The sequence below is a fragment of the Acidimangrovimonas sediminis genome, assembly GCF_002871005.1.
Lineage (GTDB): Bacteria > Pseudomonadota > Alphaproteobacteria > Rhodobacterales > Rhodobacteraceae > Acidimangrovimonas > Acidimangrovimonas sediminis.
Map to the genome: position 1 here is coordinate 110305 of NZ_PHSN01000014.1, position 57104 is coordinate 167408.

Below are 57104 nucleotides of genomic sequence, written 5' to 3' on the forward strand. Positions count from 1 at the left end.
CCGCGGCGGTCGAGGCGGGGCTGGTGACCGAGATGCTGGCGCGCGACGCCTGGCCCGAACGGCTGGCCGCCCTGCGTGAAGGACCCGCGCCCTTCGACCGCCGGATCACCGGCCACCTCCTCGACCGCGTCGCCGGCGGCTTTGCGGCGGGCGAGGATGGCGATCTCGCCGCCCTGGTGCGCAGCGCCGCGGCGCCCGGGCTGAAGGACCGGATCGCCGCCTACGTGGCGGAGGTCCGGCGCGCCGGTGCCATGGGGGGCGATCCCGCCGGCACCAGGGCCGGCAGCGCGTGACCTGCGCCGCAGGACCGGTTAGATGTTCATATCGGAGGCGGTCTCGGCTAGGCAGGGACAACCGGCCTCCGCATCAGACAGGGCGAAGATGACTGACAAGGCGTTCGTAAAGGGACTGAACCTCATCACTGCGCTGGCGCAAAGCGACCAGCCGCGCGGCATCACCAGCCTTGCCGAGGAACTGGGGATGACCAAGAGCAATGTCCACCGCCTGCTGAACACCCTGCACAGCTACGGCTTCGTCACCCAGGTCGAGGCAAAGGGCTCCTACAAGCTGACCACCAAGCTGTGGGAGCTGGGTTCGAACGTGGTGACACGGTTCGACTTCGTCCAGATCGCCCGGGAACACATGCCCGACCTTGCCGAGAAGGTGGGCGAGACGGTGCACCTGTCCACGCTGGACGGCTACGAGGTGATCTATCTCGACAAGATCGAAAGCCGGCACGCCGTGCGCTCGTACACCCGGATCGGTTCGCGGGCGCCGGCGTGGTGCGTGGCCACCGGCAAGGCGATGCTGGCCTGGCAGCCGGCCGCCGCCATCGCCGGGCTGGAACCCCACCTGACCGCCTTCACCCCCGCCTCGCTGACAACGCTGGCCGAGGTCGAGGCCGAATTCGCGACGATCCGCGAACAGGGATACGCTGTCAACAAGGGCGAATGGCGCGCCGATGTCTCGGGCCTGGCGGCGCCGATCCGCGGCGCCACCGGCGATGTCATCGCGGCGATCGGCATCTCCGGGCCGATGGTGCGGATGAAACCGCGCCAGATGAAGGATTTCGCCCCCGAGGTGGTGAATGTCGCGCGCACGATCTCGCTCGCGCTGGGGCATCGCGACTTCGGCTGATACCTTTCCGCCCCGGATCGGATGCCGGGACGGGGTGGGACGATAACGGAACCGGATGCGGCCGCATCGTGGTGGCCGATCGGGCAGCCGATCAAGCGGCTGAGTACCGAGAACGCGCGCCGATCAGAGCGCCGCGCGCGTCACCAGCTTAACCGACAGGTAGCTCTCGATCGCCTCGGCGCCGCCCTCGCTGCCATAGCCGGAATCCTTGACCCCGCCAAAGGGCAGTTCCGGCAGGGCGATGCCGTGGTGGTTGATCGACACCATCCCCGCCTCCAGTTCCGACGACATCCGGTCGGCTGAAACCTGGCTGCCGGTGTACCCATAGGCCGCGAGGCCGTAGGGCAGCCGGTTCGCCTCGGCGAGCAGGGCGTCGGCACCGTCGATGCGGTTGACGATGGCGACCGGACCGAAGGGTTCCTCGTTCATGATGCGGGCGTCTCGCGGAACGTCGGCCAGCACGGTCGGGGCGTAGAAATAGCCCTTGTTGCCGTGCCGCTGCCCACCGGTCACCAGCCGCGCACCGCGCGCCACCGCATCCTCGACCAGCGCCGAGACCGCAGGCAGGCGCCGGGCATGGGCCAGCGGCCCCATCGTCACGCCCTCCTCCAGCCCGTGGCCCAGGGTCTGCCGCTCCGCCGCCTGGGCAAAGCCCGCGACCACGGCGTCGAACACCGGCCCCTCGGCCAGGATCCGGGTGGGTGCGATGCAGACCTGCCCGGCGTTGCGAAACTTGGTGCCGCCCAGCACCTTCACGGCAAGGTCGACATCGGCATCGCGGAAGACCAGCGCCGGCGCATGGCCGCCCAGCTCCATCGTGATCCGCTTCATGTGCAGCCCGGCAAGCGCAGCCAGTTGCTTGCCGATCTGGGTGGACCCGGTGAACGAGACCTTGCGGATCACCGGATGCGGGATCAGGTAGTCCGAGATTTCCTTGGGGTCGCCGTAGACCAGCGACAGCACGTCCGCCGGCACCCCTCCATCAAGGAAACACCGCACCAGCGCGGCACAGCTTGCCGGCGTATCCTCGGGCCCCTTCAGCACCACCGAGCAGCCAGTGGCCAGTGCGGCCGAAAGCTTCCGCACCGCCTGGTTGATCGGAAAGTTCCACGGCGTGAAGCAGGCCACCGGCCCCACCGGCTCTCGCAGCGAAAGCTGGGTGACATTGGGCGCGCGGGCCGGAATCACCCGGCCGTAGGCGCGTTGAGCCTCGCCCGCGAACCACTCGATGATGTCGGCACCGGCGCGGGTCTCTCCCGTGGCCTCGGCGAGCGGCTTGCCCTGTTCGAGGGTCATGACGCGGGCGATCTCGGGCGCGCGCTCGCGCAGCAGGTCCGCCGCGCGCCGCAGGGTCCGCGCCCGCTCGAAGGCCGAAGTCGCGCGCCAGAGGGCAAAACCGCGTTCCGCCGCGGCAAGCGCGTCATCGAGGTCAGCTTGGCGCGCGACCGGATGGGTGCCGATCTCCTCTTCCGTCGCGGGGTCGACGACGGGGTGGGTCTCGCCCGCGGCGGCAGGGCGCCAGGCGCCGGCGATGTGAAGCAGGACTTGCGGGTACATGGGAATTCCTCGGATATCAGATGTCGGGATCAGAGCGGCTGGCCGGCCACATCGGGCCGCCAGCAGGCGCGCAGGTGGCCGGGGGCGACCTCTTCCAGCGGCGGCGCGGCCTGGGCGCAGCGCGCTTCGGCATGGGGGCAGCGGGTGCGGAAGACACAGCCCGACGGCGGGTTCATCGGGCTCGGTATCTCGCCGGACAGTGTGATCCGCTTGCGATCCGCCCCCGGGTCGGCGGAAGGGATCGAGTCGAGCAGCGCACGGGTATAGGGATGGCGCGGCGCGGCGTAGAGATCGGCGCTGTCGGCGATTTCCATCACCCGCCCGAGATAGAGCACGATCACCCGGTCGCAGATGTATTCCACGACGCCCAGATCATGGGTGATGAACAGCATCGTCAGCCCGAGGCGCAGTTGCAGGTCGCGCAAGAGGTTGATGATCTGCGCCTGCACAGAGACGTCGAGGGCCGAGACCGGCTCATCCGCCACGAGGAATTCGGGCGCCATGGTCAGCGCCCGGGCGATACCGATCCGCTGGCGCTGGCCGCCCGAGAATTCATGCGCGTAGCGGTCGATGGTGTCGGGCGACAGCTCCACCTGACTGAGCGCCGTGCGCGCCCGTTCCAGCCGCTCGGCCCGGGTGCCGATCTTCTGCAGGTCCAGCCCCTCGGTCAGGATCTGGCCGACGGTCATGCGTGGCGACAGGCTGGAGAACGGGTTCTGGAAGATGTATTGCAGCCGCCGCCGTTCCTGCCGCATTGCCCGGCCCTTCAGCGTCATCAGGTCGGTGCCGTCGAAGGTGATACGGCCCGCGGTCGGCTCGATCAGCCGCAGGATGCTGCGCCCGATCGTGGTCTTGCCGGAGCCGCTTTCGCCCACGAGCCCCAGCACCTCGCCGCGGCCGATGGAAAACGAGATATCGTCGAGCGCCCGCACCGGGGTGCCGCCCGGCACCGGGAAATGCTTGCTCAGCCCCTGGACATCCAGCAACGGGCGAGCATCGGAAAGGGGGGAATGCTGGTTCACATCTCGCTCCATCTGATGCAACGGCTGAGGTGGCCGTCGCCGGTGTCCTCCATCGCGGGAACGGCGGCGCGGCAGGCATCGACCGCCAGCGCGCAGCGCGGCGCGAAGGGGCAGCCCGGGGGCCGGTCGGTGATGCTGGGAACCGATCCCTGGATCGTCGGCAGCGCCTGCCCCGCGCGGCGCAATGCCAGCGCGTCGCCCGGCTGCGGCACACAGGTCATCAGGCCCCGGGTGTAGGGGTGGCGGGGATGGCGGAAGACGTCGGCCACCCTGCCCTGTTCGACCACGTGACCCGCGTACATCACCGCCACGCGGTGCGCGATCTCGGCCACCACGCCGAAATTGTGCGTGACGAACAGCATCGCCATGCCGTGGGTCTTCTGCAGATCCTGCAAGAGCCGCAGGATCTGGGCCTGCGTGGTGACATCGAGCGCGGTCGTCGGCTCATCCGCGATCAACAGCACCGGGTCGCAGGCCAGCGCCATCGCGATCGTCGCGCGCTGGCTCATCCCGCCCGAAAGCTCGTGCGGGTACTGGCGTGCCCGGCGCGCGGGATCGGGGATGCCCATCGCCGCGAGCAGCTCCACCACCCTTTCGAAGGCCGCGCGGCGCGACAGGCCAAGGTGCAGGATCAGCGGCTCGGCGATCTGGTCGCCGATCCGGTGCACCGGGTTGAGGCACGACATCGGTTCCTGGAACACCGTGCCGATATGGTTGCCGCGCAGCCGCCGCATCTCTTCCCCGCCGGCCGACACGAGGTCGCGCACGCGCCCCTCGCGGTCGCGGAAACTGACCTCTCCGCCGCCGATCCGGCTGATCGCGCCCGGCAGCAGGCGCAGCACCGAGAGGCTGGTGATCGACTTGCCCGAACCGGACTCTCCCACCAGCGCCAGGGTCTCTCCCGGCGCGATCTCCAGGTCGACGTTCTCGATCGCGGGCATCTCGCGCCGGCCGATCCGGAACACCGTGGTCAACCCGCGGACGCGGAGGGTGGGCTCCGCCGAGGGACCCGATGCAGTCTGCGGCGCCGGCCGCGCCTCTGTCATGTCGGTCATGTGCAGCATGTTGCTCCTCATTCCAGGTCGGCCCGGGGGTCGAAGGCATCGCGCAGCCCGTCGCCGATCAGGTTGATGCAGACCACGGTGAGCACGATCGCCCCACCCGCGAACATCCATTGCCAGGGGTAGGATTGCAGCACGACGGTGCTGCGCGCGGCGTTGAGCATGTTGCCCCAGCTGGCCGCCGGTGGCGGCACGCCGAGGCCGAGGAACGACAGGCCCGCCTCGAGCAGAATGGCGTTCGCCACCTGGAGCGTGGCGTAGACCACGAGGATGTCGATCGTGTTGGGAAGCCCGTGGCGCATCACCAGGTGCCAGGGTCCCGCCCCCGCCCCGCGCGCGAAGATGATGAAATCACGTTCGCGCAGTTCCAGCAGGCGCGACCGGACCATGCGCGACAGAAGCGGCCAGGACAGCAGCGAGATCACCGCGATCGTCGGCACGATCCCCGGCCCGGTGATCGAGGCTAGCACCAGCAGCAGGATCACCGGCGGCAGGGTCATGGCCAGATCGACGACCCGCATGATCGCCGCATCGGCAAAGCGCCCCCCGAACGGGGCGAGTGCGCCGATGAAGAACCCAAGTGCGGTGGACAGCAGCGTCGAGACCCCTGCGACCAGCAGCGATACCCGCCCGCCGGCCAGCAGCCGGGCCAGCACGTCGCGCCCGATGCCGTCGGTGCCCAGCGGATGCCCCGCCCCCGGCGGCTTGTTGATCGCCAGCAGGTCGATCCCGTTCGGATCCTTCCAGACGAAAGGCATCAGAACCACCGCGGCAAGGGTCAGGCCGAAGACCGCGAGGCCGGTCATGGCATAGCGGTTCGCACCGAACCGGCCGAGGGCCCTGACGATCGGACCACGACGCGCGACCTTGCGGCGCGGCGCCGGGGCGATCGCGGTTTCGACGTTCAGATCGGTCATCACGACACCTTCACGCGCGGGTCGATCACCGCGTAGACAAGGTCGGTCGCGATGTTCATCACGATGACCCAGGCGCCGATGACCAGGGTGGACCCCATGATCACCGGATAGTCGCGCAGCTCGACGGCATTGACGAGGAGAAGGCCCATCCCGGGCCAGTTGAAGACGCTCTCGATGAAAATCGCGCCGCCGACCGCGAGGCCGAGGGTCGAGCCGATCAGCGTCACCACCGGCAACAGCGCGTTGCGCACGGCGTGGTGGCTGACGATGCGGTTCTCGCGCACGCCCTTTGCCCGGGCGGTACGGATGTAATCCTGCGTCAGCACCTCGAGCATCGAGGAACGCATGTAGCGCGTCACCAGCGCCGACTGGTAGAAGGCGAGGATCAGCGCGGGCAGGATCAGGTGCGACAGCAGGTCATGCAGGCTGAACGGCATCGCCGGCGTCAGCATCCCGCCCGAGGGCGCCCAGTGCAGCACCACTGAGAAGAGGTAGAGGCCGATCAACGCCGTCAGGAACGCGGGGCTCGAGACGCCCACCGCCGCGACGGCAAGCAGGGTGCCGTCGCGCACCGATCCGCGCTTCACCGCCGAGACGACGCCCGCGATCAAGCCGAAGATTATGGCGATCCCGAAGCCCGAGAGCATCAGCAGAAGCGTCGGCCCGATGCGGCTTCCGATCAGCGCCAGCACCGGCTCGCCGGTGCGTTGCAGCGAGCGGCCGAAATCGCCGTGCAGCACGTCGCGGAGCCAGATCAGGTATTGAACCGGCAGCGGCTTGTCTAGGCCGAGCTCGGCCCTGAGGCGCGCCATGTCGGCGGCCGACATCTTGACCATCGGGTCGATATAGGCGTCGACCGGATCCCCCGGCGCAAGGCGCAGCAAGATGAACACCAGCATGCTCAGCGCGATCAGCATCGCCGCACCGGCCGCCAGCCGCTTGAGGGTATAGCGCAGCATGGCCCCTCCTCCCGTGGCTTGCGTGCCCCGCCTCGGCGGGGCACCCGTTCAGATCAGTTCGCGATGTCCCACTTCTCGGGGTGCGAGGCGTAGGGGCCGCCCCCCGGTGCGGGCATCCAGACGAAATCCTTCAGCTTTGCCGAGGCGACGCCGAACCGGTCGGTGACCCAGAGCGTGGCCCAGGGCAGATCGGTGTTCATCGCCTTGCAGACGTTCTGGAAATCGCTGTCGTACTTGGATCCGTCGGCATCGGACAAAGCGGTGTCGAAGGCCTTGCTGACGCCCGGCAGGTTCACCCTGGTGTAGTTCGATCCGTTCGGCGGGATCTGGCTGGCGTTGAGGCCGATGTTCAGGTTGCTCGGGTCCGGCCCGTTGGTCAGCCCGGCATAGACCAGACCGAACGAATCGTAATCCGGCGTCGTGGCGTAGATCGTCGCGTTGTAGGTGCTCATGTCCACGTCGCGCGGCACGATATTGATGCCGACCTGCGACAGCATCGCCTGCATCGCCCCCAGAACGTTGTCCGACAGCTGGGTGTTGTAATAGGTCAGCACCTTGATCGGCTTCGACCCGTTGATCTTGTCCCAGCCGGCCTCCTTCAGCAGCTGGCGCGCCTTCTCGGGGTCATAGGCATAATCGTTCAGGCCCTTGGGCACGTAGCGGTCGACCACGTAGCCGCAGTTCGCGACCTTCGCCATGCCGCCATAGAGGCTGTCGACGATGGCCTTGCGGTTGATCGCGTACATCACCGCCTGCCGGACCTTCTGGTTGTCCCAGATCTTGGCACCGAAGTTGAAGCCGAGGTAGTTCACCACGAAGGAGTTGCCCTTGATGACGTGGAAGCCCTTGTCGCCCTTGAAGGCGCTCAGGTCGTCGGCATTGACGTAGCTGATCTGGATCTCGCCCGACTTCAGTGCCGAGACCGCCCCCGCCGTGGTCTTGAAGTAGCGGTTGACCACGCGGGCGATCTTCGGCTCGCCCCGCCAGTATTCCTTGAACCGGGAATATTCGACATATTGGTCGGTGACGTACTTGTCGAAGACGAACGGCCCCGTCGCGATCGGATGATCGGTCCAGTAGGGGTTGCGCGGCAGGGTGCTCGGGTCGATCTTCTCCAGCTTGTGCTTGGGCAGCATCATCAGCTTGGTCAGCGTGTCCAGCAGCGACAGGTTCACCTTGCTCAGTTTCAGCACCACGGTGTGGGCATCGGGCGTCTCGACATCGGTGATCGCCGAGAGCCGGTCGACATAGACCGATCCAGACGTCTTGTCTTGCGCAAGCTTCAGCGTGAAGGCCACATCGGCCGAGGTGAAGGGCGTGCCGTCCTGCCACTTCACGTCGGGCTGCAGGGTGATCGTGTAGGTCTTCTTGTCGTCGCTGACGGTGTAGCTTTTCGCAAGCTGGCCGACGATCTGCGACAGCTTGCCATCATAGACGAAGAGCGGCTGGTAGTTCAGCGTCAGCGCCATGTAGCCGGTTGTGGCCATCAGCGGGTTGAAGTTGCCCGGAAAGCCGCCGGGGCCCACGTCGAAGCCGCCTGTCAGCGTCTTGTCCCCGGCCGCCGCCCAGCCCGCCACCGGCGCAAGCCCGGTCAGGGCCAGAGCCGCGGACGTGACCGCCGCCAAAGTCCGATTACCGATTAGTCCCATGTTTTCCTCCCTTTTCGCGCGGCCTCCCCGACCGCAAGCGCGCTGCCATCCTTGCTCCCTTGGCGTTGCGTGTTTCGTATTATGAAACATTGTATTGTATTCTAGAATATACAGCAATCGAGTCACCCGTCAATGCCGCTCTCGCCAAGGTGCGGGGCGCAGGCAGAGGGGCGCGGAAGAACCGGACCCGAAGGGATTAATCGAAGATGCGCCCGCGGTTCAGGATCGCGCGCGGATCGAACGCGGCCTTGAGGCGGCGCATCGCCGCGATCTCGGCGGTGCTGCGGCTGAGGGCCAGCCACGGCTTCTTGTCCACCCCGATGCCATGCTCGGCCGAGATCGACCCGCCATGCGCGGCCACCTGGCGATAGATCGCCTCCGCCGCGGCCGCGCGATCCGCGGTGCGGATGACATAATGCAGGTTGCCGTCACCGATATGCCCGAAGACGAAGAACAGGGTCGCGGGGTCGATCGGCAGAAGTGCCGCACGCGCCGCGGTCAGGAATGCCGCCATGCGCCCCCGCGGCACGCTCACGTCGCATCCGAGGATGCCGTCATGGGCGCGAACGAATTCCGGGCAGGCCTCGCGCAACGCCCAGAGCGCAAGGAATTCGCGCCGCGACTGCGAGACCACCGCGTCGAGGGCAAGCCCCTCTTCCAGCGCCTCCATCAGCACTTCGGCAAGGCGCGCCTCGCCCGCGGCATCGGGGGCCTGCACCTCGCACAGCACGTAGACAGGTGCCCGCGTCGACAGCGGCCGCGGCGTGCCCATATGCGCCAGCGCCCCCTCGAACGCGCCGTCGAGCAACAGCTCGAACGCCGAGAGCGTACTGGGCAACAGCCGTCGCAGCCGATCGTGCAACGCCACCGCCGCCTCGACCGAGGGAACGGCGACAAGGGCGTTCGCCTCGGCCTCGGGTCGGGGATGCAACCGAAGCAGAACCCGGCTGACCACGCCCAGCGTGCCCTCGGATCCGATGAAGAGCTGGCGCAGGTCGTAGCCGGAATTGTCCTTCTCCAGCCCTCGCATCGACGACAGCACCGTGCCGTCCGCCAGCACGGCCTCAAGCCCTGCCACCTGCGCGCGGAACATGCCATAGCGCAGCACCCGGATGCCGCCCGCGTTGGTCGCGACATTGCCGCCGATCGTGGCGCTGCCGCGCGCCCCGATGTCGACGCCGAACATCAGATCCGCCGCTTCGGCCGCCTCCTGCACTGCCTGCAGCGCGACGCCGGCCCCCGCCTCGAGAGTGCCCGCGGCCGCGTCGACCGCACCCAGCGCCGTCAGCCGCTCGGTCGATAGCACCGCTTCGCCGGTGGCGATCCGGTGCGCGCCGGAAAGACCGGTGCGCCCGCCATGGACGACCAGCGGCTGGCCATGCTCCTCGCAAAGTCGCAGCGCGATGGAAAGCTCCCCGGTCGTGCCCGGCCGCAGCAAGAAGCGCGGCGTGGCCGAGAACCGGCCCCGGCGGTCGAACTGATAGCGCGGGTCGATGGCCGCGCCGGTCAGCAATGCCGCCGCGGGCAGCGCCTCGGCAAGACGGCGCAGAAGCGCCGGGTCGGCCGCACCGATATCGGGGGTGTCGAAATGCTCGTTCAAACTGTCCTCCTCCGGGCCGCTGCCCGGCCAGATCCGCCCGTATGTCAGGCGGCATTTCAGGCGGCATTTCAGGCCGCGGGCAGATATCCCAAGGCCGCCGAAACCCGCCGTGCGGCACCGACCACATCGGCGGAAACCGCCTGGATCTGGCTCCGCCCGAGGCGCGTGTCAGGTCCCGACATGCCGATCGCGCCGACCAGCTCTCCCGTCCCCCCGAGGATCGCCGCGGCACAGGCGGCGATGCCCTCGCGCCATTCGCCATGCGGCACCACGGCGTAGCCGCAGCGCCGGACCTCCTCGATGTCGCGCTGCAGATCCTCGATCCGGGTGCGCGTCGCGGGGGTATAGCGCCGCAGTGTCGGCCCGAACTGAAGCATGTAACTGTCTGGCCTCTGAGCCAGCATCGCCTTGCCCGTGGCCACGGTATAGGCCGGCGCCCGCCCCCCCACGCTTGTATGGGCGCGGATGTGCTGCGAGCCCTCGATCTTGTCGACATAGACCACGTCGAGGCCGTCGAGCACCGAGAGGTGGATCGTCTCGCGCGTGGCCTCGGCCAGCGCCTGCATCGCCGGGCGGGCGACCTTGATCAGGTCGAGGCGCCGGATCACCTGGCTTCCCAGCTCCCACACCCGGGTGGTCAGCTCGTAGGCGCTGGTCTCGGGCACCTGCCGGACGTAGCCCAGCGCGCGCAGCGTCGTCACGATGCGGTGGACGTTGCTGCGGGTCAGCTGGGTCTCGGCCGCAAGATCGGTGATGCCGCGGGGGTTGGGGCTTGCGGCAAGGCATTCCATCAGCTGCAATCCCTTGACGAGCGCCTTTTCCATATCCCCTCCATCGCCGCGGCCTTCGCAGCCTCTGCCAGCGGCCAGGCAGGGCCGCACCCCTTGGCGCGGCCCTGCCCGTCCCGTGTCACTTCGCCAGAAGCTCGTTCAGCTTTTCCTGGGCGTAATCCTCGTTCGTCGTCTTGCCGTCGGATGAGGTCGCCCCCCAGTAGTTCGGATCCCACTGGACCGCCTTCTTCACGTTGGCGGGGTTGTTGGCCCAAAGCTTGCTCACGCTCGGGTCGGCCTCGTTGAACACCACCGAGGACGGCAGCGCGACCGGATAGTTCGAGGTCAGCTCCGCCGCGCGCTTGGGATCGAGACGCCAGGACAGCAGCTTCAGCGCATTGTCGTAATGCGGCGCGCCCTTGGGGATCGCGAAGAAGTCGTAGTAGATGAAGGCTTGGTTGTACTCGACCGTGATCGGCGCCCCTTCCGAGGCCATCTTGCCCATGGTGCCGGTGTAGGCCATGCACATGTCGGCCTCGCCGTTGAGCAGAAGTTGTGGCGCCTGCGCCGAGGTCTGCCACCACTTCACCACATAGGGCTTGATCTCGGCCAGCTTCTTCAGCGCCCGCTTCATGTCGATCGGGTAAAGCTTGTCCTTCGGCACCCCGTCGGCCATCAGCGCGGCCTCGAAGTTGAACCGCGGCCAGGCCGGAAGGCAGCGCTTGCCGGGGTATTTCTTGACGTTCCAGAAATCCGCCCAGGTCTTCGGCGGATCCTTCTTGTACTTGTCCTTGTTGTAGACCAGCCCGATGCCGATCACCTGCAACGCCACCCCCTTGGGCCGCTTGAGGTTGTCGGGCATGGCGGCCAGCGTCTTCTGGGCCTCGGGCGAGAGCTTGGAATAGTCGATCTTCGCAAGGCAGCAGTCGCCCAGCAGCTTCACCTCCTGATCGAAGATGAACGACAGGTCCCACTCGGTCTTGCCGGCCCCGACCTGCGCCTTGATGCGCGGGCCGCCGCGGGCCTCCTGCACGGTGACCACCCTGATCCCGGTGGCCTTTTCGAACGGGTCGTACATGATCTTGCGCAGCGCCTTGCCATAGGCCCCGCCCGGATCCTGCATGACGACGATGTTGTCGTCGGCCCGCGCCATCCCGGCCCCCAGCGGCAGCGCGATCACGCCCGCCAGAAGGGCCAGGCGCCCGCACTCCAGTAACTTCCTCATTCTGTCTCTCCTCCTCCGTTGATCTTGTGGCCCTGCGCGTCCTCCAACACGCTCAGGCCGCCTTGCCGCGCATCAGCACCGGCCGGGCGATGAAGATGCCCGCGATCACCAGCAGCACCTCGAGCGTCGAGACGACGGCAAGGATCGGGCTGATCTCGTAGTTCACATCGGCCCAGAGCCTGAGCGGCAGGGTCTTGAGTTCGGGGCTGGTCAGGAACAGCGTCAGGATCAGCTCGTCGAACGAATGCAGAAAGGCGAAGAACGCCGCCGCCGCCATGCCCGGGGCGATCGCCGGCAGCGTCACCTTCAGGAACACCGTGGCGACCGGTGCGCCATGCACCGCCGCCGCCTGTTCCAGCCGCCGGTCGACGCCCTGAAGCGCGGCGGCTATGATGACGATGACGATCGGCATGCCGCAGATCGCATGCGCCGCGGCCAGCCCCACCAGCGATCCCACCAGGTCGAGATGCAGGAACACGCTGTAAAGCGACAGGCCCAGCACCACGGGCGGTACGATGATCGGGCTGACGAGGAACAGCATCACGGCCGACTTCGCCCGGAACCGCCCCCTTACCACCCCGATCGAGGCCATGGTGCCCAGCGTCACCGAGATCACCGCCGAGATGCAGGCGATCTTCACCGAATTGACGAAGGCGCCCATCCATTGCGAGTCGGAAAAGAACTCCTCGTACCATCGCAGCGAAAAGCCGGGCGGCGGGAAGGTCAGGTAACTTGCCTTGCTGAACGAGATGATCATCACCACGATGATCGGCGCGATCAGGGTGACGATCACGAACCCGCCGAGCAGCCGAACCGTCCAGGTACCGGAGGCCGCAGGCAGCCGCCCCAGCAGCCGCAGAGCGGGCCAGCCCAGCCGGTTTGCCGCCGCCCCCGAGGCCAGACCGCTTACCGAAAAGCGCCGACGCGGCCGGGCCGCGGGACCGTGGGCGCCATCGTTCAGCGCGCCGCCGCCCCAGATGAATTCGAACCCTAGGAACTTGCCCGCGATGCCCACCACCAGCAGGGTGATCACCAGAAGCACCACCCCCAGCGCCTGGAGGAAGCCATCACCCGTGGGCGATTCCGCCTGTTGCGCGATGTGCATGGCGAACATCTGGTCGCCGGGCCCGCCCAGCAGGGTCGGCGTGATGAAGAAGCCGATCGAGGTGACGAAGACCAGCAGGAACCCCGCGCCGATCCCCGGAAGGGTCAGCGGCAGCGTCACCCGCCAGAACAGCGCGATCGGCCCTGCCCCGGTGGCGAGGCCCGCACGGTTCAGGTTCGGATCCAGACGGCTGAGGCTGGAATAAATGCTCAGCACCATCATCGGCAGCAGCACGGTCGAGATCCCGAGCAGGACCGAGCCGCGGTTGAACAGAAGCTGCGCCGGCTCGTCCAGCGCGCCCAGCCACATCAGCACCTTGTTGATCGGGCCGTTGCGGCTGAGCAGCACCATCCAGGCGTAGGTGCGGATCAGGATCGAGATGAAATAGGGCAGGATGATCGCCGCCCCGATCAGCACCTTGGTCATCCCCTGCGTCCGATGCATCAAAAGCGCGATCGGGTAGCCAAAGAACAGGCACAGGAAGCCCACGGTGAACGAGATGCGGATCGTCCGGATCAGCGCATCCGAGTAGAGCGAGACCGAGAACACCCGCTCGAAATACCCCCAGACGGTGGGGCCGCTCAGGCTGACCTCGATGAGGTCGATCAGCGGGGTGATGTACATGAAGGCCAGGAACAGCACCGCCGGCGCCAGCAGCACCGCCGGGTTCGACAGGTGCCGCAGGACGCCCGGTGCCGGGCGGCGCCTGCGGGCCGCGGGGTCGGCAAGGCTCATGACAGCACCCAGCAATCGTCGGCGCCCCAGCCGGCCCAGAGCGTGTCGCCCACCGATGGCAGCCGCGCGCACGAGGTGTCGGCGCAGCGGATCAGCAGGTGTTCGCCTGCCTCGGAAACCGCTTCGATCCGCTGGATCTCGCCCAAGAACAGGGCCGAGGTGACGCGCACGGGCAGCCCATCGGCCACCGGCTGGGCGCTGAGCGCGACACGCTCGGGCCGCAGGAGCGCGGTCGCCCGGCCCGCGCTCGCCCCATGTCTGGCGCGGCCGTGGAAGACATGGCCCGATGCGCTGCGCAGGGTCAGCGTCTCGCCCCGCCGCTCGAGGATCTCGGCCTCGATCAGGTTCGATTCCCCCACGAAGGAGGCCACGAACCTGTTCACCGGATGACGGTAAAGCTCCATCGGTTCGGCGATCTGCACCAGCTTGCCGCCGTCGAGCACGGCGATCCGGTCCGACATCGTCAGCGCCTCGCCCTGGTCGTGGGTGACGAACAGGATGGTGCTGCCCAGCGTCTGGTGCAGCTCGCGGATCTCGATCTGGATCTGCTCGCGCAGGCGGCGATCCAGCGCGCTCAGCGGCTCGTCCATCAGCACCACCTTGGGGCGCATGACGATCGCCCGGGCGATGGCGACACGCTGCTGCTGACCGCCGCTCATCTGCGTCGGCAGCTTCGCCGCCTGCTCGCCCAGCCGCATGATCTCCAGCGTCTCGGCAACGCGGCGCTCGGCGGTCGACTGGTCCATCCCCGCCATCCGCAGGGGAAACGCCACGTTCTGCGCCACCGTCATGTTGGGAAAGAGCGCGTAGCTCTGGAACACCATGCCAAAGCCGCGCCGGTGGGTCGGCACATGGTGGATCGGGCGGCCATCGACGAGGATCTCGCCCTCGTCGAGGCCATAGAACCCCGCCAGCATGTTCAACAGGGTCGTCTTGCCGCTGCCCGACGGCCCGAGCAGCGTGATGAACTCTCCCGGCTGCACGTCGAGCGAGATGTCCTCGAGCGCATGGAAGCCGCCGAAATACTTGCCGACACTGCGCAACCGAAGGCTCGACCCGATGGCGTCCCGGTCGACCGCAGCCCCCGATCCGGGCGCCGCGCGACCGACCGGGGTGCCCCGCTCGTCCGTGGACGATGGCATCCGCATCTCTCTCATTCTGTCCTCCCTTGCTATTCTATATTTCAGAACAGCATTCCATAATGCTGAAACCCTGACAGCTTTGTGTCAACACATTTCCGCGCGGCACAGTGACGGGCAGCCCGCGGCATCGTGGTTGACAGGGGGCAGAGACTGGCCCTATCTTCGATTTTTGGAATATAGTTCCATTATTTAGAACATCAGGCCTGTCCGTTCAGATACCGCAGACCGTGAGGCGAAAAGACGGGCAGGATGGCCCGGATCGCAGAGGAAACGGAGCGGCGACTCAGCCAGGACGCCCCCAACGGAGACCCGACATGACCACGCCCGAGATTTCCCGCTTCCCGGTTCCCAAGCTGGCGGATCTGCCCGAAGACATCCGCGCGCGGATCCTCGCCGTCGAGGAAAAGTCCGGGTTCATCCCCAACGTCTTCCTGACCCTTGCCCACCGGCCGGAGGAGTTCCGCGCCTTCTTTGCCTATCACGACGCGCTGATGGACAAGCCGGGAGACCTGACCAAGGCCGAGCGCGAGATGATCGTGGTCGCGACCAGTGCCGCGAACCAGTGCCAGTATTGCGTGATCGCGCATGGTGCGATCCTGAGGGTCCGGGCGAAGAACCCGCTGATCGCCGACCAGATCGCGGCGAACTACCGCAAGGCAGACATCACGCCGAGGCAGAAGGCGATGCTGGATTTCGCCATGAAGGTCTCGGCACGCGCCCAGGAGGTCGGCGAGACCGATTTCGGGGCCCTGGCCGAACATGGCTTCAGCCAGGAAGACATCTGGGACATCGCTGCGATTTCGGCGTTCTTCGGCCTGTCTAACCGGCTTGCCAACGTCACAAGCATGCGCCCGAACGACGAATTCTACATGATCGGGCGGCAGTAACCGGGCCTGACGCCGCCGTGGCTCCGGCCCACAGGGCAGGCAGGTCTCCGGCCGGCGCCGAAGCAAGACCCCCCGTGGCAGGGCCGGCGCGCGCCTCTACGCGCTCAGCACCTTGCGGAAACGGATCATCACCAGCGTCAGGGCGACCACCGACATCACCACGATGGCGGCAAGGTCGCCCGCGACCAGGGTCAGGCCCGAGCCTCGGTAAAGCACCGACTGCGCGAAATCGACGAAATGCGGCGCGGGGCTGATGATGCGCATCGTCCATTGCAGCCATCCGGGCATGGATTCGAGCGGCGTCATCCCGCCGGACAGCAGAAACATGATGACGATGACCGGGATCGCCAGAAGCCCGTATTGCCCCATGTTCTGGGTGAAACTCGCCAGCATCAGCCCGATCGACCCCACCGTGATCACATAGAGCGCCGCCCCGAAGATGTAGAGCGCAAGCGAGCCCGCGATCGGCACGCCCATCGCACCCTCAACCACGACGACGAGGCTTGCCACAGACGCGAAGAGGATCACCATCCCCGTCGCCAGGATCTTCGACAGCACGATCTCATGCGGCCGCACGGGCATGACGAGGACATGCTCGATCGTGCCCCGCTCTCGCTCGCGGATCAGCGAGGCGCCCGAGAGGATCAGCATCAGCACCGTGACGTTGTTCATCAGCTGCATGACCGACCCGAACCAGCTTGCGGTCAGGTTGGGGTTGAAGCGGTTTCGGAACACGACATCGACCCGGTCCGTGCTGGCCTCTCCCGGCGACAGGTAATCCGCGGCCGCCTGTGTCAGCGCCTGGGTCAGATAGGTCGCGCCGTTGCCGGCGAAGGCGACTGCCGTCGCATCGGTCATGATCAGGACCGTGCCGCCATGCCCCGCGCGCATGTCGCGTTCGAGCCCCGGAGGGATCGAGACCACCAGGACATATCGGCCGTCGAGCTGAGCCCTGGCCGCGGCCGCGGGACTGAGCAGGACGGGTGGCTCGAACAGCGGCTCCCGGATCGCGTCGATCAGCCGGTGCGAAAGCTGACTGTGATCCTCGTCCACGACGGCGACCGTCAGGTCGTGCACCTCCGTCGAGGCGGCCTGTGACACCAGCCAGACCGCAACCGAGAAGACATAGACGATCAGGACCAGCATCACCTTGTCGCCGCGGATGGCGCGCAGTTCCTTGACGGTCAGCCGGGCGATATTGAGGAGGCTGCGCAGCATCTCAAGCCTCCTGCTTGCGGGTCGCCAGGATGGCGAGCGCGAGGTAGAGCAGGCAGAAGAAGACGAGCATGAGGATGTTCGCCCCCATCTGCCCCAGCCCGAAACCCTTGAGGAAGACGCCGACCGAGATCGGCTGAAACCATGCCCCGGGGAAGGATTCTCCCAGCACCCTGCCGCTTGTCCCCAGGATCGAGACCGGCACAACGAGCCCGGAGAAGTTCACCGTGGGAATGATCGCCAGCACCGCCGTGCCGAAGACCGCCGAGACCTGGGTCCGGGTGAAGGACGACACGAGAAGTCCGAAACCCGTGGTCGCGATGACGTAGAAGACGGCCGCAAGCCCCAGCCCCGCCAGACTTCCGCTGAGCGGCACGTGGAAGACGGCAAACCCCAGCGCCACGAGGATCCAGAAGTCGATCCAGGCCAGGACGACATAGGGGATCTGCTTGCCGATCAGGAACTCTGTCCGCCGCACCGGGGTGGAGCGGAAATTGGCGATCGTCCCGGTCTCCTTTTCGCGCACGACCGAGATGGCCGACATGATCGCCGGGATCAGCATGAGGATCAGCATCAGCATCGAGGGCACCATCGCATAGGCGCTCTTGAACGCCTGATTGTAGAGGAACCGCGTCTGGATGCCGAGCGTGCCCGGCGTGTTCGCGCCGGTCCTGGGCGCCATCTCCTGTGCGAACTGGGTCAGAAGCCCGAGCGCGTAGCCGCGCGCGGTTTCGGCCCTGAACGGCATCGAACCGTCGACCCAGATCGACACTTCGGGCACTGCGTTGCCGCTTTCCAAGGCCTTGCCGAAGCCGTCCGGGATTTCGATCGCCAGCGCCAGGGACCCCGTGCCCATGCGCCTGTCTAGCTGGGCGGGGGAGGCAAAATCGGCCTTGCGGTCGAATTGCGGGATCGAGCTGAAGGCTTCGATCAGGCTGCGGCTCGCCGGGGTGCGGTCCTGATCGTTGACGGCGAAGCTCAGCTTGTTGACGTCGAAAGAAATGCCGAACCCCATCGTCACGAGCAGGATCACGGGGCCGGCAAGGGCAAAGAACATGCGAATGGGATCGCGGAAAAGTTCCAGGGTCTCTCGCCAGCTGTAGGCCCAGAGCCGGGTGATCGCCTGCGCCGCGGGTCCCTTGGGGTCCGCGCCGGTCGTGGTGCCGGTTGCGGCGCCGGGCGTGGTGCCGGTCGTGCGCCCGGCCGCCGCGCCCTCGGCCGGCGCCTCCTCTTCGAGTCGCGCGACAAAGGCCTCTTCCAGCGTGGCGCCGCCACCGCGCGCCGTGATCTCCGCGGGGGATCCCACCTCGAGGACGCGCCCCGCATGCATCAGCGAGATCCGGTCGCAGCGCTCGGCCTCGTTCATGAAATGGGTCGAGATGAAGATCGTCACCCCGTCGTCGCGCGAGAGCGAGATCAGCTTGCGCCAGAAGGCATCGCGTGCCAGCGGATCGACGCCCGAGGTCGGCTCGTCCAGGATCAGGATGCGCGGCCGGTGAAGCACCGCCACGGCAAGCTGCAACCGCTGCCGGATGCCGAGGGGAAGGCTGTCGGGCATCGCCTTCGCGACATCCTCCAGATCGAATTCGCGCAGGATCGCCGCCACCCGCGCGCCCCGTTCGCCCGCGGGGATCGCGTAAAGCTTGGCGTGCAGCTCCAGATTCTGGCGCACCGTCAGCTCGGCATAAAGCGAAAAGCTTTGCGACATGTAGCCGATGTTGTGGCGCACCTTCATGTCCGAGGCTTCCAGCGCCTCGCCGAACAGCTTCGATCGGCCCTCGGTCGGGTCCAGCAGGCCGGTCAGCATCTTCATCGTGGTCGACTTGCCGCAGCCGTTCGAGCCGAGGAAACCGAAGATCTCTCCCTCGGCGATGGTGAAGCTGACGTTGTCGACCGCGGTGAAATCGCCGAACCTCTTGGTCAGCCCCTCGGCCCGGATCGCGGGCAGGGCGTCGGCGCGGCCGGGCGCGCGCGGGCGCAGCTCGACCCCCACCGCCTCGGCGCCGCCGGGCAGCAGGCTCACGAAAGCGTCCTCCAGCGTGGGGCGCCCGGTCTTGGCGCGCAGATCTTCCGGCGCGCCCGAGGCGATCACCTTGCCGTCGTTCATGGCGACGAGCCAGTCGAAGCGCTCGGCCTCCTCCATGTAGGCGGTGGCGACCATCACGCTCATGTCGCCCAGGCTGGCCCGGATCCGGTCGATCAGCTCCCAGAACTGGCGCCGCGACAACGGATCTACCCCGGTCGTGGGTTCGTCGAGGATCAGCAGGTCGGGGTCGTGGATCAGCGCGGAGCAAAGCGAAAGCTTCTGCTTCATCCCGCCCGAAAGCTTGCCCGCGGGCCGGTCGGGAAACGGCGCAAGGCCGGTCGCCTCCAGCAGCATCTCGATCCGGGCGGCCCGCTCGTCCACCTTCTGCCCGAAGAGCCGGCCGAAGAAATCAAGGTTCTCACGCACGCTGAGCGTGGGATAGAGGTTCCGCCCCAGACCCTGCGGCATGTAGGCGATCCGCGCGCCGAGGGCCGAGCGCGCGCGAGCCGAGGCCATGTCGTGGCCCAGCACCGTCACGCGGCCGGTCTGCAGCCGACGCACCCCTGCGACCAGCCCCAGCAGGGTGGACTTGCCCACCCCGTCGGGGCCGATCAGCCCCACCATCCGTCCCGCGGGGATGTCGAGGGTGACATCCTCGAGGGCCAGCGCCCGATCATAGCGGTGCGACAGGTTTTCAAGCCGGGCGACAGTGTCCATCTCCGATCACCCGGGCAGCTTGACCGCCAGATTGGCCGGCCAAGGCGTGCCCGGACGGGTGCGGACGAAGCCGATGCCCCGCACGCCGGACTTGATCTGAGTCTCGAATTTCGCAAGCAGCGTGCGCGGCACCGAAAGCTTCACCCGGAACACCAGTTCCTCGCGCTGCTCGCCGGTCTCGACACTCTTCGGCGTGAACTGGGACTGGGGCGAGACGAAGGTGACGCGGGCCGGGATCACGTAATCGGGAACCGGGTCGAGGATCAGCCGCGCCTCGTCGCCCGCGCTCAGGGTGCCCGCCACCTTGGCCGGCAGGTAGATGTTCATGTAGACGTTCGACAGATCCAGCATCGTCACGATCGGCGTGCCGGCGGCCACCACCTCTCCCGGCTCGTGCAGGCGATAGAGAACCCGGCCGCGGATCGGCGCCTTGATCGTCAGATCGTCGAGCGCGATCTGCACCTGCTGCTGGTCCGCCTCGGCCGCCGCGATCAGGGCGGAGGCATCGCTGATCTGCGCCTTTGCCATCGCGACCGAGGCCCTGGCACCGTTGAGCGCGTTGGTCGCATCGTCCAGGGCGCTTTGCGGCGCGGTCCCGCTGTCGTGCAGCTTGACGGTGCGCCCATAGGTGGTCTGGGTGACCGACAGCGCACTTTCGGCCTGCATCAGCGACGCCTCGGCCACCGCCTTGGCCGCCCGCGCCCGCAGCACCGACGCCTTGGCCGCATTGAGCTTTGCCGTGGCCTCGGCGGTGCCGAGTTGGGCCACCACCTGGCCCGTTGCCAGAAGATCGCCCTCATGGGCCGGCACGCTCTCGATCCGTCCGGCATATTTGGTCGCGACATCAACGGTCTGCACCTCGATCCGGCCGTTGGAACTGTAGACGCCGCTCTGGTCCTTCGCGAGGCCGAGGCGCGTCAGCAGCTCGTCGAACCTGCTTTCCGCCCGGACCGCGGGCGCCTGCCCCAGAACCGCGGTAAGCACCGCGAGCATCAGGAACGGACGGAAGAATGAGCGACTGGCCAGGCGCATGGCAGATAACCTTTTCCGATTTCGGCGTGCCGCCTTGCACGCGAGACGCGACTCGCGGCGTCAAGGGGCCCGGTTTCACACCTGCGAAATTACCGCCGCTTCGGTGCCAGGTTAAAGACATGCCCGTCACCCGCCGCGAATTACTTTGCGGAAAGCGCGGCTTTGCGGCGCGTTGATGAGGGGCTGGGCGCCGTCCGGGCCGGGAAGCTGCGCCCGTGTCGCCCTCCACCCTGTCGCCCGCCACCCTGACCCTCGCGCGGCGAACCCTTTGCCCTGCGTGCCTGCGACAGGATGGCCCGCGACCGAGATTGGCCGGATATGCCGGATCATTGGCCATTCGGCCGCCGCGCAATCTGCCATCCTCTCCCCGTCAAAAGGGGAAGCGAAAGAGGAAGCGACACGATGACAACACGCCCGACCGAAGGCGGGATCACGCGGAACGCGGTGATCCTGCTGCTGTGCAACATGCTCTTCATCTGTTCGATCTCGATCGACCTCGCGCTGACGGGGATCGTGGGCGCAAGGCTGTCGCCCACCCCCGCGCTCGCCACCTTGCCCTTCGCGCTGATCACCGTGGGCACCGCGCTGACGACCTGGGGCGCCTCGGATCTCATGTCGCGCATCGGACGGCGGGCCGGGTTCATGAGCGGGACGGCGATGGGCGCGGCGGGCGGCCTCGTCTCGGTCTGGTCCGTGCTGCACGCGCAGTTCTGGGGGTTCTGCCTCGGCACCATGATGGTCGGGATCTGGCAGGCCTTCTCGCAGTACTACCGCCTTGCCGCGGCCGACAACGTGGCGGATGCAACCAAGCCGCGAATGATCTCGTGGGTTTTGGCCGGCGGGCTGGGCGCCGCCCTCGCGGGGCCCGCACTCGCGAACTGGAGCAGGGGATGGCTGCACGATCCCGACTTTGCCGGCGCCTATCTCGCGGTGGCCGGGCTTGCCGCGATCTCGCTCATCCTGCTGCTGGTCTACAGGGACAGTGCCGATCTGCCGCAGGCCCGCACCGGCACGCCCGTGCCCTTCGCCGCGCTCTTCGCGCGTCCCGACTATCGGGCGGCGCTTGCCAGTTCGGTCGTCAGCGGGGTCGTGATGATGTTCCTGATGACGGCCGCCCCGATCGCGGCGCTGAAGGCGGGCCTCGGGGTCACGGCAAGCACCAGCGTCATCCAGTGGCACCTGCTTGGCATGTACGGGCCCTCGCTCTTCACCGGGATGCTGATCGGGCGGTTCGGGCTCGGCCCCGTGCTGCAGACGGGCATCGCGATCATGGTGGCCTGCGTGGCAATCGCGATCAGCGCCCCGACGGATCTCGGGTTTCATGCGGCCCTGCTGGCGCTCGGCCTCGGCTGGAACTTCATGTTCGTCTCGGGCACCACGCTCCTCGCGCGGTCGCACACGCCGGAGGAGCGCGCCCGCGCCCAGGGCTTTGCCGAGTTCCTGCGCTATACCGGCACCGCCCTCGGCGCCCTGCTGGCGGGTCCGCTTCTGGAAATCTTCGGCTGGGCCACCCTCAACCTTGCGGTTTTGCCTTTGCTCCTGCTGGCTGCCTGGGTCACTCTCGGCTGGCACAAACGGCAGGCGGTGCTCCCGTGACCGATCCAACACGACCGCATCTCATCGTCTTCCTGATCTCGGACGGCGTGAACATGATCGACCTCGGCGGTCCGATGCAGGCCTTTGCAAGCTGCAATGCCGAGACGCGGGAGCGCAGGTACGACATCGTCACCGCCTCGGCGGCGGGCGGGGCCGTCGGCTCCGCGCCCGGGCTGGAGATCCCGACGGTGGGCATCGGAACGCTGGATCCGGACAGTATCGGCACCCTGATCGTGCCAGGCGGCGGCCGCCTCGGTCAGCCGCCGGACGACAGGCGGTCGGTCGCGTGGCTTGCGGCGAACGGCGGCCGGCTGCGCAGGCTCTGTTCCGTCTGCACCGGGGCTTTCCTGCTTGGCGACGCAGGCCTCCTGTCGGGGCGGCGCGCAACCACGCACTGGCGCTGGACCACGGACCTCCAGCGCCGCTGCCCCGATGCGCGGATCGAGCTTGACCCGATCTACATCGAAGACCGCGGGGTCTGGACCTCGGCCGGCGTCAGCTCCGGGATCGACCTCGCCCTGGCGCTGATCGCGCGGGATCAGGGAAGATCCGTCGCCATGGCGGTGGCGCGCACTCTGGTGGTCTACATGACCCGCTCGGGCGGGCAGGCGCAGTTCAGCGTGCCGCTCAGAGCGCAGGCGGCCGATGGCGTCTTTGGCCAGCTTGACGGATGGATCCTGGAAAACCTGACCGCACCGCTCGACGTGCCCACGCTGGCCGCCCGCATGGGCATGTCCGAACGCACCTTCCGCCGCCGCTACCGCGAGGCCACCGGCCGAAGCCCGGGACAGGCGGTGGAGACCTTCCGGCTGGAGGCCGCGTCGCAGGCCCTGAGCAGCGGCGGCCTGTCGATCAAGCAGATCGCGCGCATGGTCGGGTGCGAGACCGAAGGCAACCTGCTGCGGCTCTTTCGCCGCCACTACGGCATCACGCCAAGCGAATTCCGAAAGCGATTTGCCGAGGACGACGAGGTTTCGCTGCGCGCCGCCCAGTAACCGCCCGCGGCGCCCTTCGGCCCACCACTGGCCCGGAACCCGCAACGGCCTTTCCCGCCACGGCGCTTGACGCCGCCCCTGCATCGGCACAAGACCAGCGCTCGGGGAAAGCGGAAAAGGACAGCAAGATGAAGAACGTGGGTGATATCGTCGAAACCACGGCCTTTGCCCGGGCCAAGGCGTTTCTGAAGGCCGATCACCACCATTTCGTGGATGAGATCATCCACCTGACCGAGATCCCCTCGCCCCCTTTCGGTGAGGCCGAGCGTGCCGCCGAATACGCCCGGATGATGCAGGCCGAGGGGCTGGAAGACGTCACCACGGATGCCGAGGGCAACGTCACCGGCCTGCTGCGCGGGCGCAACAACGGCCAGATGGTGGCGGTCTCGGCCCATCTCGACACCGTCTTTCCCGCGGGCACCGACGTGACCGTGCGCCGCGAGGGGACAAAGCTTTTCGCCCCCGGCATCGGCGACGACACCCGCGGGCTTGCCGTGCTGCTGGCCATGGTGCGCGCCATCAAGGCCGCCGGGATCCGGCCCGAGCAGGACATCCTCTTCGTCGGCGACGTGGGCGAAGAGGGCCTGGGCGACCTGCGCGGCATTCGCTACCTGTTCACGCAAAGCGCGCATCGCGACAAGATCGGCGCATTCTTCTCGATCGACGGCAGCGACACGGCGCGGCTGGTGACCGCCGGCGTGGGATCCTATCGCTACCGGGTCAGCTTCACCGGGCCGGGCGGCCACAGCTACGGCAGCTTCGGCACCGTCAACCCGGCCTGGGCGCTGGGGGATTTCCTGGCCGGCATGGCCCGGATCGAGGTGCCCGCCGACCCCAAGACCACCTTCAGCGCCAGCGTCTTCACCGGCGGCAGCTCGATCAACGCGATCCCCGAGGCGGTGCATGTCGACATCGACCTGCGCTCCGCCGCGCCCGCGGAGCTGGACCGGCTCGACGCCGAGGTGCACGCGCTGGCGAAGGCCTCCGTCGCGGCAGAGAACGCGCGCAACGATACCGCGAACGGAGAAATCTCTGTCACCTTCACCCGGCTCGGCAACCGGCCCGCAGGCCAGCCGCTGGCCGACTGCCCGGTGACGGCGGCCTCGCTCGACGCGATCCGCGCCTTCGGGTTCGAGCCCGCGACCGAGATCTCCTCGACCGACGCCAACATCCCGATCAGCCTGGGCATCCCGGCGGTGGCCTTCGGCAACGGCGGCACCAGCGGCCGGGCGCACAGCCTGGACGAATGGATCGACGTCGAAGAGGAACTGTCGCTGCGCGGCCTCTACGCCGCCCTCGCCGCCGTCCTGGGCGTCGCCGGAATGGCAGAGGACCAAAGCGCGAGGTGACGGGCGCGGCCCCCCGCCGGATGGTTGCAGGGAACAGGAAACCGCGCTCAGGCGCCGGCCCCCGAGGCAATCATCTCGACGCGGAAAGCCGCGAGGGCCCCGCCCTGTCGGACGGCAGCCATGGGAACATTGCGGCCATAAGGACAATGGCCCTCTTTCCCGGACGCTTCATGAATCCGGTGTTTGCTGATGAGCCAGCAGCAGCCATTTTTCGTTGTCTCGAACATAGGTGCTGGCACAGAGAGCGACGTAGGGGGCTTCACCATTCCGCCGGCCAGTCGCCTCATAGGCGAGCACCACCGTTTCGCCGAGACAACTCGCGGTTTCGTCCTGAAAATCGACCGAATTCCACCGCGGTGCCTGCCGCAGCGCCTCAACGATCTGTTCGCCTGCAAGTATTCTGACCGGGGACGGGAAAACCATTCTGGCGCCGGGCGCCATCGAGCTTTCATAGAAGTCCGGCCCATCAAGCCAGAATCTCTTTTCCATTTCCCATAGCGTATCATGATCCACGAGATGCGCCCCCTTGCTCGGACTCTATCTGATCTTTTCAGCGTTTGCATGACGGCGTGCTTCGGGCTCCGGGCGGACCGTTCACGAGGGTCTGGTCGGGACGCCTGGCCTACGACACATCCGGTAAGTGGCTTGGGTGAAGGGCGTAGCCCTCCTTTGCCCGTGTCCGGTCCGGCCGGCCCCGGTCCCCCTCGGGATCGACCCGGAAAAATCGCGGGTTTCGCTCTTGTCCCCGACCCGCTGCCGGGTGTTTCCTGCGACCTCGGGGCCGGACCCCGCGCCCCGCACGAACGGACCAGAGATTGACCCTCCTCCTCGACCGCCGCTATCCGCGCAGCCTTGAGACGCTGACCCGCGACATCCTTGCACGCCACGCGGCGGGCGAGAGGTTCGGCCCGGTCGAGGCCTGGCTCTTCGAGGATGCCGCCGCTCGCCGCGCGGCCGAGGCACGGCTGGCCGCCGCAGGCCTTCACGTCCGGATCCGCAGCGCGCTGAAACCCCTCGTCACCTGGGCGATGGAGGATCTGGACCGCGACGGGCTGACCGGCCTCGACATCCGCTACCCCCGTCACGAAGCGGCACCGGAGCGCCGCTTCCTGCTGGAGGCCTGGCCGCTGGCCGAGATCCTGCCCGGCATCGCGGTGCGGTTCCACCCCGGCCCCGAGGGCGACATGCCCGCCTACCGCGCGACCCTCACGCGCCGCGATGGCAGCACCGAGGACCACGTCATCCTTGCCCCGAACCGCCTTCACCCCGACACTACGGGCGAGACGGCCCTGTCGCCCACCGGCTGGCTGCGCGTGACCGGGCCGGACGGGCAACCGGTCGAGGATCGCGCCCTGACCACCGAGGTGGAGACCCTCCTTGCCGACGGGATCGCGGCCCTGGCCGATCACCCCTGGCCCGCCGAAACCCCGCATTTCGAACGCCTCTCGATCCGGGCCGACCTGCCCCAGGCCGAGACGCCCCTGCCCCACGGGTCAGAGGTGATCAGCCTGCAGGAGGCCCTGCACGAGGAATTCTACTTCGCCACGATCGAGCTGTTGCAACGCCGGGCAGGCCTGGCCCCGGGCGACCGCAGCCATCGCCCCGGCCAGATCGCCCCAGACATCCGCCGCGGGCCCGAGGCCCGGCTGACCATCTCGCTGGAACCGCTGGACGCCTCCGATACGGCCGGCCCCGCACAGGCGCTCGGCACCGCCGGGCGCGCGCTGACGCCCGCGCAGGTCGGCGCCGAGCTTGCGGCGATCACCGGTGCCCCCTTCGGCGCCACGTCCCGCGCGGGGCGGCCTGTCGCGGGGCGCTACCGTGCGGGCCGCGATCCGGCGGTGATCCTCAGCGCCGGGCAGCATGCAAACGAGACCTCGGGCGTGGTCGGCATCCTGCGCGCGGCAAAGATCCTCGACGCAGCGCCCGACAGCCACTTTGCCCTGATCCCGGTGAAGAACCCCGACGGCTATGCCCAGCACCGCGCGCTTACCGCGCAGAACCCCTTTCACATGCACCACGCCGCCCGCTACACCGCGCTCGGCGACGACCTGATGGCGCGCAGCGAGCCGCTTTTCGAACGCGCCGCCATGGCCGAGGCGCAGCGCCTCTCGGGGGCCGATCTGCACATCAACCTGCATGGCTATCCGGCGCATGAATGGATACGGCCGTGGTCGGGCTACCTGCCGCGCGGGTTCGCGGCCTGGACCATTCCGAAGGGGTTCTTCCTGATCCTGCGCCACCGCGCCGACTGGCGGGCGCAAGCCGAGGCGTTCCTTGACGCCACCATCGCGCGGCTCGCGGCCCTGCCCGCGCTGATGGCGTTCAACCGCGCCCAGATCGCGGCCTGCGAGACCTATGCCGGCCCCGGCGGCTTTCGCATGGTGAACGGCTTTCCCTGTCTCGTCTCCGCCGAGGCGGATGCCCCCGCGGGCACCATGCCCCTCCCCGCGATGACCCTGATTACCGAGTTTCCCGACGAGACCATCGAAGGCGACGATTTCCGATTTGCCCATGACATGCAGACCGAGGCCACGCTGGCCGCCTATTCCGCCTACCGGGCAATGGCGGCGCAGCCCTTCCCCGGGGCGCGGGCGATCTAGGCCCGGCCGCACGAGACCGCGCCGGGCGAAAGGCACGAACAGACAACCGGGCGCCCGGCCGGCCCCGGCAAATCCAGACGGAGAGGCCAGATGACACGACGGCTCGATCACGCGAACATGGCGGTTGCAGGCTTCATCGAACCCTGGTCCACCGCATCGGGCACGACCACCGAGGCGTTCCTTTCCGCGGCAACGCCGGATGCCCGCCTGCGTGTGGTCGCGCTGGATCGCGACGCGCCCGAGGATCAGCCCTGGCCCATCCGGCGCCTCGGCGAGGGGCTGCGCCACCGCGACTACAGCCTTGGCGCCTGGCTGGAGCTTCCGGCGGCGGAGGCCGATGGCTGGGGTCTCACCCTCGAAATCCTGCTCACCCGCAACACCGGCACGCGGACCCTCGTCGCGCTGCCGGAAGGCGGTGGCGTGACGGTCACGGACGACGCGCAGCTGACCTTGGTCGGCGCCGACGCCGTGGAGATCGCCCCCGTGGCGCGCGAACGCTGGTATTCCCTGACGCTGGAGGCCACCCCCGGAGAGATCTGCGCAACGCTCTCGCAGCGCGGGGCCGAGGTTGGACGGGCCCGCGCCGCGCGGCCGCCCCGCGCGGCCGGGGCATTGTCGGACCGGCCCACCCTCCGCATCGGCCGCGGCACCACGGCCACGGAGCCGACCGTGAACGCACGTGTCGGGCGGATCACGCGCCACATGGCACAGGCCGGGCAGGCCACAGGGGAAACATGGCATTTCCCGACCCGCGGCCCCGTCCCGCAGATCGCCGAGGCCGGCGGCGGGCCGGCGCTGACGGTGCACGGCCTGCCCACCTTCACCTGCGCCTCGGCGCGGTTCGACGGCACAATCCACGACCCGAGGCTGGAGCCCGCGCATTTCGATGCGATCCACCTGCATGACGACGATTTCGCGGGGTTCGACTGGGAGGCCGATGTCGCGATCGACATCCCCGCCGCCGCGCGCCCCGGCATCTACGGGCTGGAGGTGACGACCGGGGCGGGCACGGAAACGCTGCCCTTCTTCGTCCGCCGCGGGGCCACCGCCGCCGCCGCGCCCCGGCTTGCCTTCCTGGTGCCGACCAACACCTATCTAGCCTATGCCGACGAACGCCTGCCGCCCGACCGTTACCCCTGGACCGGCAGCGACCGGGGGCACCGCTTCGCCGGCGACAACGGCCTGCTCAGCCTCTACGACGTACATTCCGACGACAGCGGGGTCAGCCTGACGTCGTCGCGCCGCCCCATGGCGACGCTGCGCGCGGATTATCACTATCCGCTGTCGGGCGGGCCGCACCTGCTGCCGGTCGACCTGCAACTCTTGCGCCACTATGCCCGCCACGGGATCGAGATCGACATCCTGACCGACCGCGACCTGCACGACGAAGGCGCCGCGGCGCTGGCCCCCTACAGCGGCCTTCTGACCGGCAGCCACCCGGAATACTGGTCCGGCGCGATGATGACGGCGCTCGACGCCTTCCTCGACCGCGGTGGCAACCTGGGCTACCTCGGCGGCAACGGCTTCTACTGGGTCGTCGAGCATCAGGGCCACGTGATGGAGCTGCGCCGCGGCGTCAACGACATCTGGACCGGCCGCCCGGGAGAGCTTCACCTTTCGATGACCGGCCTGCCCGGCGGCGCGTGGGAACATCGGGGAAACCGCAATCCCCAATCCTTCCTCGGCGTGACCTACGCGATCATGAGCTTCGGCCCCTCGCGCCCCTACACCCGCCTGCCGGACAGTTTCGAGGGCCCCCACGCCTGGATCTTCGAGGGCGTCTCCGGCACCGTCTTCGGCGAAGGCGGCACCGTGGGCGGGGCCGCGGCGGGGTATGAGCTCGACTGCGTTCTGCCCTCGGCCGAGACACCGGGCAACCTGGTGCGGCTGGCCGTGGCCGAGGGGTTCGACGACAGTTTCCAGCTGCGCCCGGACCTCTGGCTCGCGGAGGGCGAGGCCGACCGGCAGGCGCATCGCCGGGCCGACATGACGGCCTATCGCCATGCCGGCGGGGGCACCGTGTTCTGCGCCAGCTCGGTCGCGTTCCTGGGCGCGCTGCCCGGGCCCGGCGGCGACAATGCAGTGGGGCGGATCCTGCGCAACCTGGCCCGCGGCTTCGCCGGCTGAGCCGGGTGCTGCCCGCGCACCACCCGCGCCCCAAGCCCGCCCATGTCTATACTTCGACCCGCCGGGCACCCGGCACGGACCGATCCGCCCGCGTCACGCGCCGCGCGTCATTCGGCGCGCCTGCCGTCCTCTCCCGGCGGGGTGAACTGGCTGACGATCTGATGGCTCTCGCCCGGGTAGATCTGGGACACCAGCGTGACCCAGGTGTCCGAGATCTCGGTCCGGCGCGTCACCCGCAGGCAGGCCTCCCCCAGCGCGAGGCCAAGGTTCCGCGCCACCTCCCTGTCGGCATTGATCGCGCTGATCGTATGGCGCCCCAGGGTCCAGGGGATCTGCCGCAGAAGCCACGACCCCGGCACCTCGTGGTTGAAGTCGACGTCCAGCGCGGCCGGGGCCATCTGCGGGTTGATGATCCGCTCCTCCAGGCAGAACGGCGTGGCCCCGGCGAAATGCACCCCTTCCAGCGCCAGAACCTCTCCGACATCGCCATCTGCGATGATCGCGCGGCGCCGCTCGTCCGGGGTCGGCGGGCGCAGCCGCTGCGCCGTCAACGTGAACCGATGTTCCAACCCCAGCGCGCGCACCTCGGCCTCGATATCCGAAATCTCCATGATGGCCGACTGCGCCTTGGGCTGGGCCACGAAGGTGCCAAGCTTGCGCCGCCGGACGAGGTAGCCCTGACGCGTCAACTCGCTCAGCACCTTGTTCATGGTCATGCGCGAGACGCCGTATTCCTCGGCAAGGTTGGTCTCGAAGGGCAGCTGGAACCCGGGGGGCCATTCCTGGGTGACGATCTTCGTCAGAAACCGGTGAAGCAGGGTCTCGTGCAGGGAACGTGTCTTTTCCGGCTTCATCTTGGTCCCGTCAGATTTCATCACGTAGTGTTAGCAACATCGCGTTCCCGACGCCAACGAGGCCGAGATCGGCAGGCCCGGATCCCGGGAAGGGCACCGCGGGCCGCCCCCGCCACCTTGCCCCGCGCACCACAGGATGGCTGCGTTTCCTGCCGCGTCACGGCCATCAGAGCGAAGCCACCATCGTCTTTGCCTAAAATAGTGGCTAACGTCGGATTTACGTACACGCGTCGCGGGAGCGCCGCAATTAAGTATATACAATAGACGGTCCAATTCCTACGGTCGACCCGATTCACCGGGACGCACCGGACGTCAGATGACCCGAAGGCGGGAGGGGCCGCGTGGCCGAACGACCAAGGACATATTGCGCCGGCATCCCGCGGCCGGGCCTTCGCGTCCCGCCACGGCGGCCCGACCACCCGTGCCCCGGTTCCGAGTATCGCGGTTGCCTTCGCGCGCCCGCCGGTATCTGTTCACCTCGTTTCTGAACCTCGCCCATCAATCCACCAACAGGAAGCAGGAAGACAAGAATGAACACGCTCCGCCGCAACATGCTCCGGATCCTTGCCGCAGGGGTCATCGGGGCCGCCACCGTCTCCGCCAACGTCTCCACCGCCAGCGCCGCGGGCCTCACCCTGCCGGCCAAGCCCGAATCCGGCACGCTGAAGATGGGGATCGAACCCTGGCTGGGCTACGGGCCGTGGCAGATCGCCAAGGAAAAGGACTTCTTCAAGAAGAACGGTCTCGACGGCGTCGACATCGTCAACTTCACCGAGGACAAGGACCTGAACGCGGCGCTCGCCTCGGGCAACATCGACGCGGCCAACGTCGCGGCGCATACCGCGATGATCATGGTCGCCGCGGGCCTGCCGGTGAAGGTGGTGCAGATGCTCGACGTCTCGATGACCGCCGACGCGATCATCGCGGGCAAGGGCATCACCTCGATCAAGGATCTGAAGGGCAAGCAGGTGGCCTATGAGCAGGGCACCACCTCGGACCTGCTGCTGAACTACGCGCTGGCCGCCAATGGCATGACGATCAAGGACATCCAGCCGGTGCCGATGCCCGCCGCAAACGCCGGCAGCGCGCTGATCGCCGGCCGCGTTCCGGTCGCCGTGACGTATGAGCCCTACCTGACCACGGCGATGAACCAGAACAAGGACGTGAAGGAGCTGTTCCCCGCCTCGAAGGATCCGGGCCTGATCAGCGACGTGCTGGTGGTGCGCACCGATTACATCAAGTCGCATCCCGGTCAGATCGCCGCCATGCTGAAAAGCTGGGACGACGCGGTGAAGGCCTACCGGGCCGACCCGAAAGAGGGACGCGCCATCATCTCGAAATCCGTCGGCGCCACGCCGGAGGAGCTCGGCACCGCGTTCGACGGGGTGAAGTTCTATGACCTGGCCGAGAACAAGAAGGCCCTCGGCGGCGATTTCGTCAGCAAGACCTACAAGGACATCGAGGCCGCGGCGACCAAGGCGGGCCTGCTGCAGCAGAAGGTGCCCGCCTCCAAGGTGATCGACACCGACTTCGTCAAGGCGGTGAAGTAACGCCCTGACACCCGGCGCGGCGCGGCCCCTGGGGCATGCGCCGCGCCGGCACGATCCGGCGGCCCCTGCCGGGCAGGCGGCGCCACCCCAACCAACGACAATGAGTGACGGATGAACACCCCCCGCAGGCGCCCCCAATCGCGCATCGGCCAGCCGATCTCCCGGCGCAGCTACCTCGCGACAAGCATCCTCGTCTTCGTGGCGATCGGACTGGTCTGGTTCGTGCTGACCACCTCGGGCATCGTCAGCCCGATCTTCCTGCCCTCGCCCGGCAAGGTCGTGTCGCAGCTCTGGACGCTGGCGCTGAACGGCACGCTGTGGGATGATCTCGTGGCCTCGCTCTACCGCATCTTCGTGGGCTTCCTGATCGCCACGGCGGCGGCGATCCCGATCGGGCTGATGATCGGCAACTTCGCCCGCTGGGAGGCCGCTATCGAGCCGCTGGTGGATTTCATCCGCTACATGCCGGTGACCGCCTTCGTGCCGCTGACGATCCTGTGGACCGGCACCGGCGACATGCAGAAATTCACCATCATCTTCATCGGCACCTTCTTCCAGCAGGTCCTGATGGTGATGGATAACGTCAAGCGCGTGCCGCGCGACTTCATCGGACTGGGCCGCACGCTGGACCTTTCGGACATGCAGATCCTGCGCCGCATCGTCCTTCCCAGCGCGATGCCCGGCATCTGGGACACGGTGCGCATCACGCTGGGCTGGTCCTGGACCTGGCTGGTGCTGGCCGAGCTGGTCGCCGCGACCTCGGGCCTCGGCTACCGCATCACCGTCTCGCAGCGCTATTTCCAGACCGGCACGATCATCGGCTACATCCTGCTTCTGGGCTTTCTCGGCCTGATCGCCGACCAGGTGATGAAGGCGCTCGGAAAGCGCCTGTTCCGCCAAGACACCCAGCACTGAGGGGGCCCGACCATGACCGAACCGAAACTGCGCATCCGCGGCCTTGGCAAGACCTTCCACAGCGACAAGCGCACGGTCGAGGCGCTGCGCGGCATCGACCTCGACATCGCGCTGAACGAATTCGTCTGCCTCGTCGGCGCCTCGGGCTGCGGCAAGAGCACGCTTCTGAGCATCGTCGCGGGCCTGCAGGACCATACTGTGGGCGAGATGGCGATCGACGGCGACCCGATCCTCGGCCCCGGCCTCGACCGCGGCGTGGTGTTCCAGTCCTACACCCTGCTGCCCTGGCTGACCGCACAGCAGAACGTCGAATTCGCCCTGCGCGCGGCGGGCAAGGACAGCGCCGCCTGCCGCGCCATCGCGCGCGAGCATCTGGAGCTGGTGAAGCTGGAGAATTTCGCGGGCCACTACCCGGCGGAGCTTTCGGGCGGGATGAAGCAGCGCGTGGCGATCGCGCGCGCGCTGTCCTACCGGCCCAAGATGCTGTTGATGGACGAACCCTTCGGCGCGCTGGACGCGCTGACCCGGCAACAGATGCAAAGCCTGCTGACCCAGATCTGGGAGGAGCACAAGCTGACCGTCCTCTTCGTCACCCACGATGTCGAGGAGGCGGTGTTCCTCGCCGACCGGATCGCGGTGATGGCGCCCTCGCCCGGGCGGATCGTGCAACAGTTCGACGTGGGCCTGGGCCGCCCGCGGCACGAGGACCTGATGGAAACGCCCGAGTTCATGCAGATGCAGCGGCAGGTGCACCGCGCCATCCTCGACGCCGCGCGCCCGCAGGCGGGTGCCGAGGCCTGAACGCCCCCGGCCCCCGTCTGGGCCCCCGGTCTGGGCCCCCGTCTGGGCCCCGATCCGTGCGGAGCGGCTAGAGGAGCGCGGCCAGCGCCGCAAGGAACTGGTCGTTCTCGCACCGCAGGCCGACCGAGACGCGAAGCCACGTCTCGTACCCCGGCTGCTTCCACGGCTTCACGATCACCCCGCCGTCGACCAGCCGGTCGGCCAGCGCCACCGCCGCCTGCCCGGTCTCGACGAACAGGAAGTTCCCCCGCGACGGCAGCACCCGGCAGCCAAGCCGCGTCAGCACCTCGGCCATCCGCGCGCGCTCTGCCGTGACCTCGGCCACGGCGGCCCGCATCGCCCCCTCGTGCGCCAGCGCCGCCAGCGCCCCGGCCTGCGCCGGCGCATTCACGTTGAACGGCGTCCGCACGAGGTTCATGCCCCGCACCAGCTCGGCATCGTTGCTCAGGCCATAGCCGATCCGCAGCCCCGCCATGCCATAGGCCTTGGAGAAGGTGCGCAGGACCAGAAGCGGCTTGTCATGCGACATCAGCCGTGCCGTACCCTCCATGTACCCCGCCCCACGCGCATATTCGACATAGGCCTCGTCGAGGCACAGCACCGCGTCGGGGTGCTGTGCCGCCAGCAGCGCGTCGAGGTCTTCGGGCGAAAGCCACAGACCCGCCGGGTTCATCGGGTTGGCGATCAGGATCAGCCGCACCGGCCGGGCCGCCGCCGACAGCAGCGCGGCCATGTCGATCGCATGATCCGGCGTCAGGCCGATCCGCGTGACGCCCGCCCCCATCATCACCGCGTAATCCTCGTGCAGCGGGAACGAGGGGTAAAGCGTGACGACCTCGTCCCCCGGGCCGAGAAGGCAGCGCGCCAGCACGTTCAGCAGGTCCTCGGACCCGTCGCCGAACAGGATCTGACCCGTGGGCACCCCGGTCCGCGCCGACAGCACCTCGGCCAGCGCCCGCCCGCCCGGATCGGGATAGACATGCGCCTGCCCAAGCGCCGCCGCCATCGCCGCGGCAACCTCGGGCGCGGCGGGATAGGGATTCTCGTTCGATCCCAGCTTGGCGATCGGCCCGCCGCCGCAACGGTCCTTCACATCCGCGAGGGTGAGCCCCGAGTTGTAGCTTGCCAGCGGGGCAAGTTCCGGGCGCAGGCGGGTCTTTGCGGAAAGCATTCGAGTGGACTCCGATTGACGGATGGGGGAAAGTTGTGCCAATCCTATGTATATACTTTATCGCGACAAGGGAAAGCCATGTCCGCCACCCCCGAAACCCCGCCCGCCGCCTTCCTGACGCAGCTCTTCGGGCTTTCGGGCAAGCGGGTGCTGGTGACGGGCGCCAGCCGCGGCATCGGCCGGGCGCTGGCGATCGGCTGCGCCCGCGCGGGCGCCGAGCTGATCGTGACCGCCCGCAGGCGTGACGCGCTGGACGAGACGATCGCCGCGATCGACGCCACGGGCGCACGGGCCACCCCCCTGCCCTTCGACCAGCGCGACATCGCCGCGACCGAAGCCGCGCTGACCGCGCTTTCCGCCCCCGTCGACGTGCTGATCAACAACGCCGGGATCGAGGAGGTCCGCCCCGCGACCGAGATCGACGAGGCGCTGTGGGACCGGATCGTCGACACCAACCTCAAGGGCGCCTTCTTCGTCGCCCGCACCGTGGCGCGCGGCATGCTTGCCCGCGGCGCGGGGGCGATCATCAACCTCGCCTCGCTGACCTCCTTCGTCGGCGTGGGCACCGCGGTGCCCTATTCGGCGTCGAAATCCGGCGTGCTGGGGATGACCCGGGCGCTGGCCGCCGAATGGGCGCCTTCGGGCCTGCGCGTCAACGCCATCGCGCCGGGATACTTCCGCACCGGGCTGACCGACGTGTTCTACCAGGATCCCGCCTGGGTCGACGCGATGACCGCCAAGGTGCCGATGGGGCGCCTCGGCGATCTCGACGACCTGGTGGGCGCCGCGCTCTTCCTCGGCAGCGACGCCGCGCGCTATGTCAACGGCCAGTGCATCGTGATCGACGGGGGATACCTCTCGACCCTCTGACCGCCCCGCCTGTCTACCCTCCCGCGCGCGCGCCGCGCCTCCTCCCTGCCCCGGGTCCTTCAGCCCCCGGATGCCCCTTCAGAAAGGACCCCCAATGACCGACGTCAACGTCAAGATCCTCAGCGAGCTGAGCGCCGAGGCGCGCGCCGCTCTGGTCCAGCGCTCGGAATCGGACCTGTCGTTCTTCCTCGAGAAGGTCGACCCGATCATCGAGGCGGTCCGCACCGAGGGCGACGCGGCGCTGGTCCGCTTCGGGCGGGAGCTTGACCGGGCCGAAGGGTTGACAGCTGGCAACCTCAAGGCCACCGAGGCGGAGTTCGACGCGGCCTTCGACGCGGTCGCCCCCGAGGTGATCGAGGCGATCCGCTTCGGCATCAACAACATCCGCACCTTCCACGAGGAGCAGGCGCCCGAGCCGATGTGGCTCAAGGAGGTCCGCCCCGGCGCCTTCGCGGGCGACCGCTTCACCCCGATCAACTCGGTCGCGCTCTACGTCCCGCGCGGCAAGGGGGCGTTTCCGTCAGTCACGATGATGACCTCGGTACCGGCGGTGGTGGCCGGGGTGCCGAATCTGTCGATCCTCACCCCGCCCGGTCCGGATGGCGGCGTCGATGCGGCCACCCTGGTCGCGGCGCGGCTGGCGGGGGTGGATACCGTCTACAAGGTCGGCGGCGCGCAGGCGGTGGCGGCCGTGGCCTTCGGCACCGAGACGGTGAAGAAGGCGCAAAAGATCGTGGGCCCCGGCAGCCCCTGGGTCGTCGCCGCGAAACGCCGCCTCGGCGGCATCATCGACCCGGGCCTTCCCGCCGGCCCGTCCGAGGTGATGATCCTTGCCGACGACACGGTGCACGGCGGGCTTGCCGCGATGGACCTGCTGATCGAGGCCGAGCACGGCCCCGACAGCTCCGCCTGGCTGGTGACCCCCTCGCGCCGGGTGATGGAGGAGGCTCTGGCCGCCCTGCCCGACCTCTGGTCGAAGATGACGCCCTCGCGCGTGGAATTCTCGCAAAAGGTGCTGGCCGGTCCCTCGGGCGGCATCGCGCTGGCAGCCTCGATGGATGACGCCATCGCCTTCGTCAACGCCTACGCCCCGGAACACCTTGAGATCCTGTCCACCAAGGCCTTCGACTACCTCGGCGAGATCACCGAGGCGGCCGAGATCCTGCTGGGCACCCACACGCCCGTGTCGATCGCCAACTTCGCGCTGGGGCCGAACGCGGTTCTGCCCACCTCGCGCGGGGCCAACACCTACGGGCCGCTGTCGGTAAGCGATTTCGTCCGCCGCAGCTCCATCGGCTACGTCACCGCCAAGGGCTATCCCGAGATGGCGCAGGCGGCGAAGACGCTGGCGGAATACGAGGGCTTCAGCTCGCATGCCAACGCGGTCAGCGACCTGCGCAAGACCTACCTGCCGGAGTAAACCATGCAATCGGTGCGCCTCCACGGCATCGGCGACCTGCGGGTCGAGGATATCGCCGTCCCCGCCGCCCCCGGCCCGGACGAGGCGCTGATCCGCGTCACCATGGCGGGGATCTGCGGCTCCGACCTGCACAACTTCCGCACCGGCGCCTGGATCACCCGCGCGCCCAGCGTCGCCGGGCACGAGTTCACCGGGATCGTCGAAAGCGTGGGGGCGGGCGTCGGCCACGTGGCACCGGGCGACCGGGTGATCGTCGACAGCCGCCATGTCTGCGGCACCTGCCCCGCCTGTCTGTCGGGCCGCGGGCAGGTCTGCGCCAATCTCGGCTTCCTGGGCGAGGTGATCGACGGCGGCTTTGCCGAGGCCACGCTGGTGCCGGGGCGGAACCTTCTGCGCGCGCCCGAGGGCGTTCCCGACCGCCACCTGGCGATGGCCGAACCGCTGGCCGTGGCGCTTCACGCGCTCGACCGGCTGGCGCCGCCCCCGGGGGCGCCCGTGCTGGTCGCGGGTTGCGGCCCGATCGGCGGGCTGGTGGCGCTGCTGGCGGCCGAGGCGGGCCATGCCGTCACCGTTCTCGACACCAACGCCGCGCGCGCCGCGCTGGTGGCAGAGGCGACCGGCGGCCACGTAGCCGACCCCGGGGCCCCGCTCCCCGCCGGGATCGAGCATGCCGTCGACACCACCGGCCATGCCGCGGTGATCGGCAAGCTGGCAGCCGACCTTCCCGGTTGCGGTCGCCTCGCCCTCGTGGGGATCGGCCGCGCGGGCCCGGTCCTCGACCCCCTCGCACTGGTCGAGCGGGAGCTTACCATCCTCGGCTGTCACGCCTTTACCGACGCGGACCTTGCCGGGATCGCCCGGCGCCTGCCCGCGCTCTCTCCCCGCCTCGACCCGTTCATCGCGGCCGAGATCCCGCTCTCCGAGGTGCCCGCCGCCTACGCCCGCCACCTCGCGGGCGAGGTCGGCGGCCTCAAGACCCTGATCCTCTGCCCCCCCGAGGCCCCCGAGACACCATGACTGCCCCCTCCCGGACCGCAAGAATCCGCGCCCTCGCCCGCACCGACCGTCCCGCGGCCGAGGCCGAGCTGGCCGCCTTCATCGCCGAACTTTTCGACATCCCGGTCAGCGACCTCAGGATCAATGTCGACCAGTATTCGCTCAACTCCCTCAACGGCTTCTTCATGTCGGGCAGCGCCGGGCGGTTCTTCAAGTTCCACCAGGAAGAGGGCGAGGAGGCGATGCGCGGCGAATATTACCGCGCCGATATCCTGGCCCGCGCCGGTCTGCCGGTGGATCAGCCGCTGCACATGTCCACCCTTCCGGGAGAGCAGCTTCTGGTCTACGCCAAGCGCGAGGATCCGCGCTTTTCCGACGTGCTCTTCGCCCTCGACCAGCACGACGACCCGGCGGCGACCGAACGCGCGGCCCGGGCCGAGGCCGCGCTGAACGACCATATCCTTGCCTGCGCGCGCGAAAGCCTGACCCCGATCACCCCGGAACAATCGGCGGCGGAACCCGTGCACCGGCTGTTCCACGAACGCCTTGTCGCGCCGGAGACCCGGGCCTATCCCGGCGGGCGGCTGGCAAGTTTCTACGTCGGCAAGGACTTTCTTTTCCCGGGCGGCCTGCGCCTGCACTGGGACCAGCTGAGTACCGCGACGCCGGTGATCAACGGGCTGGAATACCGCCATACCCTGGGCGAGATCTTCGACCGCGCCCACGCCCGCTATGCCCCCGCGCGGCTGGCCGATGCGGGCGGGATCGTGGGCCATGGCGATGCCCACAACGCCAATGTCTGGTACGAGCGCGGGACCGATGGCGACCGCCTGTCGTTCTTCGACCCGGCCTTCGCCGGCGATCACCTGCCCGCGCTGGTGGCCGAGGTGAAATCGACCTTCCACAACATCTTTGCCCATCCCTTCTGGCTTTATAACCCCGAGATGGCGGCCGAACGCTTTGCCGCCCGCGTGGACTATGCCGACGCCCGGTTGACGATCGACACCGACTGGGCGCCCACCCCGGTCCGCCGGCGCCTGCTGGAGATCAAGGTGGCGCATTTCTGGAAACCGTGGCTTGCCCATCTGGCCGCGCAAGGGATGCTGCCCGCGGACTGGGAGGAGGTGATCCGCCTCGGCCTGTTCCTGTCGCCCACGCTGGTGATGAACCTCAACGCGGGCGAAGGGGCCGACCGGCACAACCCGGTTTCGTCGGCGATCGGGTTGTCCGTCGCGCTGGCGGCCGGGTCGCGGCCGGTCGAGGGCGAGGACGATTTCACCCGGATGTTCACCCGAATGGCCCCGATTGCCGCATCGGGGGGCTGAAACGGCCAGATCCGGATCTGTGCGAGATGGCGGATCCTGGCCGCCACCCCGCGCAGCGTGTCCAATATGAGAAGGGCTCCGTGGCGCAGGACCACCGGAAGCTGCACGTCCGCGCGACTATTGTCCTTGGCGACGCCCTTCGGCATGCGGCGCATTTGGCGGCGTGGGAGCAGTGATCTTTCCTGACCGCGGGCGCGCCTATCTCGGAATGGCGGGGTGATCCGGCGGCGGGCGATGCAAAAGCCCCCCCTGTCCGTTCCGGCGACAGGGAGGGTTAGCCCTACGCCGCGACGATGAAAGCCTCGCTTCCCACGGCCTCCAGAAGCGAGGGCGCCCAGCGGACCAGGACATGCCTCAGATGCGCGACCACGGCTTTCTCCGCGCGGAGCCCGTCGCGCGAGGAGAGGTCCTCGAGCAATAGCCGGTGCTCCTCGCCGCTGCCGGGCTTCTGGAAATTGTCCCGCGGAACCTCGACGCCGCCGATCGTGTACCGGTGGATGTGCAGGGAGCATCGCTGAAGGATCGGCGAGAGCAGCTCCATCCCCGCCGCGCGCACAATCCGGTCGTGGAACGAGCGGTCGAGTTCGCTCGTCATGAGATAGTCGCCCGCGTGCTGCGATGCGTCCATCTTCTCGGTGATCTCCTCGAGCATGGCGCGGTGTTCCGCGAGGCCGGTTCGCTGGATCTCGCGCGCAGCGGCGCGTTCGATCGACAGGCGGACCCGCACCATCTGGACCGCTTCGAGCTGGCTGAGCCCTGTGACCCGGGTGCCGCGATACCCCGAACGTTCGACCAGCCCGTCGTCGGCCAGCCGCATCAGCGCCTCGCGGATCGTGCCCTGGCTGCACCGGAACTGCCCGGCCAGCTCCTGTTCGCGCAGCTGAGTCTCGGGCGTGAAGCCGCGGTACAGGATCATGCGTTTGATTACTTCGTAGACGATGTCCGACTTTTTCCCGCCAAAAGATTTGCGGTCGGCGATCACCTCCTCAAAATTGACGCTCTCTTGCATCTCCAGGTTCCTAGCTCGTCGGCATTATCGATATTGATATTCATGCCGTCCGGGGAAGTCCATCCTGACCTGCTCCGGTCGAGAAAGGAATAGGATGACCCTGCTGCGTGTCGAGAAACTGGCGATCGATGTCCTGCGCGACGAAGGCGCCCACCGCCTTGTCCATGATGCGGACTTCACCGTCGCACCGGGCGAAACCCTTGCCATCGTCGGCGAATCCGGATCGGGAAAATCCCTCAGCGCGCTGGCGATCATGGGCCTTCTGGGAGAGGGGCTTCAGGTTGCCACCGGCGCGATCCACTTCGACGGCCACGATCTGCTGGGCCTCGATCCGCGCCGCATGAACGAACTGCGTGGCAGCGACATCGCGATGATCTTCCAGGAGCCGATGACCTCGCTCAACCCCGTGCGCTCCATCGGGCACCAGCTGACCGAGGGAATGCGGCTGAAGCTGGGGCTGAGCCGCAAGGACGCGCAGGCCCGGGCGGTCGAGCTTTTGACCGAGGTCGGAATCTCCGAGCCCGAGCACCGGCTCAGGCAGTATCCGCACCAGCTTTCGGGCGGCATGCGGCAGCGGGTGATGATCGCGATCGCGCTGGCCTGCAAACCCAAGCTGATCCTCGCGGACGAACCGACCACCGCGCTCGACGTGACGATCCAGGCGCAGATCCTTGCACTGACCTCGCGGCTTTGCCGTGATCACGGCGTCGGGCTGGTGCTGATCACCCACAACCTTGGCATCGTTGCGCGCTATGCCCGCAATGTCGCGGTAATGTACGGCGGCCGGGTCGTCGAGCGGGCCAGCGCGCGCGATCTCTATGCCAGGCCGATGCACCCCTATACGCGCGGGCTGCTGTCCTCGGTGCCGCGGCTCGACCTGCCGCGCGACATGCCGCTGACACCGATCCCGGGCGCGCCGCCGGATCCGATGCAGGTGGTGCCCGGCTGCCGCTTTCATCCGCGCTGCGCCATGGCGGACGGGACCTGCGCCGAACGGGTGCCCGCGCTCGAGGCGCATGACGCGCACGAAGTCGCCTGCTGGCATCCCGACCGGTCGGGAAGCCCGATCCGGAAGGCGGTGGCATGACGACCGGCGCGCCGCTTCTCGAACTGCAGGACGTGCACGTCCATTTCGCGATCCGCTCGGGCATCCTGAGACGGGTCACCGGGGCGATCCGCGCCGTCAACGGGGTCAGCCTCTCGATCAGGAAGGGGCAGGCCTTCGGCCTTGTGGGAGAGTCCGGCTGCGGCAAGTCCACCGTCGCCCGCGCGGCGCTCAGGCTCGCGGATGCGACCGCCGGCAGCATCCGCTACAACGGGCAGGATATCACCCGCCTCTCGGGCCCGGCCCTGTCGCTGTTCCGCGGCAAGGTCCAGGCGATCTTTCAGGATCCGTTCTCATCGCTCAACCCGCGCATGACCGCGGGTCAGATCATTGGCGAACCGATCAGCGTGCACGGGCTGAGGCCGGCCTCCGAGGTCAAGGCCGAGGTCGCGCGGCTGCTGGATGTCTGCGGCCTGCCCGCGCGGTTCGCCACGCTGCACCCGCACGAGATGTCGGGCGGTCAGCGCCAGAGGATCGGCATCGCCCGGGCGCTTGCGATGAACCCGGAGCTGATCGTCTGCGATGATCGCGCCATTGATGGAGTGGATGGCTCGATCCAGCGCCTTCAGCCTGGCGGCCTCGGAGACCTCCATGCCGCCATACTTGGCTTTCAGCTTGTAGAACGTCGCCGGGCTGAGGCCATGCCTGCGGCACACCTCAGCCGTGGTCATCCCCGCCTCCTGCTCCTTGATCATTCCGATGATCTGCGTCTCGCTGAAACGGCTTTTCCTCATTCGTCTGCTCCTTCGCGGTTGAGCAGACTCTACATCAGACTGAGGGATCTCGCGGGGGGCAGGTCAAAGAGCATGACCTGCGAGCTCATCAAGAAGACAGGCTACCCCGACCCTTCGCGTCGCAAAGAGGCATGGTCACTCTGGCAACTTCTGAGGGAACGCCTGAGCCTGATGCAGACTGCGGTACTCTGGATCGATGAAGCGCATGACTTGTTCTGTGCCGACCGCAACCTGATCCTGAGGGCAATCAAGACCCTCATGCAGGGCGGCGATGCGATCGTGGTCATCCTGTCTGGAACAGAGGATCTCGCGAAAGTCATCCGCACGGATCCGCAGGTCCAACGTAGGTTTTCCACGACGTTCTGGGCACCACTGGTTGAGGAAATCGACGGACAAGCATTCGAGGAACTGATCGCAGCGTTCTGTGAGCGTGCAGGGCTGGTTCCGACTGCTGAGCGTGATCTCATCGGGAGGCTGTTTCACGCATCCCGTAATCGCTTCGGTCAGGCGATCGAATACATCATCCACGCTATCGAGCAGGCACTCCTTGCCGAAGACGATTATCTCTCGATCGACCATTTCGCCACCGCCTGGCAGATGCTTGAGGGGCGCATCGTTCAAGAGAACATTTTCTGGGCTGATCAGTGGTGGCTGATCACCCCTGACCAAGCGGTCCGCGCAACGGAAATGTTAGGTGGCCTTCTGGCCTTCGGTCCTAACCAGCGTTTCAACGACATGACGCAAGACATGCGGGACGCGGCCGGGCGGGAAGCCTGGAGCATCGTCTCCAGTGGCGACAGCGGAATCCGCGCTACGCTGAAGAGCCTACTTGCCAATACGAGCAACCGGGCCGGCATCGCGAGCCCTCGCAAGGCCTATGGAATGCTCTACAGCTGGCTCTCAGCCAGCAATTTGGCCAAGCACCCTGGCCCAATCCGCGAGCTCGTACGGGAGCAGATCCTCGACACGACGCCCGTGAAAAGAGGTCAGATATTGCTGGGGCGCCCCGTCGATGCTCCCCGCTATGGGACCATTGCGAAGGTAGCGGCCGCAGAACTGCTCCATTCGCCCACGTTGCGTGACATCCTGATCGCAAAGGGCTTGGTGCCCACTGCCCGCAGGAACGTTCCTTGCTGCCAAATCATAGTGACTAATGCGGAAGTCGATCCTATCATCGCGTTCCTTCAGAATTTAGTGCCCACCACGCATCTCCCCGAACTCCTGGGAGCTTCGCAGCCTCTTGTCGACGCCTTGTTCAGTGCTGGCCTACTGCGAAGAATCCGAGATCAGGATATTGTCGGCGAACTGGGACAGGCAGTGGCCCGCGCTGACGTTGAAGAGTTGCTGCTACGATTGGGTAAACGCATCGGAGAAGTCGACGAGGTGCCGCCGCGGCATGTGCCTCTTGAGAAGGCTGCGGAGAAAACCCGCACTCTCCTCGTGGAGATTGTCATGTTTCTCTTCGACGGGCGGCTTCGCCGATGCTGCAGGCTCAGGGGTGGCAGTGGCTTCCACGCGGTTATGGTCGACCCAATCGAAATCAAGCGCGCGCTCGGCGTCCCTCGCCCGGGGATGTCCGCACCGATTGCGTTCTTGATGCTCGGCATCAACCCAGCGGCCGACAAGCGTCTGCTCGAAAGTCACGGAGATGGCCCTCTGCTTCGTGCGAACGACATCGATCGGGACCCTTGGATTTCACCCGATGCTATGGCGGACTTCCGCGAACGGTATGTTACGAAGAAACGGCTTCCGCTCGAAACGGGCCTTCGACAGCACGTCCTCGAAAAAGAAATTCGGGAACGCGGAATAAGACCGATGTACGACCCTCGAGGCGTCGGCTTCACCCTCTACCGACGTTCCGATCTGCCAGACGCCTGGCTCCGCTGACGCTTCCTAACACTTTTTGTCGATGCCGCCCCCGGGCGGCATTTTTTTGAATAAATCGATGGCCAATAGACTCGTGTGAAGTGGTCATTTTCCCCGCCCCAGACAGTTACCATCCAATATAAATCAATAAGTTAAATCTCCGAAGTGGACATTTTTTGTCGGGTCCATCACTGGTCCTGAACGCGCTGCGTACCGCGCTGGCAAAGGTTTGAGCCATGCAGCAGGAGACCTGCCTTCATCTTCCTGCCATGCCGCCGCAGACCCGGCGCCGGAACGCATGGCCTGCCGGGCATGGCGGCTTTGGTGCAGCGCGCGGGGGCGCCGTGACCGCACCCTGCATCATGGGCAGCCCCACGACCGTTCCGGCCCGCGGGACCGTGCGACAGGACCGGGCCACCGCTGCGGTGCGGAAGGTCATGCAGGGCCCTTGGGACGCCCTGCCCCCGATACGGCGGAACGGCGGTCTTCCCGGGCAAGCCCGGGCTGCGGAGGCCGGGGCATGAGCGGCGCCGACAGGAGGCTGGAGGCTGCCGAACGCTGGCTGGACCAGCTCGTCGCCATGCCGACCCCGAGCGGTACGCCGCTTCTGCACCACCAGCAGGTGATCGCGGCGCGGCTGCGCGATGCCGGGGCCGGGGTGCATCTGCCCCCCCGCCGCGACACCCGGTTTCGCCAATCTGATCGCGCATTTCGGCGATGAGAGAGAAGGCGGTACGCTCTGGGCCGGGCATCTTGACGTGGTGCCGGCCGAAGCCGCGGAATGGGCGGGCGATCCCTTCACGCTCAGGCGCGACGGCGCACGGCTGATCGGGCGCGGGACCACGGACATGAAGGGTTTTCTGGCCTGCGTTCTGGCCGTGGCCGAGGCGGGACAGCCGGGATCGCCTCAGAGCGTGGCCATCACCTTCGACGAAGAAACCACCATGGCGGGCGCTGCCTTGTTGCCAGCGCAATGCGCGGCGCTCGGGATCCGGCCGGGGCTGGTCATCGTGGGCGAGCCGACGGATCTGCATCCCTGCTCCGCGCATCCCGGGGTGGTCGACATGGAAAGCCTGTTCATCGGGCGCGCGGGCCATGGTGCGGACCGGCGCGACACCCTGTCCGCCATCGAGGCCGCCAGCCACTTTGTCTGCGACATGTCCGGCGCGCTGCCGGAAACCGCCCGCTTCAACGCCGGGGTGATCGCGGGCGGGACGGCCCGCAATGTGGTGGCAGGCAGTTGCACACTGTCGTGGGAGCTGCGCTTCGAGGATCAGGCCAGCCCCGAGGCGCTGATCGAGGCCGCATGATGCGCGATCTGCAGATGATCCTGCGGCGACTGACCGGCCTGAACATGATCGGCGGCGATATCTGCGAGGTCGTGCCCTCGCTGGACCCCAGCGGCATCACCTGCATCAACGCCGCGAACCTGATGTTCGAACTCGCCTGCCTTTCCGCCGTGGCGATCGAGGCGCGCCGGTGACCTACGTGCCGGACATTCCGGTCGGACACCCCGGCCCGGCGGGCCGACGGCATCCACAAGTCCTTCGGTACCTTCGAGGTGCTCCAGGGCCTGGATCTCGTCGCCCGCCAGGGCTCGGTCACCGGCCTGATCGGGGCGTCCGGATCGGGCAAGAGCACCTTCCTGCGCCGTCTCAATCTGGTTAAGGAGCCCGATCGCGGGACGCTTCGGCTGGAGGGCAGTCAGAACCCGATGGGCCGGCATTCGCGCCGCCGTCGGGAAGACGTGCGCAAGCTGCGCATCCGTGCCGGCATGGGACACGTCATGCTGCCTGCCTATGCCAACGAATTCATCTTCCTGTTCCAGTCGACGTCGCTGGTCAGCCTGGTCACGCTGACCGATCTGACGGGGCTTGCCAGCAAGGTCGCCGCACGGACCTTCCAGTTCTTCGAAATCTGCCCTGCGACGGCAGCGCTTTACCCGCTGTTCGCGGCCATCATCGTCAACCTTTTCGGAAGGCTGGAACGCGGCCTGAACCTACATGTCATTTCGCCCTGCAGCCGGGGCGCTCCGCGAGGGTCGAACGGGCGAATGCCCCCTCACCGCAAATGGGGGTCGTGACTAAACCGCGCTCTTGCCCGGTCCCCGAGGCGCGGCCCCGCGCGCGCCGCGTCCGAGAGGCATGCCATCGAGATACCCCTCGGCCAGCCTGCGCGCCGTCAGGGCGAAGCTGGGGTCGCGCGAATGCTGCGCCGCCACGATTGCCCCGTCGATCAGCACCGCGAAGCTGCGCGCGACCTCCGCCGCATCGGGGGCATCAAGTTCGATCGCCTGCGCCTTCAGCCAGGTCAGCAGGTGTTCCTTGTGCCGCGCCGCCGCCGCCCGCACCGCGTCGTTGCCGGTGTCGAACTCGGCCACCGCATTGATGAACGGACAACCGTAGAAGGCCGGGTCGGCGAACCAGTCGTGCAGCACGTCGAAGACCACCAGAAGCCGCACCCGCGCCGGCCCCTCGATCCGGGCCAGCCTGCCGAAGAACCACCTGCGCCATGTCTCTCCCTCCGCCTCCAGCACGGCGGCGATCAACTCCTCCTTCGAGGTGAAGTGATGGTAGAGCGTGGCCTTGGCGGTTTCGGCCCGGGCGATGATCGTATCGACGCCGGTGGCGGAAAAGCCGTGGTTGCAGAACAGATGAGAGGCCGCCCGCATGATCCTGTCGCGGGCCGACGTGGCGGGCTGCGCGGCAAAGCTCCAGTCGAGCGGGCCGTTGGGGCAGAAGCCCTGCACGCCGTCATCCATCCTGTCATCTCCCCAAGTAACGGTGCCGCCCTTGATCATAGCACTGCCATGATCATCCGAAAAATTCAAGACAGATCTGTTCATATTCTGCCCCACATACTTGGGGGACAGAATCGCCCCAGCACAGTAGATTTGCGACAAATCCGACCGGATACGAGCAGTCTACCACAATAATTGGTGAATTTTTCTGCTGTTTCGAAATCTGGCGGCAGTGGCGGCCGTGATGGTTGACCGATCGCCCTGGGTGCTGCGCTGATAAGACAGACCTGTTCGTCTTATCGGGAGACATCGCATGACTGCGCCCCTGACATTCCGCGGATCTGCCGCCGCCTCCGCACCGCACCTCGCCCAGGGGTCGCCGGCTGCGCGACCGGCGCCTGTGGGGGCGCATGTGGCGATCAAGGGCCTCTCCCACAGCTACCGCAGGCATGACGGCAAGGTGCTCGACGGGATCGACCTCGAGATCCGCGCCGGAGAGATCGTGGCGCTTCTGGGCCGCTCGGGCTGTGGCAAGTCCACCCTGCTGCACATGCTGTCGGGGCTCTCGCACCCTTCGGCGGGCGAGGTGGTGATCAACGGCAAGACGGTACGCGAGCCCTCCCCCAGATGGGTGATGATGTTCCAGGCGCCGTCGCTGTTTCCATGGATGACGGTCGCGCAGAACGCGGCACTCGGGCTGCGCTTTACCCGCCGCACCAAGGAGATCGCGACGCGGATCCCCGAAATCCTCGACCTGGTCGATCTTGGCGCCTTTGCCGACCGCAACGCACAGGATCTTTCGGGCGGGCAGCAGCAGCGCGTGGCCCTGGCCCGGTCGCTTGCGCCGAGGCCGGAGCTTCTCCTGCTCGACGAGCCGTTCTCGGCGCTCGACGCCTTCACCCGGCGCAACCTTCAGAAGGACGTGCGCGACATCGCCCGCGACCTCGGGCTGACGCTGATCCTCGTCACCCACGACGTGGCCGAAGCGGTGCGCATGTCCGACCGGGTGATCGTGCTTGAGGCCAATCCGGGGCGGGTCTCCTGCGACACGCCGATCACGCTCGACGAGGCGGAGCGCGACGGCGGCTCCGACGCGTTCCAGGGCGAACACGCCCGCCTGATGAAGCTTTACGCCAGGGCGGCCGACGATGCGCCCCGCTCCTGACTCTCCTGACCGACCGGACAACCGCGAAAGGCACGCCATGACCGAGACGACCCGCCCCCACGATCACGATCTGCACGGCGCCTGCTGCGGCGGCGAGGACCGCATCGACACCGGTCGCCGCCAGACCATCGACATGCTGGCCAAGGGCGGTCTTGCGGCGCTTCTGGGCGGGGTCGCCGGGGCGCTGCCCCAGGTCGCCCGGGCCGCGGCCGACGACGACGTGGTGCGCATCGGCTATCTGCCGATCACCGATGCCACGCCGCTGCTGGTCGCCCACGCCCAGGGGTATTTCGAAGACGAGGGGCTGAAGGTCGCGAAGCCCACGCTGATCCGAAGCTGGTCGGCCCTGATCGAAGGCTTCGCAGCCGGCAAGTTCAACCTTGTGCACCTGCTCAACCCGATCCCGATCTGGATGCGCTACAACAACAAGTTCCCGGTCAAGGTGATGGGCTGGGCGCATACCAACGGCTCGGCCATCGTGGTGGGCAAGCATACCGATATCGAGGATTTCAAGGGCCTCGGCGGCAAGCAGGTGGCCGTGCCGTTCTGGTATTCGATGCACAACATCGTGCTGCAATACGCCTTGCGCGCAGCCGGCGTAAAGGCCGTGATCAAGCCGCAGGGCGCCAAGCTTGCCCCCGACGAATGCAACCTTCAGGTCCTGCCGCCGCCCGAGATGCCGGCCGCCCTCGCCGCGCGCAAGATCGATGCCTACATCGTTGCCGAGCCGTTCAACGCGCTGGGAGAGCTGAAGGCCGGGGCGCGCATGCTGCGCTTTACCGGCGACATGTGGAAGAACCATCCCTGCTGCGTCATCTGCATGAACGAGCAGCGGGTGAGCGCGAACCCCGAATGGACGCAGAAGGCGATGAACGCCCTCGTCCGGGCCTCGGTCTACGCCAGCCAGAACAAGGAAGCGGTGGCGAAGATGCTGTCGAAGGACGGCAAGGGCTACCTGCCCGCACCGGCCCCGGTGGTGGTGCGCGGCATGACCCTCTATCAGGACCACAAGCCCTATATCGAAAGCGGCGCGATCAAGAACTGGGACGCGTTCCACAACGGCCGCATCGACTTTCAGCCCTGGCCCTATCCCTCGGCGACCAAGTTCATCGTCGAGCAGATGAACAAGACCGTCGTTTCGGGCGATGACAAGTTCCTCGACGGGCTCGACCCCGCGTTCGTCGCCAAGGATCTGGTGAACTACGACCACATCCGCGCGGCCTGCGAGAAGTACCCGGAATGGAAGAAGGATCCCTCGGTCTCGGGCGGCGACAATCCCTATGTCCGCGAAGAGGTGATCAAGCTATGAGCCTTGCCGAACCCTCCGCTGCCCCCTCCGCCGGTTCTGCCGGCAGATCCCGCCCAAGGTCCCTGCCGCGGCTTGGCCATGCCCGAGGGATTGCCAATGCCGCCCTCGGGATCGCCGCGCTCATGGCGCTCTGGTGGCTTGGCGGCTGGGGCATCGCGCATGATCCGGACCTGTCCGCCTTTGCCGATTTCGCGCCGGCGCCGACGCTCACCAGCCTCGTGCAGATGGTCGAGAGCGGGGATGCCGCCCGCATGGCCGGGCCGTCGCTGCAACGGGTGGGGCTGGGCCTTCTGTTCGCCACGCTGGTGGGCGTGCCGGTGGGTATCGTGATCGGACGGATGCCCCGGGTCCACGAGATCTGCAACGTGCCGTTCCAGTTCCTGCGGATGATCTCTCCGCTCAGCTGGATGCCGATCGCGGTGATGGCCTTCGCCACCTGGAACGGCGCGATCGTCTTCCTGATCGCCATGGCCGCGGTCTGGCCGATCCTGTTCTCGACCGCCGGCGGCGTGCGCCGGATCGACCCGGCCTGGCTGAAGGTCGCGCGCAACCTCGGGGCGCGGCCGGTGGCGATGCTGCTCACCGTGATCCTGCCCGCCGTCGCGGTCGACATCCTGCAGGGCATTCGCCTTGCCCTCGGGGTGGCCTGGGTGGTGCTGGTGCCGGCCGAATACCTCGGCGTCACCTCGGGCCTCGGCTACGCGATCAACGATGCGCGCGACACGCTCGACTATGCACGGCTCGGCGCCACGGTGGTGATCATCGGTGTGATCGGCTTCGGCCTCGACGCCGCCGTGGGCCAGCTCGTCAAAAAGTTCAACTGGGTGCGCAGCTCCGCGCACTGACCCTGAAATCCAGACAAACCAGGAGGATATCCCATGTCTGAACCCGCAACCGCCCTGACCGGCTGCCTCGTGCCCGATGGCCTCGACCCGATCGACAAGGGCGGGCTGGAAAAGCTGATCGAGAACGGCAAGGCCAACCCGAAGGCCGTCAAGACGCTGAAGTGCAAGACGGTGGCCGAGGGCCGCTTCCGCCACGCCAACTACATCCGCGACCTCGAGCCCTACATCGTGGACGAGCCCCCCGGGCTTCTGGGCGACGACACCGCGCCGAACCCGTCCGAGGCCTCGCTGGCCGCGCTGGGATCGTGCGTTGCGGTGGGGCTTCATGCCAACGCCATCGCGCGGGGCATCAAGATCCAGTCGCTCGCGATCGAGCTTGAGGGCGACCTCAACATCACCGCCGTCTGGGGTACGGGCGACGTTTCGGAAAAGCCGGTGGGCTTTACCGACGTGCGCCTCAAGGTCGACATGAAGGCCGATTGCCCGCAGGCCGAGATCGACGCGCTGATCGCCCATGTCTGCCAGTGGTCGCCGGTGTTCAACACCTTCAAGCGCCCGGTCAACATGGTCGCCGAAGCGGTCTGAACCGACCGCCCGAAACGCGCCTGAAAAGGGGCCGCGCCCGCAACGGGCGGGCGCGGCCCCCTCCCCACCCCACAGGAGATCGGACATGAACGTCGTGGCCCCCTTCACCCTCTATGATGCCGCCGGGATCGAGCGCGTTTCGGCCCAGATGCTTGCGCCGATGGCACGCAGGATCGACGACGAACGGCACTACGCCGAAGACGTGATGCGCGCCTACGGTGCCGCCGGCGCCTACGCCACCCATCTCGGCGGGGTGCAGGGCGGCGAGGCGGACCTTGGCACCGCGATCCTCGCCATGGCGCGCACCTCGGAGGAATGCCTCTCCACCGGGTTCTGCGTCTGGTGCCAGGACACGCTGGGCTGGTACATCGCCTCCTCCGGCAACGACTTTCTCAAGACCGAGATCCTGCCGCGGGTGGCGCGCGGCGAGGCGCTTGGCGGCACCGGGATGTCGAACCCGATGAAGGCGATGGGAGAGATCGAGCCGATGCGCCTCAAGGGTGAGCGCGTCGACGGCGGGTATCGCATCAGGGGCGTTCTGCCCTGGGTCTCCAACCTGGTCGAAGACGGCTATTTCGGCACCATGTTCCATGTAGCCGAGGAAGGATCGGACAGCCCGCGCCGGGTGATGGCGATCGTCCATGCCGGGTGGGAAGGGATCCGCCTCAAGCTTGACCATGATTTCGTCGCCATGGGCGGCACCGCCACCTGCAACGTGCAGTTCCGCGACGTCTTCGTGCCTGATGCCTATGTGCTGGCCGACCCGGCCCCGGCCTTCGTCCGGCGTATCCGCCCGGGCTTCACCCTCCTGCAATGCGGCATGGCCCTCGGGATCGCCCGCAAGTGCGTCGAGCTGATGCGCCAGGTCGAGGGGCCGCTGGGCCACGTCAACCGCTACCTCGAAAAGCAGCCCGCGGACATCGAGGCCGCGCTGGACAGCCTGACCGCCGAGGTCATGGAGCTTGCCAAGACCCCCTATGACGAGAGCGACGCCTTCTACCTGCGCGTCCTTCGGGCACGCCTCGCAGGCAGCGAGCTGGCGGTCGAGGCGGCACATTGGGCCCAGCTGCATTGCGGCGCCCGCGGCTATGTCAGCCACGGCGCGGCGCAGCGGCGCCTGCGAGAGGCCTATTTCGTCGCCATCGTCACCCCCGCGACCAAGCATCTGCGCAAGCTGATTGCCGAACTCGAGGGCTGAGCGCAGACCGCCTTTTCCCCGCCCCCGGGGGACACGACACACCCCCTGAAACCCGCGGCATGCGGCCCCCGCCGATCCGGTGGGCGGGCCTGACGCGCCCCCGCTTCACCGTACCCACAACCGACACCAGACAACCGACCAGGAGCAACCCAGATGACCACCCGTGCCGAACTCACCGAGAAGATCGTCGCCCACAAGACCTTTCACGATATCAAGTGGTCCGACGTGGCCGATGCGGTGGGCCAGTCGAAGGAATGGACCACCGCCGCCCTCATGGGGCAGATCTCGCTCACCAAGGAGCAGGCCGCCAAGGCCGGCAACGCGCTTGGCCTGAACTTCTCGGACGAGGAGGTCGCACTCCTGATGACCGTGCCCTACCGCGGATCGCTGCCCACCGCCGTGCCGACCGATCCGCTGATCTACCGGCTTTACGAGGTGGTGAACGTCTACGGCACCACGATGAAGGCGCTGATCGAGGAAGAGTTCGGCGACGGCATCATGTCGGCGATTGATTTCACCATGGACATCTCGCGCACCGTCGACCCCAAGGGCGACCGGGTGAAGATCGTCCTCGACGGCAAGTTCCTCGGCTACAAGACCTACTGACGCGGTCGGGGCGGGCCGCATCTGCCGGCCCGCCTGTTCCGGACGGAGACCCCCCATGGATCCCATTGCCATCGTCGGCGCAGGCCAGGCCGGCCTCGCGCTGGCCGCAAAGCTGCGCTCGCTGGGTTGCGAAACGCCAATCCGCCTGATCGGGGCAGAGACCGCGCCGCCCTATCAGCGCCCGCCGCTGTCCAAGAAATACATGCTGGGCGACATGTCACGCGAAAGGCTCTACCTGCGCCCCGAAAGCTTCTATCCCGAGGCCGGGATCGCGCTGGCGACCGGCGCGCCGGTCGCGGCGGTCGAGGCCGCCGCGAAGGTGCTGGTGCTGGCCGACGGCACCCGTCTTGCCTGTTCCGCGATCGCGCTCTGCACCGGGGCCGAACCGATCCGCCTGCCGGAGGCGGCGGGCGGTGGGCTCAATGGGGTCTACACCATGCGCACCCTTGCCGACGCCGAGGCGATGGCGCCGGAGTTCCGGCCCGGCCAGCGGGTGCTGATCGTAGGTGGCGGCTACATCGGACTCGAGGCCGCGGCGGTGGCGGCCGCGCGGGGATTGCAGGTCACGCTGGTCGAGATGGCGCCGCGCCTTCTTGCCCGGGTGGCCTGCGCCGAGACCGCGGAGTGGTTTCGCGCCCTGCACGCGCGCCACGGGGTCGACATCCGCACCGCGACCGGCCTGTCGGAGCTTGTGGGCACAGGGGGCCGCGTCCGCGCGGCGCGGCTGTCGGATGGCAGCGAACTGCCCGTGGATTTCGTGATCGCGGGCATCGGCGTGCGCCCCTCGACGGCGCTGGCCGAGGCCGCCGGCCTTGCGGTTTCCAACGGCATCGCGGTGGATGCGCTGGGGCAGACCTCCGCCCCCGGGATCCATGCCGCGGGCGACTGCACCAGCTTTCCGCATCGGAGCGGGCGGATCCGCCTTGAATCCGTGCCCCACGCCATCGCGCAGGCCGAAACCGTGGCCGCGGCGATGCTCGGCCAAGGGGCGCCCTATGTCGCGCGGCCGTGGTTCTGGTCCGACCAGTACGACGTGAAGCTGCAGATCGCCGGGCTGAACGCCGGCCACGACCGGGTGATCCGCCGCCCCGGCGAAGCGCCGGGCAGCGTCAGCCACTGGTATTTCGCGGGTCCCGCGCTGCTGGCGGTCGACGCGATGAACAACCCGCGCGCCTACATGACCGCCAAGCGGCTGATCGAGACGGGCAGGTCGCCCGACCCCGCCGCGCTGGCCGATGTCTCGGTGCCACTGAAGGCCCTGCCGCTGACCCAGACCGAACCCGCCTGAGGAGCCCCATGCCACGCATCACCTTCGTCACCGCCGACGGGCAGGAGATCACCGCCGACGCCACGCCCGGCCTCTCGCTCATGGAAACCGCCCGCGCGGCGGCGATCCCCGGCATCCTTGCCGAATGCGGCGGCGCCTGCAGCTGCTCGACCTGCCATGTCTACGTCGACCCGAGCTGGTACGACCGCCTTCCAGCGATGAAGGAGATGGAAGCCGACCTGCTGGATTTCGCCTGGGAACCGCACCCTGACCGTTCGCGCCTGTCCTGCCAGATCGACGTCTCCGAAGACATGGATGGCCTGCGCGTCACCTTGCCCGCGCAACAGGGCTGACGTCGGCTTCCTGCGCCCCCGCGGGTCGTTGTTGCTGTAACGGGCTTGCGAGGGCTCGGGTCCTGGCGCGACCGGCGAAAGCTTGGCCGTAGCCGCCACAGGGCTCGTGGCGCCGAGCCCCTTAGTCCCGCTCCGTGCCGCCATGCGCCGCCTCGCGCGGCGAAAGCCCGTAACGGTTGCGGAAGCTGGTGGCGAAATGGCTTGAACTGTTGAAGCCGTGTTCGAGCGCCAGCATCGTGATCGACGACACGTCGCCCCGGAGCAGGCTGTCATAAGCGCGCTGCAGACGGCGGTTGCGCACCCAGGTCGAAACCGTGGTGTCACCCTGACGAAACAGCAGGTGGAGCGAACGCAGCGACATGCCGTTCGCCGTGGCGATGCGCTCGGGCGAGAGCGCGGGATCGAAGAGATGCGCCTCGATCCAGGTCTTGACCGCGCCGAGCCGCGCCGTGGTGACGGCGCTTTCCATCTCCGGCAGGTCATGCGGCCCGGCCTGTAGCGACAATGCGAGGATGTCCATCATCTGCTCGCCCAGCCGGGCCGAAGCGGCGGCGTCAAGATGCGGCCCCTCTGCCGCCAGCAGCGCGCAAAGCTCGACCGCGATCCGCCCCAAGCCGACCGCGGTGTTGATCGGCGCCGAGACCGGGGCCGTGCCCCCGGGAAACCGCAAGGCGAAGCTGTCGCGCGGCAGTTCCAGGTAATAGGCACGGATGTCACCGCCGGTGCGCAGCTCGTATTCCTCGGAGGCGCTGAAAATCGCCCCACGCGCAAGGTTCGAGACATGCGCCTGGCCGCGCTGGCGGACCTCAAGCCTGCCGTGCTGGAGCAGCTGGACGTAGTAGCAATCCTTGTCGAGCTGCGCGAGATGGGTGCGACCGCGCGCGATGCGCTGATCGGCCAGCGCGATATCCGTCAGCACTGTGTCGCCAAAACGCGCCTCGGAGACCGATCCGCGATAGCTCTCGGGCCGGTTCGCGGCGACGTCGACATGGACATAGACGTTGCAGATCGCCTCCTTCCAGGCGGCGTAGCGGTCGGCGGGCTTGTAATCGTCCGTCGAGAAGACACTTCGCATACGCCCCCCAGACCATGACCGGCACCTCGCGCCCGCCCCTCCCCGGGCGGACAGCTTGCGGAAAAGCTAGCCCCGGCTCGGGGGGCTGTCCAGCGCCGGACCGGCGGCTTGCGCGCAGATGAAAGAGTTTTGCGCGCACAGGCAGGACGGCCCCAGGCACCCTGATAGCCTCATTTCCACGACCCCGGGCCCCCTACAGGACCCGCCCTGAGGAGGAGCAGGGAGTACATGCAGAAGACGACAAGACCTGCACGCCTCGTGCAGACGATCGACGACATCCGGGCGATCGAGGCGCTGCCCTACCGCGAACAGGTAAGCGCAAGGAACCTTTACGATCTGTTCAGGGCGACAGCGCGGCATTGCGGGTCGTCGCCGGCGCTGACCGTGCTGCGCGGCCCCGACCCGCGCCGCATCGGCGTCGCCCTCTCGCACGAGGACCTGCTGGAAGAGGTGACGCGGGCGGGCAACCTGTTTCACGCCCTCGGCCTTGCCCGCGGGGCCGGCGTGGCCGCCTTTCTCTCGCCGACACTGCCGGAATTTCCGGCGCTGCTGTTCGGAGCGCAGGTGGCGGGCGTCGCCAGCACGATCAACTACCTTCTCAATCGCGACGCGATCGTCGATCTGCTGACGGCCCAGAAGGCGACGATCCTGGTCGTGCCCGCGCCGGAGCTTGATGCCGATTGCTGGCAGAAGACGGCGGGGATCCTCAAGGCGGTGCCGTCGCTGCGCAAGATCCTGGTGATCGGCGCCGAGGGTGATCTGCCCGAGGGCTACGTTGCCCTCGACCGGGCGATGGCGGGGATCCGGTCGCGGACCCTCGATTTCACCCCGGCGGACGATCCGGACACGGTCTGCGCGCTTTTCCACACCGGGGGCACCACGGGGCGGCCGAAGCTGGTGCAGCTGACGCATGGCAACCAGATCCACGCGGCCTTCGGCTTCGGCCAGGTCTTCGGCTATGACGAGGCCGACGCCGTGGTGAACGGATTTCCATTCTTCCACGTCGGCGGCACGATGACGGCCGGGCTGTCGGTGCTGGCGGCGGGGGCGCACATGATCGTGCCGTCGCCCTACGCCCTGCGCCCGCCCGACGTGGTGCGGAACCTGTGGCAGATCGCCGAGGCCCTCGACGCGACGGTGATCAGTGGTGTGCCGACCTCGATCGGCGCGCTGGCCGGCACATGGACGCCGGGGCGCGACCTCTCGCGCCTTCGCATGGTCGCGACCGGCGGCGCCGGGCTGCCCGCCGCCGTCGGCGCCCGGTTCGAGAAGATCACAGGCCTGCGCATCTTCGAGACCTACGGGATGACCGAGGCCGCGGCCGCCATTGCCTTCAACCCGGGACACGGCACGCCTGTGGCGGGTTCCGTAGGCTTCCGCGCGCCCTTTTCCGAGACGCGCATCCTGCGCATCGCAGATGGCACGACGCCCTGCGGACCCGGCGAGAGCGGCCTTGTCCAGATCCGCGGCCCGCAGGTGTTTCCCGGCTATGTCGAGGCGCGCCACAATGAAGGCGTGCTGGATGCCGAAGGTTGGCTGACCACCGGCGACGTGGGGTATCTGACCGAGGACGAGCGGCTGGTACTGACGGGACGCGAGAAGGACCTGATCGTCCGTAGCGGCCACAATATCGACCCGACCGCGATCGAGGACGTGGCCAATCGCGCCCCGGATGTCGAGATCTCGGCCGCCGTCGGCATGCCCGACCAGTACGCCGGCGAGGTGCCGATCCTCTTCGTCGTCCCGCGGGCGGGCATGACGATCAACCTCGACGCGCTGCAACGGACGCTGGACGAGGGGATTCACGAACGCCCCGCGCGACCCCGGCGAATACTGGTGATCGATGCCCTGCCGGTGACCTCGGTCGGCAAGATCTTCAAGCCCGCCCTGCGCGAGCGCGCCATCGCGGAAAAGCTCCG

General features: G+C 67.8%; 50 protein-coding genes and 2 pseudogenes (2 of these 52 only partly in view). 31 read left to right on the top strand and 21 right to left on the bottom strand.

What is annotated here, in order from left to right:
• Both CVV76_RS14125 and CVV76_RS14130 read left to right on the top strand, forming a co-directional pair.
• Positions 1 to 293, top strand: partial view of an enoyl-CoA hydratase/isomerase family protein gene (locus tag CVV76_RS14125; protein WP_199178608.1) — the 3' portion only. Its footprint begins 490 nt before the window's first position; only the last 293 of its 783 coding nucleotides appear in the window; its start codon lies off the left edge, out of view; its stop codon occupies positions 291 to 293.
• 88 nt (positions 294 to 381) lie between these two features.
• The gene (locus CVV76_RS14130; RefSeq protein WP_102225313.1) at positions 382 to 1137 is read left to right on the top strand and encodes an IclR family transcriptional regulator; all 756 of its coding nucleotides are present in this window, start codon (positions 382 to 384) and stop codon (positions 1135 to 1137) included.
• Positions 1138 to 1260: 123 nt separating this feature from the next.
• Here the strand turns inward: CVV76_RS14130 and CVV76_RS14135 are convergent, their stop codons facing one another.
• From CVV76_RS14135 to CVV76_RS14185, 11 genes are all read right to left on the bottom strand, one after another.
• Positions 1261 to 2694, bottom strand: coding sequence for an NAD-dependent succinate-semialdehyde dehydrogenase (locus CVV76_RS14135; RefSeq protein WP_102225314.1), 1434 nt, complete (start codon positions 2692 to 2694; stop codon positions 1261 to 1263).
• Between the two features lie 29 nt (positions 2695 to 2723).
• Positions 2724 to 3680, bottom strand: coding sequence for an ABC transporter ATP-binding protein (locus CVV76_RS14140; RefSeq protein ID WP_233192930.1), 957 nt, complete (start codon positions 3678 to 3680; stop codon positions 2724 to 2726).
• Between the two features lie 32 nt (positions 3681 to 3712).
• Positions 3713 to 4771: an ABC transporter ATP-binding protein gene (locus CVV76_RS14145; protein ID WP_233192932.1), complete on the bottom strand. Its 1059-nt coding sequence runs from the start codon at positions 4769 to 4771 to the stop codon at positions 3713 to 3715.
• A 17-nt stretch (positions 4772 to 4788) separates the two neighbouring features.
• Complete coding sequence (locus CVV76_RS14150; protein ID WP_102225316.1) at positions 4789 to 5694, bottom strand: ABC transporter permease; 906 nt, start codon at positions 5692 to 5694, stop codon at positions 4789 to 4791.
• Positions 5694 to 6653, bottom strand: coding sequence for an ABC transporter permease (locus CVV76_RS14155; RefSeq protein ID WP_102225317.1), 960 nt, complete (start codon positions 6651 to 6653; stop codon positions 5694 to 5696). The genes CVV76_RS14150 and CVV76_RS14155 overlap by 1 nt, the downstream gene beginning before the upstream one ends.
• 53 nt (positions 6654 to 6706) lie before the next feature.
• Complete coding sequence (locus CVV76_RS14160; RefSeq protein ID WP_102225318.1) at positions 6707 to 8302, bottom strand: ABC transporter substrate-binding protein; 1596 nt, start codon at positions 8300 to 8302, stop codon at positions 6707 to 6709.
• A 196-nt stretch (positions 8303 to 8498) separates the two neighbouring features.
• Entirely contained in the window at positions 8499 to 9902 is a 1404-nt protein-coding gene (locus tag CVV76_RS14165; protein ID WP_233192934.1) for an FAD-binding oxidoreductase, read from the bottom strand.
• A 68-nt stretch (positions 9903 to 9970) separates the two neighbouring features.
• The gene (locus tag CVV76_RS14170) at positions 9971 to 10726 is read right to left on the bottom strand and encodes an IclR family transcriptional regulator (protein ID WP_102225319.1); all 756 of its coding nucleotides are present in this window, start codon (positions 10724 to 10726) and stop codon (positions 9971 to 9973) included.
• 85 nt (positions 10727 to 10811) lie between these two features.
• Positions 10812 to 11897, bottom strand: coding sequence for an extracellular solute-binding protein (locus CVV76_RS14175; protein WP_102225320.1), 1086 nt, complete (start codon positions 11895 to 11897; stop codon positions 10812 to 10814).
• Between the two features lie 52 nt (positions 11898 to 11949).
• Positions 11950 to 13737, bottom strand: a complete 1788-nt coding sequence (locus CVV76_RS14180) for an ABC transporter permease subunit (RefSeq protein ID WP_102225321.1) — start codon at positions 13735 to 13737, stop codon at positions 11950 to 11952.
• A complete protein-coding gene (locus CVV76_RS14185) occupies positions 13734 to 14879 on the bottom strand; it encodes an ABC transporter ATP-binding protein (RefSeq protein ID WP_102225431.1) in 1146 nt (381 codons plus the stop codon). Before CVV76_RS14185 ends, CVV76_RS14180 begins: the two co-directional genes overlap by 4 nt.
• Positions 14880 to 15193: 314 nt before the next feature.
• Between CVV76_RS14185 and CVV76_RS14190 the strand changes: the two genes are divergently transcribed.
• Positions 15194 to 15766, top strand: a complete 573-nt coding sequence (locus CVV76_RS14190; RefSeq protein ID WP_102225322.1) for a peroxidase-related enzyme — start codon at positions 15194 to 15196, stop codon at positions 15764 to 15766.
• A gap of 96 nt (positions 15767 to 15862) precedes the next feature.
• Here the strand turns inward: CVV76_RS14190 and CVV76_RS14195 are convergent, their stop codons facing one another.
• Genes CVV76_RS14195 through CVV76_RS14205 form a run of 3 tightly spaced genes read right to left on the bottom strand, consistent with a single transcriptional unit; the run spans position 15863 to position 20756 of the window.
• Positions 15863 to 16984, bottom strand: coding sequence for an ABC transporter permease (locus CVV76_RS14195; RefSeq protein ID WP_102225323.1), 1122 nt, complete (start codon positions 16982 to 16984; stop codon positions 15863 to 15865).
• A 1-nt stretch (position 16985) separates the two neighbouring features.
• Positions 16986 to 19724 carry a ribosome-associated ATPase/putative transporter RbbA gene (gene rbbA, locus CVV76_RS14200; RefSeq protein ID WP_102225324.1) on the bottom strand — a complete coding sequence of 913 codons (2739 nt, stop codon included), beginning with the start codon at positions 19722 to 19724 and terminating at the stop codon, positions 16986 to 16988.
• A gap of 6 nt (positions 19725 to 19730) precedes the next feature.
• Positions 19731 to 20756 carry an HlyD family secretion protein gene (locus CVV76_RS14205; protein ID WP_233192936.1) on the bottom strand — a complete coding sequence of 342 codons (1026 nt, stop codon included), beginning with the start codon at positions 20754 to 20756 and terminating at the stop codon, positions 19731 to 19733.
• A gap of 402 nt (positions 20757 to 21158) precedes the next feature.
• Between CVV76_RS14205 and CVV76_RS14210 the strand changes: the two genes are divergently transcribed.
• The 3 genes from CVV76_RS14210 to CVV76_RS14220 all read left to right on the top strand — a co-directional run bounded on the left by CVV76_RS14210 (position 21159) and on the right by CVV76_RS14220 (position 24696).
• The gene (locus tag CVV76_RS14210; RefSeq protein WP_102225325.1) at positions 21159 to 22352 is read left to right on the top strand and encodes an MFS transporter; all 1194 of its coding nucleotides are present in this window, start codon (positions 21159 to 21161) and stop codon (positions 22350 to 22352) included.
• Positions 22349 to 23347, top strand: coding sequence for a GlxA family transcriptional regulator (locus CVV76_RS14215; protein WP_102225326.1), 999 nt, complete (start codon positions 22349 to 22351; stop codon positions 23345 to 23347). The genes CVV76_RS14210 and CVV76_RS14215 overlap by 4 nt, the downstream gene beginning before the upstream one ends.
• Positions 23348 to 23475: 128 nt before the next feature.
• Positions 23476 to 24696: a M20/M25/M40 family metallo-hydrolase gene (locus CVV76_RS14220; protein ID WP_102225327.1), complete on the top strand. Its 1221-nt coding sequence runs from the start codon at positions 23476 to 23478 to the stop codon at positions 24694 to 24696.
• Between the two features lie 168 nt (positions 24697 to 24864).
• Here CVV76_RS14220 and CVV76_RS14225 read toward each other — a convergent pair whose 3' ends face one another.
• Positions 24865 to 25209 carry a DUF4440 domain-containing protein gene (locus tag CVV76_RS14225; protein WP_146010295.1) on the bottom strand — a complete coding sequence of 115 codons (345 nt, stop codon included), beginning with the start codon at positions 25207 to 25209 and terminating at the stop codon, positions 24865 to 24867.
• Positions 25210 to 25511: 302 nt separating this feature from the next.
• Here CVV76_RS14225 and CVV76_RS14230 point away from each other — a divergent pair, with 302 nt between their 5' ends.
• Together CVV76_RS14230 and CVV76_RS14235 are read left to right on the top strand one after the other, a co-directional pair.
• Complete coding sequence (locus CVV76_RS14230; protein WP_102225329.1) at positions 25512 to 27299, top strand: M14 family metallopeptidase; 1788 nt, start codon at positions 25512 to 25514, stop codon at positions 27297 to 27299.
• Positions 27300 to 27389: 90 nt separating this feature from the next.
• A complete protein-coding gene (locus CVV76_RS14235) occupies positions 27390 to 29426 on the top strand; it encodes a N,N-dimethylformamidase beta subunit family domain-containing protein (RefSeq protein WP_102225330.1) in 2037 nt (678 codons plus the stop codon).
• 107 nt (positions 29427 to 29533) lie between these two features.
• Here CVV76_RS14235 and CVV76_RS14240 read toward each other — a convergent pair whose 3' ends face one another.
• Positions 29534 to 30301 (bottom strand): UTRA domain-containing protein, encoded by a 768-nt coding sequence (locus CVV76_RS14240; RefSeq protein ID WP_102225331.1) that lies wholly within the window; start codon positions 30299 to 30301, stop codon positions 29534 to 29536.
• A 509-nt stretch (positions 30302 to 30810) separates the two neighbouring features.
• Between CVV76_RS14240 and CVV76_RS14245 the strand changes: the two genes are divergently transcribed.
• The 3 genes from CVV76_RS14245 (at position 30811) to CVV76_RS14255 (ending at position 33546) form a co-directional block, all read left to right on the top strand.
• The gene (locus CVV76_RS14245) at positions 30811 to 31830 is read left to right on the top strand and encodes an ABC transporter substrate-binding protein (RefSeq protein WP_102225332.1); all 1020 of its coding nucleotides are present in this window, start codon (positions 30811 to 30813) and stop codon (positions 31828 to 31830) included.
• Positions 31831 to 31941: 111 nt separating this feature from the next.
• Positions 31942 to 32745 carry an ABC transporter permease gene (locus CVV76_RS14250; protein WP_102225333.1) on the top strand — a complete coding sequence of 268 codons (804 nt, stop codon included), beginning with the start codon at positions 31942 to 31944 and terminating at the stop codon, positions 32743 to 32745.
• Between the two features lie 12 nt (positions 32746 to 32757).
• Positions 32758 to 33546 carry an ABC transporter ATP-binding protein gene (locus tag CVV76_RS14255; protein ID WP_102225334.1) on the top strand — a complete coding sequence of 263 codons (789 nt, stop codon included), beginning with the start codon at positions 32758 to 32760 and terminating at the stop codon, positions 33544 to 33546.
• A 67-nt stretch (positions 33547 to 33613) separates the two neighbouring features.
• Here CVV76_RS14255 and hisC read toward each other — a convergent pair whose 3' ends face one another.
• Positions 33614 to 34717 (bottom strand): histidinol-phosphate transaminase, encoded by a 1104-nt coding sequence (gene hisC, locus CVV76_RS14260; protein ID WP_102225335.1) that lies wholly within the window; start codon positions 34715 to 34717, stop codon positions 33614 to 33616.
• 78 nt (positions 34718 to 34795) lie between these two features.
• Here hisC and CVV76_RS14265 point away from each other — a divergent pair, with 78 nt between their 5' ends.
• The 4 genes from CVV76_RS14265 to CVV76_RS14280 all read left to right on the top strand — a co-directional run bounded on the left by CVV76_RS14265 (position 34796) and on the right by CVV76_RS14280 (position 39328).
• A complete protein-coding gene (locus tag CVV76_RS14265) occupies positions 34796 to 35587 on the top strand; it encodes an SDR family NAD(P)-dependent oxidoreductase (protein WP_102225336.1) in 792 nt (263 codons plus the stop codon).
• Positions 35588 to 35681: 94 nt separating this feature from the next.
• Positions 35682 to 37007 (top strand): histidinol dehydrogenase, encoded by a 1326-nt coding sequence (gene hisD / locus CVV76_RS14270; RefSeq protein WP_102225337.1) that lies wholly within the window; start codon positions 35682 to 35684, stop codon positions 37005 to 37007.
• Between the two features lie 3 nt (positions 37008 to 37010).
• A complete protein-coding gene (locus tag CVV76_RS14275) occupies positions 37011 to 38024 on the top strand; it encodes a zinc-dependent alcohol dehydrogenase (RefSeq protein WP_102225338.1) in 1014 nt (337 codons plus the stop codon).
• A complete protein-coding gene (locus tag CVV76_RS14280) occupies positions 38021 to 39328 on the top strand; it encodes a hypothetical protein (RefSeq protein ID WP_102225339.1) in 1308 nt (435 codons plus the stop codon). The genes CVV76_RS14275 and CVV76_RS14280 overlap by 4 nt, the downstream gene beginning before the upstream one ends.
• Before the next feature lie 280 nt (positions 39329 to 39608).
• Here CVV76_RS14280 and CVV76_RS14285 read toward each other — a convergent pair whose 3' ends face one another.
• Positions 39609 to 40337, bottom strand: coding sequence for a GntR family transcriptional regulator (locus tag CVV76_RS14285; RefSeq protein ID WP_102225340.1), 729 nt, complete (start codon positions 40335 to 40337; stop codon positions 39609 to 39611).
• A gap of 94 nt (positions 40338 to 40431) precedes the next feature.
• Between CVV76_RS14285 and CVV76_RS14290 the strand changes: the two genes are divergently transcribed.
• Positions 40432 to 41424: an ABC transporter ATP-binding protein gene (locus CVV76_RS14290; RefSeq protein WP_102225341.1), complete on the top strand. Its 993-nt coding sequence runs from the start codon at positions 40432 to 40434 to the stop codon at positions 41422 to 41424.
• Positions 41421 to 41957: pseudogene (locus CVV76_RS25410) on the top strand (ATP-binding cassette domain-containing protein); the annotation flags it as partial. The gene CVV76_RS14290 and the pseudogene CVV76_RS25410, both read left to right, overlap by 4 nt.
• A gap of 39 nt (positions 41958 to 41996) precedes the next feature.
• Here the strand turns inward: CVV76_RS25410 and CVV76_RS25415 are convergent.
• Positions 41997 to 42176, bottom strand: a pseudogene (locus CVV76_RS25415) (transposase); the annotation flags it as partial.
• A gap of 72 nt (positions 42177 to 42248) precedes the next feature.
• Here CVV76_RS25415 and CVV76_RS14305 point away from each other — a divergent pair.
• The 5 genes from CVV76_RS14305 (at position 42249) to CVV76_RS14320 (ending at position 46125) form a co-directional block, all read left to right on the top strand.
• Positions 42249 to 44063 (top strand): TniB family NTP-binding protein, encoded by a 1815-nt coding sequence (locus tag CVV76_RS14305; RefSeq protein WP_233192965.1) that lies wholly within the window; start codon positions 42249 to 42251, stop codon positions 44061 to 44063.
• Between the two features lie 499 nt (positions 44064 to 44562).
• Positions 44563 to 44763: a hypothetical protein gene (locus CVV76_RS24695; RefSeq protein ID WP_146010296.1), complete on the top strand. Its 201-nt coding sequence runs from the start codon at positions 44563 to 44565 to the stop codon at positions 44761 to 44763.
• Positions 44687 to 45352, top strand: coding sequence for a M20/M25/M40 family metallo-hydrolase (locus tag CVV76_RS14310; protein WP_102225342.1), 666 nt, complete (start codon positions 44687 to 44689; stop codon positions 45350 to 45352). The genes CVV76_RS24695 and CVV76_RS14310 overlap by 77 nt, the downstream gene beginning before the upstream one ends.
• Entirely contained in the window at positions 45349 to 45525 is a 177-nt protein-coding gene (locus CVV76_RS14315; protein WP_199178610.1) for an arginase family protein, read from the top strand. Before CVV76_RS14310 ends, CVV76_RS14315 begins: the two co-directional genes overlap by 4 nt.
• A 78-nt stretch (positions 45526 to 45603) precedes the next feature.
• The gene (locus CVV76_RS14320) at positions 45604 to 46125 is read left to right on the top strand and encodes an ATP-binding cassette domain-containing protein (RefSeq protein WP_233192948.1); all 522 of its coding nucleotides are present in this window, start codon (positions 45604 to 45606) and stop codon (positions 46123 to 46125) included.
• Here CVV76_RS14320 and CVV76_RS14325 read toward each other — a convergent pair whose 3' ends face one another.
• Positions 46126 to 46803 (bottom strand): TetR/AcrR family transcriptional regulator, encoded by a 678-nt coding sequence (locus CVV76_RS14325; protein ID WP_102225344.1) that lies wholly within the window; start codon positions 46801 to 46803, stop codon positions 46126 to 46128.
• A 292-nt stretch (positions 46804 to 47095) separates the two neighbouring features.
• On the opposite strand from CVV76_RS14325, the gene CVV76_RS14330 reads away from it, so the two are divergent.
• The 8 genes from CVV76_RS14330 (at position 47096) to CVV76_RS14365 (ending at position 54110) form a co-directional block, all read left to right on the top strand.
• Positions 47096 to 47947 carry an ABC transporter ATP-binding protein gene (locus tag CVV76_RS14330; RefSeq protein WP_102225345.1) on the top strand — a complete coding sequence of 284 codons (852 nt, stop codon included), beginning with the start codon at positions 47096 to 47098 and terminating at the stop codon, positions 47945 to 47947.
• 37 nt (positions 47948 to 47984) lie between these two features.
• Complete coding sequence (locus tag CVV76_RS14335) at positions 47985 to 49256, top strand: ABC transporter substrate-binding protein (protein WP_146010297.1); 1272 nt, start codon at positions 47985 to 47987, stop codon at positions 49254 to 49256.
• Between the two features lie 122 nt (positions 49257 to 49378).
• Positions 49379 to 50101, top strand: coding sequence for an ABC transporter permease (locus CVV76_RS14340; RefSeq protein WP_199178611.1), 723 nt, complete (start codon positions 49379 to 49381; stop codon positions 50099 to 50101).
• Between the two features lie 33 nt (positions 50102 to 50134).
• Positions 50135 to 50686, top strand: coding sequence for an OsmC family protein (locus CVV76_RS14345; RefSeq protein WP_102225347.1), 552 nt, complete (start codon positions 50135 to 50137; stop codon positions 50684 to 50686).
• Positions 50687 to 50771: 85 nt separating this feature from the next.
• Positions 50772 to 51884, top strand: coding sequence for an acyl-CoA dehydrogenase family protein (locus tag CVV76_RS14350; protein WP_102225348.1), 1113 nt, complete (start codon positions 50772 to 50774; stop codon positions 51882 to 51884).
• A 153-nt stretch (positions 51885 to 52037) separates the two neighbouring features.
• Positions 52038 to 52490, top strand: a complete 453-nt coding sequence (gene cynS, locus CVV76_RS14355) for a cyanase (RefSeq protein ID WP_102225349.1) — start codon at positions 52038 to 52040, stop codon at positions 52488 to 52490.
• Between the two features lie 55 nt (positions 52491 to 52545).
• A complete protein-coding gene (locus CVV76_RS14360; protein ID WP_102225350.1) occupies positions 52546 to 53778 on the top strand; it encodes an NAD(P)/FAD-dependent oxidoreductase in 1233 nt (410 codons plus the stop codon).
• 8 nt (positions 53779 to 53786) lie between these two features.
• Complete coding sequence (locus CVV76_RS14365; RefSeq protein ID WP_102225351.1) at positions 53787 to 54110, top strand: 2Fe-2S iron-sulfur cluster-binding protein; 324 nt, start codon at positions 53787 to 53789, stop codon at positions 54108 to 54110.
• 121 nt (positions 54111 to 54231) lie between these two features.
• On the opposite strand, the gene CVV76_RS14370 is transcribed toward CVV76_RS14365, so the two are convergent.
• The gene (locus CVV76_RS14370) at positions 54232 to 55185 is read right to left on the bottom strand and encodes an AraC-like ligand-binding domain-containing protein (RefSeq protein WP_102225352.1); all 954 of its coding nucleotides are present in this window, start codon (positions 55183 to 55185) and stop codon (positions 54232 to 54234) included.
• 228 nt (positions 55186 to 55413) lie between these two features.
• Between CVV76_RS14370 and CVV76_RS14375 the strand changes: the two genes are divergently transcribed.
• A protein-coding gene (locus tag CVV76_RS14375) for an AMP-binding protein (protein WP_158243157.1) crosses the window boundary here: on the top strand, positions 55414 to 57104 show its 5' portion. Its footprint extends 997 nt past the window's final position; the window shows 1691 of its 2688 coding nt (coding positions 1-1691); the start codon lies at positions 55414 to 55416; its stop codon lies beyond the right edge, outside the window.

Coding starts and splice junctions, on each gene's coding strand:
- CVV76_RS14130 (WP_102225313.1), top strand. CDS start 382: ATGACTGACAAGGCGTTCGTAAAGGGACTGAACCTCATCACTGCGCTG.
- CVV76_RS14135 (WP_102225314.1), bottom strand. CDS start 2,694: ATGTACCCGCAAGTCCTGCTTCACATCGCCGGCGCCTGGCGCCCTGCC.
- CVV76_RS14145 (WP_233192932.1), bottom strand. CDS start 4,771: ATGACCGACATGACAGAGGCGCGGCCGGCGCCGCAGACTGCATCGGGT.
- CVV76_RS14150 (WP_102225316.1), bottom strand. CDS start 5,694: ATGACCGATCTGAACGTCGAAACCGCGATCGCCCCGGCGCCGCGCCGC.
- CVV76_RS14155 (WP_102225317.1), bottom strand. CDS start 6,653: ATGCTGCGCTATACCCTCAAGCGGCTGGCGGCCGGTGCGGCGATGCTG.
- CVV76_RS14160 (WP_102225318.1), bottom strand. CDS start 8,302: ATGGGACTAATCGGTAATCGGACTTTGGCGGCGGTCACGTCCGCGGCT.
- CVV76_RS14170 (WP_102225319.1), bottom strand. CDS start 10,726: ATGGAAAAGGCGCTCGTCAAGGGATTGCAGCTGATGGAATGCCTTGCC.
- CVV76_RS14175 (WP_102225320.1), bottom strand. CDS start 11,897: ATGAGGAAGTTACTGGAGTGCGGGCGCCTGGCCCTTCTGGCGGGCGTG.
- CVV76_RS14180 (WP_102225321.1), bottom strand. CDS start 13,737: ATGAGCCTTGCCGACCCCGCGGCCCGCAGGCGCCGCCCGGCACCGGGC.
- CVV76_RS14185 (WP_102225431.1), bottom strand. CDS start 14,879: ATGCCATCGTCCACGGACGAGCGGGGCACCCCGGTCGGTCGCGCGGCG.
- CVV76_RS14190 (WP_102225322.1), top strand. CDS start 15,194: ATGACCACGCCCGAGATTTCCCGCTTCCCGGTTCCCAAGCTGGCGGAT.
- CVV76_RS14195 (WP_102225323.1), bottom strand. CDS start 16,984: ATGCTGCGCAGCCTCCTCAATATCGCCCGGCTGACCGTCAAGGAACTG.
- rbbA (WP_102225324.1), bottom strand. CDS start 19,724: ATGGACACTGTCGCCCGGCTTGAAAACCTGTCGCACCGCTATGATCGG.
- CVV76_RS14205 (WP_233192936.1), bottom strand. CDS start 20,756: ATGCGCCTGGCCAGTCGCTCATTCTTCCGTCCGTTCCTGATGCTCGCG.
- CVV76_RS14210 (WP_102225325.1), top strand. CDS start 21,159: ATGACAACACGCCCGACCGAAGGCGGGATCACGCGGAACGCGGTGATC.
- CVV76_RS14220 (WP_102225327.1), top strand. CDS start 23,476: ATGAAGAACGTGGGTGATATCGTCGAAACCACGGCCTTTGCCCGGGCC.
- CVV76_RS14235 (WP_102225330.1), top strand. CDS start 27,390: ATGACACGACGGCTCGATCACGCGAACATGGCGGTTGCAGGCTTCATC.
- CVV76_RS14240 (WP_102225331.1), bottom strand. CDS start 30,301: ATGAAATCTGACGGGACCAAGATGAAGCCGGAAAAGACACGTTCCCTG.
- CVV76_RS14245 (WP_102225332.1), top strand. CDS start 30,811: ATGAACACGCTCCGCCGCAACATGCTCCGGATCCTTGCCGCAGGGGTC.
- CVV76_RS14250 (WP_102225333.1), top strand. CDS start 31,942: ATGAACACCCCCCGCAGGCGCCCCCAATCGCGCATCGGCCAGCCGATC.
- CVV76_RS14255 (WP_102225334.1), top strand. CDS start 32,758: ATGACCGAACCGAAACTGCGCATCCGCGGCCTTGGCAAGACCTTCCAC.
- hisC (WP_102225335.1), bottom strand. CDS start 34,717: ATGCTTTCCGCAAAGACCCGCCTGCGCCCGGAACTTGCCCCGCTGGCA.
- CVV76_RS14265 (WP_102225336.1), top strand. CDS start 34,796: ATGTCCGCCACCCCCGAAACCCCGCCCGCCGCCTTCCTGACGCAGCTC.
- hisD (WP_102225337.1), top strand. CDS start 35,682: ATGACCGACGTCAACGTCAAGATCCTCAGCGAGCTGAGCGCCGAGGCG.
- CVV76_RS14275 (WP_102225338.1), top strand. CDS start 37,011: ATGCAATCGGTGCGCCTCCACGGCATCGGCGACCTGCGGGTCGAGGAT.
- CVV76_RS14280 (WP_102225339.1), top strand. CDS start 38,021: ATGACTGCCCCCTCCCGGACCGCAAGAATCCGCGCCCTCGCCCGCACC.
- CVV76_RS14285 (WP_102225340.1), bottom strand. CDS start 40,337: ATGCAAGAGAGCGTCAATTTTGAGGAGGTGATCGCCGACCGCAAATCT.
- CVV76_RS14290 (WP_102225341.1), top strand. CDS start 40,432: ATGACCCTGCTGCGTGTCGAGAAACTGGCGATCGATGTCCTGCGCGAC.
- CVV76_RS14305 (WP_233192965.1), top strand. CDS start 42,249: ATGACCTGCGAGCTCATCAAGAAGACAGGCTACCCCGACCCTTCGCGT.
- CVV76_RS24695 (WP_146010296.1), top strand. CDS start 44,563: ATGAGCGGCGCCGACAGGAGGCTGGAGGCTGCCGAACGCTGGCTGGAC.
- CVV76_RS14310 (WP_102225342.1), top strand. CDS start 44,687: ATGCCGGGGCCGGGGTGCATCTGCCCCCCCGCCGCGACACCCGGTTTC.
- CVV76_RS14315 (WP_199178610.1), top strand. CDS start 45,349: ATGATGCGCGATCTGCAGATGATCCTGCGGCGACTGACCGGCCTGAAC.
- CVV76_RS14325 (WP_102225344.1), bottom strand. CDS start 46,803: ATGGATGACGGCGTGCAGGGCTTCTGCCCCAACGGCCCGCTCGACTGG.
- CVV76_RS14330 (WP_102225345.1), top strand. CDS start 47,096: ATGACTGCGCCCCTGACATTCCGCGGATCTGCCGCCGCCTCCGCACCG.
- CVV76_RS14335 (WP_146010297.1), top strand. CDS start 47,985: ATGACCGAGACGACCCGCCCCCACGATCACGATCTGCACGGCGCCTGC.
- CVV76_RS14340 (WP_199178611.1), top strand. CDS start 49,379: ATGGCGCTCTGGTGGCTTGGCGGCTGGGGCATCGCGCATGATCCGGAC.
- CVV76_RS14345 (WP_102225347.1), top strand. CDS start 50,135: ATGTCTGAACCCGCAACCGCCCTGACCGGCTGCCTCGTGCCCGATGGC.
- CVV76_RS14350 (WP_102225348.1), top strand. CDS start 50,772: ATGAACGTCGTGGCCCCCTTCACCCTCTATGATGCCGCCGGGATCGAG.
- cynS (WP_102225349.1), top strand. CDS start 52,038: ATGACCACCCGTGCCGAACTCACCGAGAAGATCGTCGCCCACAAGACC.
- CVV76_RS14360 (WP_102225350.1), top strand. CDS start 52,546: ATGGATCCCATTGCCATCGTCGGCGCAGGCCAGGCCGGCCTCGCGCTG.
- CVV76_RS14365 (WP_102225351.1), top strand. CDS start 53,787: ATGCCACGCATCACCTTCGTCACCGCCGACGGGCAGGAGATCACCGCC.
- CVV76_RS14370 (WP_102225352.1), bottom strand. CDS start 55,185: ATGCGAAGTGTCTTCTCGACGGACGATTACAAGCCCGCCGACCGCTAC.